Source organism: Shewanella sp. HL-SH2 (assembly GCF_051164935.1).
In the GTDB taxonomy this organism is placed as follows: Bacteria; Pseudomonadota; Gammaproteobacteria; order Enterobacterales; family Shewanellaceae; genus Shewanella; species Shewanella glacialimarina.
The window spans coordinates 1,428,602-1,486,272 of sequence record NZ_CP195035.1; the positions used below are offsets into that span (position 1 = coordinate 1,428,602).

Annotated in this window: 35 protein-coding genes, 2 tRNA genes and 3 rRNA genes (2 of these 40 running past the window's edge); 25 read left to right on the plus strand and 15 right to left on the minus strand. The window is 41.1% G+C overall.

Annotated features, from left to right (window positions below; translation table 11 throughout):
* Together srmB and ACRWP9_RS06235 are read right to left on the minus strand one after the other, a co-directional pair.
* Positions 1-993: the 5' portion of an ATP-dependent RNA helicase SrmB gene (srmB, locus tag ACRWP9_RS06230; protein WP_226410928.1), read on the minus strand. Its footprint begins 231 nt before the window's first position; only the first 993 of its 1,224 coding nucleotides appear in the window; it begins with the start codon at positions 991-993; the stop codon falls past the left edge of the window.
* A gap of 55 nt (positions 994-1,048) precedes the next feature.
* A complete protein-coding gene (locus ACRWP9_RS06235) occupies positions 1,049-1,783 on the minus strand; it encodes a tRNA1(Val) (adenine(37)-N6)-methyltransferase (RefSeq protein WP_434928400.1) in 735 nt (244 codons plus the stop codon).
* Between the two features lie 546 nt (positions 1,784-2,329).
* Here ACRWP9_RS06235 and brnQ point away from each other — a divergent pair.
* The 4 genes from brnQ (at position 2,330) to recJ (ending at position 7,319) form a co-directional block, all read left to right on the plus strand.
* The gene (brnQ, locus tag ACRWP9_RS06240) at positions 2,330-3,661 is read left to right on the plus strand and encodes a branched-chain amino acid transport system II carrier protein (RefSeq protein WP_226410926.1); all 1,332 of its coding nucleotides are present in this window, start codon (positions 2,330-2,332) and stop codon (positions 3,659-3,661) included.
* A 102-nt stretch (positions 3,662-3,763) separates the two neighbouring features.
* Positions 3,764-4,669 (plus strand): site-specific tyrosine recombinase XerD, encoded by a 906-nt coding sequence (xerD, locus tag ACRWP9_RS06245; RefSeq protein ID WP_434928401.1) that lies wholly within the window; start codon positions 3,764-3,766, stop codon positions 4,667-4,669.
* A 126-nt stretch (positions 4,670-4,795) separates the two neighbouring features.
* Complete coding sequence (gene dsbC, locus ACRWP9_RS06250; protein WP_226410924.1) at positions 4,796-5,518, plus strand: bifunctional protein-disulfide isomerase/oxidoreductase DsbC; 723 nt, start codon at positions 4,796-4,798, stop codon at positions 5,516-5,518.
* A gap of 76 nt (positions 5,519-5,594) precedes the next feature.
* Positions 5,595-7,319, plus strand: coding sequence for a single-stranded-DNA-specific exonuclease RecJ (gene recJ / locus ACRWP9_RS06255; protein ID WP_434928402.1), 1,725 nt, complete (start codon positions 5,595-5,597; stop codon positions 7,317-7,319).
* A gap of 147 nt (positions 7,320-7,466) precedes the next feature.
* On the opposite strand, the gene ACRWP9_RS06260 is transcribed toward recJ, so the two are convergent.
* Positions 7,467-7,542: transfer RNA gene (locus ACRWP9_RS06260), tRNA-Phe, on the minus strand.
* A gap of 255 nt (positions 7,543-7,797) precedes the next feature.
* Complete coding sequence (locus ACRWP9_RS06265) at positions 7,798-8,556, minus strand: outer membrane protein assembly factor BamD (protein ID WP_434928403.1); 759 nt, start codon at positions 8,554-8,556, stop codon at positions 7,798-7,800.
* A gap of 124 nt (positions 8,557-8,680) precedes the next feature.
* Here ACRWP9_RS06265 and rluD point away from each other — a divergent pair, with 124 nt between their 5' ends.
* The 3 genes from rluD (at position 8,681) to clpB (ending at position 13,167) form a co-directional block, all read left to right on the plus strand.
* Positions 8,681-9,655, plus strand: coding sequence for a 23S rRNA pseudouridine(1911/1915/1917) synthase RluD (gene rluD, locus ACRWP9_RS06270; RefSeq protein ID WP_226410921.1), 975 nt, complete (start codon positions 8,681-8,683; stop codon positions 9,653-9,655).
* 14 nt (positions 9,656-9,669) lie between these two features.
* The gene (pgeF, locus tag ACRWP9_RS06275) at positions 9,670-10,437 is read left to right on the plus strand and encodes a peptidoglycan editing factor PgeF (RefSeq protein WP_434928404.1); all 768 of its coding nucleotides are present in this window, start codon (positions 9,670-9,672) and stop codon (positions 10,435-10,437) included.
* A gap of 156 nt (positions 10,438-10,593) precedes the next feature.
* Positions 10,594-13,167: an ATP-dependent chaperone ClpB gene (gene clpB / locus ACRWP9_RS06280; protein WP_434928405.1), complete on the plus strand. Its 2,574-nt coding sequence runs from the start codon at positions 10,594-10,596 to the stop codon at positions 13,165-13,167.
* Between the two features lie 84 nt (positions 13,168-13,251).
* On the opposite strand, the gene ACRWP9_RS06285 is transcribed toward clpB, so the two are convergent.
* Complete coding sequence (locus ACRWP9_RS06285) at positions 13,252-13,686, minus strand: DUF4124 domain-containing protein (protein WP_434928406.1); 435 nt, start codon at positions 13,684-13,686, stop codon at positions 13,252-13,254.
* Positions 13,687-14,584: 898 nt separating this feature from the next.
* On the opposite strand from ACRWP9_RS06285, the gene ACRWP9_RS06290 reads away from it, so the two are divergent.
* From ACRWP9_RS06290 to ACRWP9_RS06315, 6 genes are all read left to right on the plus strand, one after another.
* A 16S ribosomal RNA gene (locus ACRWP9_RS06290) occupies positions 14,585-16,129 on the plus strand.
* A 396-nt stretch (positions 16,130-16,525) separates the two neighbouring features.
* Positions 16,526-19,428, plus strand: a 23S ribosomal RNA gene (locus ACRWP9_RS06295).
* Between the two features lie 146 nt (positions 19,429-19,574).
* Positions 19,575-19,690, plus strand: a 5S ribosomal RNA gene (rrf, locus tag ACRWP9_RS06300).
* Together the 16S, 23S and 5S rRNA genes form the textbook arrangement of a ribosomal RNA operon.
* A 159-nt stretch (positions 19,691-19,849) precedes the next feature.
* A protein-coding gene (locus ACRWP9_RS06305) for an IS630 family transposase (RefSeq protein ID WP_434928407.1) occupies positions 19,850-20,876 on the plus strand; the annotation gives its coding sequence in 2 pieces (ribosomal slippage) (positions 19,850-20,305 and positions 20,307-20,876; 1,026 coding nt in all).
* Between the two features lie 302 nt (positions 20,877-21,178).
* On the plus strand, positions 21,179-22,228 hold the full coding sequence (locus ACRWP9_RS06310; protein ID WP_434928408.1) for a cation diffusion facilitator family transporter: 1,050 nt from the start codon (positions 21,179-21,181) through the stop codon (positions 22,226-22,228).
* A 118-nt stretch (positions 22,229-22,346) separates the two neighbouring features.
* A tRNA-Trp gene (locus ACRWP9_RS06315) sits at positions 22,347-22,423 on the plus strand.
* A 704-nt stretch (positions 22,424-23,127) separates the two neighbouring features.
* Here the strand turns inward: ACRWP9_RS06315 and ACRWP9_RS06320 are convergent.
* A complete protein-coding gene (locus tag ACRWP9_RS06320) occupies positions 23,128-23,841 on the minus strand; it encodes a LytR/AlgR family response regulator transcription factor (protein ID WP_434928409.1) in 714 nt (237 codons plus the stop codon).
* A 13-nt stretch (positions 23,842-23,854) separates the two neighbouring features.
* Positions 23,855-25,618: a sensor histidine kinase gene (locus tag ACRWP9_RS06325; RefSeq protein ID WP_434928410.1), complete on the minus strand. Its 1,764-nt coding sequence runs from the start codon at positions 25,616-25,618 to the stop codon at positions 23,855-23,857.
* 193 nt (positions 25,619-25,811) lie between these two features.
* On the opposite strand from ACRWP9_RS06325, the gene ACRWP9_RS06330 reads away from it, so the two are divergent.
* From ACRWP9_RS06330 to ACRWP9_RS06360, 7 genes are all read left to right on the plus strand, one after another.
* The gene (locus ACRWP9_RS06330; protein ID WP_434928411.1) at positions 25,812-27,101 is read left to right on the plus strand and encodes a serine hydrolase domain-containing protein; all 1,290 of its coding nucleotides are present in this window, start codon (positions 25,812-25,814) and stop codon (positions 27,099-27,101) included.
* A gap of 44 nt (positions 27,102-27,145) precedes the next feature.
* A complete protein-coding gene (locus ACRWP9_RS06335; RefSeq protein WP_434928412.1) occupies positions 27,146-27,604 on the plus strand; it encodes an energy transducer TonB in 459 nt (152 codons plus the stop codon).
* Positions 27,605-27,788: 184 nt separating this feature from the next.
* Entirely contained in the window at positions 27,789-28,685 is an 897-nt protein-coding gene (locus ACRWP9_RS06340; RefSeq protein WP_434928413.1) for a CLCA_X family protein, read from the plus strand.
* A 592-nt stretch (positions 28,686-29,277) separates the two neighbouring features.
* Positions 29,278-32,166 carry a TonB-dependent receptor domain-containing protein gene (locus ACRWP9_RS06345; RefSeq protein WP_434928414.1) on the plus strand — a complete coding sequence of 963 codons (2,889 nt, stop codon included), beginning with the start codon at positions 29,278-29,280 and terminating at the stop codon, positions 32,164-32,166.
* Between the two features lie 192 nt (positions 32,167-32,358).
* Positions 32,359-33,573, plus strand: a complete 1,215-nt coding sequence (locus ACRWP9_RS06350; RefSeq protein ID WP_434928415.1) for a Kelch repeat-containing protein — start codon at positions 32,359-32,361, stop codon at positions 33,571-33,573.
* A 482-nt stretch (positions 33,574-34,055) separates the two neighbouring features.
* Positions 34,056-36,893 (plus strand): exo-alpha-sialidase, encoded by a 2,838-nt coding sequence (locus ACRWP9_RS06355; RefSeq protein ID WP_434928416.1) that lies wholly within the window; start codon positions 34,056-34,058, stop codon positions 36,891-36,893.
* A gap of 210 nt (positions 36,894-37,103) precedes the next feature.
* Entirely contained in the window at positions 37,104-39,191 is a 2,088-nt protein-coding gene (locus tag ACRWP9_RS06360; RefSeq protein ID WP_434928417.1) for an EAL domain-containing protein, read from the plus strand.
* Positions 39,192-39,513: 322 nt separating this feature from the next.
* On the opposite strand, the gene ACRWP9_RS06365 is transcribed toward ACRWP9_RS06360, so the two are convergent.
* Positions 39,514-40,476 (minus strand): DUF4862 family protein, encoded by a 963-nt coding sequence (locus tag ACRWP9_RS06365; RefSeq protein WP_434928418.1) that lies wholly within the window; start codon positions 40,474-40,476, stop codon positions 39,514-39,516.
* A 534-nt stretch (positions 40,477-41,010) separates the two neighbouring features.
* On the opposite strand from ACRWP9_RS06365, the gene nagA reads away from it, so the two are divergent.
* The 3 genes from nagA to ACRWP9_RS06380 all read left to right on the plus strand — a co-directional run bounded on the left by nagA (position 41,011) and on the right by ACRWP9_RS06380 (position 44,833).
* Positions 41,011-42,147: an N-acetylglucosamine-6-phosphate deacetylase gene (nagA, locus tag ACRWP9_RS06370; protein ID WP_434928419.1), complete on the plus strand. Its 1,137-nt coding sequence runs from the start codon at positions 41,011-41,013 to the stop codon at positions 42,145-42,147.
* 16 nt (positions 42,148-42,163) lie between these two features.
* Positions 42,164-43,072 (plus strand): dihydrodipicolinate synthase family protein, encoded by a 909-nt coding sequence (locus ACRWP9_RS06375; protein WP_434928420.1) that lies wholly within the window; start codon positions 42,164-42,166, stop codon positions 43,070-43,072.
* A gap of 435 nt (positions 43,073-43,507) precedes the next feature.
* Complete coding sequence (locus ACRWP9_RS06380) at positions 43,508-44,833, plus strand: IS4 family transposase (RefSeq protein ID WP_434928421.1); 1,326 nt, start codon at positions 43,508-43,510, stop codon at positions 44,831-44,833.
* Positions 44,834-44,929: 96 nt separating this feature from the next.
* Here the strand turns inward: ACRWP9_RS06380 and ACRWP9_RS06385 are convergent, their stop codons facing one another.
* The 6 genes from ACRWP9_RS06385 to ACRWP9_RS06410 all read right to left on the minus strand — a co-directional run bounded on the left by ACRWP9_RS06385 (position 44,930) and on the right by ACRWP9_RS06410 (position 54,670).
* Positions 44,930-48,208 carry an ImpA family metalloprotease gene (locus ACRWP9_RS06385; protein ID WP_434928422.1) on the minus strand — a complete coding sequence of 1,093 codons (3,279 nt, stop codon included), beginning with the start codon at positions 48,206-48,208 and terminating at the stop codon, positions 44,930-44,932.
* Positions 48,209-48,415: 207 nt separating this feature from the next.
* Positions 48,416-49,216 (minus strand): glucosamine-6-phosphate deaminase, encoded by an 801-nt coding sequence (gene nagB, locus ACRWP9_RS06390; RefSeq protein ID WP_434928423.1) that lies wholly within the window; start codon positions 49,214-49,216, stop codon positions 48,416-48,418.
* 31 nt (positions 49,217-49,247) lie between these two features.
* The gene (locus ACRWP9_RS06395; RefSeq protein WP_434928424.1) at positions 49,248-50,186 is read right to left on the minus strand and encodes an ROK family protein; all 939 of its coding nucleotides are present in this window, start codon (positions 50,184-50,186) and stop codon (positions 49,248-49,250) included.
* A 53-nt stretch (positions 50,187-50,239) separates the two neighbouring features.
* Complete coding sequence (locus ACRWP9_RS06400) at positions 50,240-50,953, minus strand: N-acetylmannosamine-6-phosphate 2-epimerase (protein WP_226410883.1); 714 nt, start codon at positions 50,951-50,953, stop codon at positions 50,240-50,242.
* 31 nt (positions 50,954-50,984) lie between these two features.
* Positions 50,985-53,702 (minus strand): sodium:solute symporter family transporter, encoded by a 2,718-nt coding sequence (locus tag ACRWP9_RS06405; RefSeq protein WP_434928425.1) that lies wholly within the window; start codon positions 53,700-53,702, stop codon positions 50,985-50,987.
* Positions 53,703-53,962: 260 nt separating this feature from the next.
* The gene (locus ACRWP9_RS06410) at positions 53,963-54,670 is read right to left on the minus strand and encodes a transcriptional regulator NanR (RefSeq protein WP_226410881.1); all 708 of its coding nucleotides are present in this window, start codon (positions 54,668-54,670) and stop codon (positions 53,963-53,965) included.
* A 197-nt stretch (positions 54,671-54,867) separates the two neighbouring features.
* Here ACRWP9_RS06410 and ACRWP9_RS06415 point away from each other — a divergent pair, with 197 nt between their 5' ends.
* On the plus strand, positions 54,868-55,677 hold the full coding sequence (locus tag ACRWP9_RS06415; protein ID WP_434928426.1) for an alpha/beta hydrolase: 810 nt from the start codon (positions 54,868-54,870) through the stop codon (positions 55,675-55,677).
* A 71-nt stretch (positions 55,678-55,748) separates the two neighbouring features.
* Here ACRWP9_RS06415 and ACRWP9_RS06420 read toward each other — a convergent pair whose 3' ends face one another.
* Positions 55,749-56,645 carry a LysR family transcriptional regulator gene (locus ACRWP9_RS06420; protein WP_434928427.1) on the minus strand — a complete coding sequence of 299 codons (897 nt, stop codon included), beginning with the start codon at positions 56,643-56,645 and terminating at the stop codon, positions 55,749-55,751.
* A 98-nt stretch (positions 56,646-56,743) separates the two neighbouring features.
* Here ACRWP9_RS06420 and ACRWP9_RS06425 point away from each other — a divergent pair, with 98 nt between their 5' ends.
* A protein-coding gene (locus ACRWP9_RS06425; protein ID WP_434928428.1) for an NADH-quinone oxidoreductase subunit L crosses the window boundary here: on the plus strand, positions 56,744-57,671 show its 5' portion. Its footprint extends 671 nt past the window's final position; only the first 928 of its 1,599 coding nucleotides appear in the window; the start codon lies at positions 56,744-56,746; its stop codon lies beyond the right edge, outside the window.

Here is a 57,671-nt window from a genome sequence, read left to right on the forward strand (position 1 = left end):
GTGCACATAAGTGTCAGCTGAACGTGGCATGTCAAAGTTAATTACATGAGTAATATCATCAACGTCAATACCACGGGCTGCCACATCGGTAGCCAATAGCACATTGACTTCACCTTTTGTAAAACGTCCTAGGGCTTGAAAACGTTTCTTTTGTTCCATGTCGCCACGCATAAACGCACAAGGTATATTGGCCTTTAATAATAATCCTTCAAGGCTAGCCACCGCTTCACGGGTTTTAACAAATACGATTGTTCGCTTAACTTGCTCTTGTCTTAAGATGTTACACAGTAAGGCAAATTTATGATCTTTATCGTCGGCTAAATGCGCCCACTGATGAATTTTAGCTTTTTCGCTGCGAGGTGCTTCTACATCTATGGTGACAGGATCTTTCAATAGATCACGTGCGAAACGTTCAACCCCGCTGCCTTCTAAAGTGGCAGAGAACAACATGTTTTGTTTACGACCTTGTGCTTCAATCGCAATGGCTTGCACCACTGAAGAGAATCCCATGTCTAACATGCGGTCGGCTTCATCAATCACTAGAATATCGACCTCAGTAGCATCGAATTTTCTTTTGTCTAGGTATTCCATCAATCGGCCTGGTGTGGCGATTAATATATCGATATTACCTGCAAGGGCTTCTTCTTGCGGCCCATAAGGAACGCCACCAGTAATAATGGCAATATCTAAATCTAAGTCAGTTGCGAGATGACATGCATAACGATGAATTTGACTGGCTAGCTCACGGGTAGGTGTTAACACCATGATGCGGGCTTGTCCTTCGAAACGACGAGGGAAATCGATCAGGTGCTGTAAGGCTGGCAATAAGAAACTTGCTGTTTTACCTGTCCCTGTTGGCGCACGCGCAAGAATATCCCGTTGCTCCATCGCCATAGGAATAGCTTGTTGTTGAACTGTCGTGGGGCTTTTGTGGCCCATGGCTTTCAGTGAATCTAATAACCTTGGGTCTAAATCGAAATCTTCAAATAACATGCACGTGGGTCTCGCTTAAAAGTAGCCGTCTATTATAGCTGACGAATCACACAGGCTAAAGTTTTAAGTAAAAATCCTTGCATAAATCTGTCATTGCTACCGAATACTGACCTTGTTTATCACGTATATCGATCGAGCCGGTAACATATTGTTGTTCGGAAGCAGGATGTTTAATCGCCAGCAATAGCCGATTAGGTGGTTTTCCTGTAACGCTGCTGACTTCAATGCGTTGAGTTATTTCTAAGCCAGTGCCAGATAATGCTGGTTTGAACATCGCTTCACTCTGAACCGGAATAATGATACTGGCCACGCCATCTTTGGCTAATAAAGCGTAAATAGATTGTACTAAGTCCGTAAAATCCAGTTGATTAGTGTGCCTTGCCGTTGCGCGGGCACGATCCTGAGTTTGCGGGCCATTGGTAAAGTAGGGAGGGTTGCAAATAATATGATCAAAGTATTGGCGACTGCTTGCGGCTATTTTTTGCTGATGTAAGCAAAAATCTTGAATGCTGGATTGTATCAATTCAATTTTTTTAGCCCATTGGCTTTGGGCGATATTATTGAAGCAATCTTGAGCTGCAGATGTATCTAACTCTATTGCAGTAATGTGAGTTTTTGTCGATGTTCTTTGTGCAGCCATTAAGCTCAATAAGCCACTTCCTGCGCCAATATCAATAATACGTGTTGCGTTAGTTAAGCCCGCCCAAGCACCTAACAGCACCCCGTCAGTGCTTACACTCATGCCGCAATGGCTATCATCGATATGAAATTGTTTAAATGTGAATGGCATTAAGGGCTACAGTGCGAGCGAATTAAAGGTTGATTATAACAAATTACACCAGCGTGTTAATTGATTGATGATGGCTTATTTTAAAACATGCAGTATTACTTCTACTGGTGTTTAACCCTCAGTCAATGTAGTAGCGGCCATAATATAAATATAAGGTCTTAATTATCGGTTTGTTAATTTATGTTATCGCTTATTAAAGGCTGTGCTAGTTATGTTTAGGGCTTTTGGTAATTGTTTCAGGCTTGAAATCTAAATAACTGAATATACTCAGTCTCTATTGCGTATTATTAGCATCTTTGCTATTAGTTCAGGCTGCTCTTTCAAGGTAAAACCGCTTGTAATGGCTTGATTCATTCAAACACTAACTAAGGGTTATATAAACAGATCAACAATGATTATTTTTCGCACTAAATTTAATGTATTTAGATAGCTTAGGGTGTAAATATACTATTACGATCTGTGACGTGTTCATTATTAGCAGTAGCTAAAATGAATTTGATCACTTAAGTTGGTTAAAGAACAAATACAACAAAAAGAGATGTTAACGTGCAAACAACTAAATTATCGATCATCGATACCTTTGGCCTAGGGTTTATGGCTTTCGCATTCTTCTTGGGTGCAGGTAATCTTATATTCCCGCCTTTTGCGGGCTTTTTAGCGGGTGAGAACATGTCACTGGCTATGGTTGGCTTTTTATTAACCGCGGTGGGAATGCCACTGATTGGATTGATTGCTGTAGCTAAATCCAATGGTAAAATTATGGCCTATTTGCCACCATTTGCTGCTACAGCTCTGGCCATTGCTATTTATATTATTATAGGGCCTGCATTTGCGGCGCCTCGAACCAGTTTGGTCGCCTTTGAAATAGGCGCTCGTCCGTTTATAGCAGACCCTGATGCGGTGGTGATGATAGCGGGTCAAGCAATCAATATAGCCCAGCTGATATTTACCTTAGTGTTTTTCACGATTGTGATGTTTATGTCACTTTATCCTGGCAAACTTTTGGATAACGTCGGCAAAGTACTTACGCCTATTTTACTGACCTTGCTGGTTGCTTTAGCAATGAGCGTGATGTTTATCTCAGGCTCAACGGTAGGCTCTCCTTCAGCGGAATATCTGGCAAGTCCGTTATCAAAGGGGATTATTGAAGGTTATAACACTATGGATACCTTGGCATCACTGATGTTTGGTATGCTTATTATCGATTTACTGCGTAAAAAAGGCGTTAATAATGTTGCAGATCAAACCAAGTATCTGATCCGCGCCGCCATTATTGCCGCATCTGGATTGGCATTTGTGTATATATCACTATTCTTTCTAGGTGCTTCAGCAGGTGATTTAGCTAAGGGAGCATCAAACGGTGGTGTCATTTTAACTAACTATGTTGACCATAACTTCGGCATGTTAGGTATTGTTATGCTGTCTACTGTCGTTGGTTTGGCGTGTTTGACTACCGCGATCGGTCTGGTAACTGCGTGTTCTGAGTTTTTCAATGAGCTTCTACCGTCAGTGTCATACCAACGTTTTGTGATTATTTTCAGTGTGGTGTGTGCCACTGTTGCTAACGTGGGTTTATCACAATTAATTATAATTAGTATTCCTGTATTGATGACGATTTATCCAGTGGCCATTGCATTGGTATTAGTGACTTTTATTACGCCACAATTTGCTCGTCCTGAATTGTCACAACGATTAATTCTAAGCGTTGCGCTAGCTTTTGGCGTATTAGATGGATTAAAAACCGGTGGCTTTGATATGTCGATGTTTAATTTCTTACCGTTACATGCAGAAGGCATGGCTTGGGTACTGCCAACCGCCATCGTTTCTGCGGTATGTTTGTTTTTACCTAAAAGTGATCAAACAACCTCTGCGGCATAAATGCTTATTAGCTAATTGCTTATCAGTAAGGATTGCTAATATTTGACCGCTAGATATGCTAACCTATAGCCAGCATATCTAGCGTGTTAAATAGAGTCTTAAGTGAAATCAAATCAATACTCTCCGCACCCCCTAATCGAACAATTCATTGACCATATATGGTCAACAAAAGGCTTAAGCGATAATACGTTAGCATCGTATCGAACTGATGTAGCGCATTTCGAACGTTTTGTATTAAGTCAAAAGTCTTGCCTTGTTGATGCCGATTCATTGCTATTAAAAGCGTATCTCGCATATCGATTTGAGCAACAATATGCTAAAACCAGTACCGCAAGATTGATGAGTAGCTTACGACGCTTTTACGGTTATTTAATTGTGAATAAGTTGATTGATGTCGATCCTACCGCGTTAATTGAGTCACCTAAACTGCCACGCAAATTGCCTGATGCATTATCTGAAGCACAAGTAGATGCTTTACTATCCGAGCCCGATATCGATGATCCAATCGAATGCCGTGACAAAGCGATGCTTGAATTATTATATGCAACAGGGCTGAGGGTGACCGAATTAGTGAGTTTAACCATGGAGCAAATAAGTTTGCGCCAAGGAGTCGTTAGGGTGATGGGTAAGGGCGGTAAAGAACGTTTAGTTCCGCTAGGTGAATTAGCCATTAGTGAAGTCGAATTATATTTAAAAACTGCTAGGCCAACACTTTTACATATGAAGCAATCTGATGTGTTATTTCCGTCGAGGCGTGCGCAGATGATGACTCGACAAACTTTCTGGCATCGCATTAAGTTATACAGTGCACGAGCAGGGATAAGGGTACACTTATCACCACATACTTTACGCCATGCCTTTGCGACTCATTTACTGAATCACGGCGCTGATTTACGAGTTGTACAATTACTCTTAGGCCACAGTGATTTATCCACGACTCAAATTTACACTCATGTTGCTAAAGCCCGTCTGCAGCAGCTTCATCAACAGCATCATCCGCGAGGTTAACCTATTGGGTAGCCTTTCGTTACATTAAAAAGCTTTTAGCATAGTTGCGTTAATCGTACTAAATCTGTAAGTTTTGCAATCAAAGTCGGGTCTAGTCATTTAATCCCGTGTAAATTAGGAATAATTATGAAGTTATCTAAAGCCTTAATTCTTGTCGCCAGTTTAGTTGTTCCTGTAATGAGCTATGCAGCAGCCACAACTGATACTGAAAATAGTGAGTTAAAACAAAAAATATCAGACATGTTAGGTGTTGAGGTGATGAGTCTTCAAGCATCGCCGATAAAGGGTATTGTGCAAGCGTTAACCGATCGTGGTGTGCTCTATATTACTGAAGATGGATCTAAATTGATCCATGGCAATATGTATGACCTAAATAACCGCATGAACAACTTAACTGAGGCTGCTTTAGCCGGGCCTCGCATAGATATGCTTAAACCACTTGAGAAAGACATGTTGGTTTATAAAGCTAAAAATGAAAAGCATGTGGTCACGGTATTTACTGATGTAGACTGCGGCTATTGCCGTAAACTGCACAATCAAATGAGTGAATATAATGACTTAGGCATTACGATCCGTTACTTAGCTTATCCTCGCGCAGGGATCCCTTCAGCTAACGCCGATGAAATGCAAGCTGTATGGTGTGCTAAAGATCCATTGCAAGCAATGACTGATGCTAAAGAAGGTAAGAATATTAAAGCGGCATCGTGTGATATTGATATTAGCAAACAATTTGATCTTGGACGTTCATTTGGCGTTAACGGTACGCCAGCGATGATACTTGCAGACGGTAGCATGGTGCCAGGTTATCAGCCTCCAAATGACTTATTGAAAACCCTCGAATCTCGATAGTCAACTGACTAAGGTGAGCAATAGCTCACCTTTTTATTGGTCACCTTTTTCACATATCACTGCATTAGGGTTTGTTTTGTCTCATAAAATCACTCGTCGTCTTCAAGTTGATGATTCACATCTTCCTATTACTTTACCTCCCTTATTGAGACAGTTATATGCTCGACGTGGTGTGGGGCAAGATGATTGTGAGCTAGTGTTAGCTAAATTACTGCGTCCTAATACCATGAAAGGGTTAGATGTTGCCGCTAAATTAGTAGCCGATGCGATGCATGCTCAGCAGCAAATATTAATAGTGGGTGACTTTGATGCCGATGGCGCCACGTCTACTTGTGTTTGTTTACTCGCTTTGAGAATGATGGGTGCGACTCAAGTGGATTATTTAATCCCTAATCGTTTTGACTACGGTTATGGTTTGAGTCCTGAAATTGTCGCTGTTGCCCACAGTAAAAAGGCGCAACTACTTATCACGGTTGATAATGGTATCTCGTCGATAGACGGCGTAAAAGCTGCCAAAGCTTACGGCATGCAAGTGGTCGTGACGGACCATCATCTTGCTGGCAAAATCTTGCCCGAAGCTGATGCCATTGTTAATCCGAATCAACCTGATTGCCAATTCGCCAGTAAATCAATTGCAGGAGTTGGGGTCGCTTTTTATTTAATGACAGCAATTCGTGCAGAGCTTCGCAGCCGCAACTGGTATGCGGTGCAAGGTATTATAGAACCTAATTTAGCTGAACTACTTGATATAGTCGCACTAGGCACTGTCGCTGACGTGGTGTCGCTAGACCCCAACAATCGTATTTTAGTTCAAGCCGGCTTACAACGTGTACGCGCAGGGCGTTGCCGCCCAGGTATTACCGCATTGCTAGAAGTTGCTAAGCGTGACCCGAGTAAAATTGTTGCTGCCGATTTTGGTTTTGCGGTTGGCCCAAGGCTAAATGCTGCCGGTCGCCTTGATGAAATGGCGTTAGGTGTCGAAACCTTATTGTGTGATGACATCATGCTTGCAAGACGAATGGCGGCTGAGCTAGATGGCTTGAATCAAGATAGGCGTGATATTGAAGCCGGCATGCAGCAAGAAGCCTTGAAAAGCTTACAAGTTATAGCACTGGATGAAGCGACGCTGCCTTGGGGGTTAGCTTTGTTTCAACCAGACTGGCATCAAGGCGTTATCGGCATTTTAGCTTCACGTATAAAAGATAGATACCACAGGCCAGTGATCGCTTTTGCGCAGGCAGGTAACGGTGAAATTAAAGGCTCTGCTCGCTCAATAAAAGGCCTGCACATGCGGGACTTACTAGAGCGGATTAATTCATTACATCCAGGTATTATTATCAAGTTTGGTGGCCATGCAATGGCAGCAGGATTGTCTTTAAGGGCTGATGCGCTAGAGACATTTAAACAAGCTTTTGATGATGTCGTTAGAGATATTTTAGATTATGAGCAGCTAACTGGAGAGTTAATGTCAGATGGCGAATTAGCTGCCGCTAACATGACCTTAGATACTGCATTTATGCTGCGTAATGCTGGCCCTTGGGGGCAATCATTTGAAGAGCCGCTATTTGATGGTTGCTTCAATGTTGTGCAGCAACGTATTGTGGGTGAAAAACATCTTAAGTTATTACTTGAAACAGAGTGCGGTCAATTAATGTTAGATGGCATTGCGTTTAATGTTGATATGCAAACTTGGCCCGACGCGACGATTAAACAGGCTCGAGTGGTTTATAAGTTAGATGTGAATGAGTTTAGAGGTAATCAAACGGTTCAGCTTATGGTTGAGTATATTGAACCTATGTAAGTATTTTAGATCATATGCTTTGCTGGCAATAGCCAATCAAAGCAATTTTATTCAGTAAGTTATAAATTTCACATACAAAAAAGCCTCGCATTGCGAGGCTTTTTTGTTAATCACTTTATTAGTCGCTTGATGCCACCAATTTAAATATGGTGCCCGAACCCGGAATCGAACCAGGGACACGAGGATTTTCAATCCTCTGCTCTACCGACTGAGCTATTCGGGCGACGGGGTGCAATTTAAGGTTTTATAGTGTTTGAGTCAACCGTTTTTTATAAAAAAAGTTATTTTTCAACTCCAATGCTGAATTAAGCAGCGTTTAGACTAATCAATCAGCGGTCAGTGCTGCAAAAATATTCATTAATCATGAGTCATTTTACTGATATCTTTATGGCGTATTTATTTATCAACTTATCAACATGGTTAAAAAACAGCCTCATAAAGAGGCCGTTTTAAATGAGTTAACTTAATTGAGTAATAATTAATTAACTAATTCGTTATTAGGAAAATTGGCTTTCATCACAGTTAACGTGTTTTGTTTTAACTTGTCTTGACCAAGTTCGTCATAGGCGGTAGCCATAATTTCAAGCGCAGACTCAGCCTCTGGTGTACCAGGGAATTTTTCTAAAACGGTTTGAGCGCGAACTGCAGCAGCACTCCAAGCATTCATTTTTATGTAATATCTTGCAACGTTGATAGAATAGCGCGCTAAACGGTTTTTCAAGTATTGCATACGCTTTTGAGCGTCAGCAGCATACTTGCTTTCAGGGTAACTTTTTATCAAGCGATCGAAGTCTTTAAAGGCATCTTGAGCGTTTTGAGGATCACGATCAGTACGGTCAATATTCATCATATCGTGAAATAAATAACTATCTGCCTGCATATTTGTTAAACCACGCATATAATACACGTAATCAATATTAGGATGAGTCGGATTCAGGCGTAAAAAACGGTCGATATTGGCGACACCTGAAGCAACATCATCCATTTTGTAATAAGCAAAGATCAGATCTAATTGAACTTGAGTTTTATGTGGGCCAAAAGGATAACGCGAGTCTAAAGCTTCTAGCGTTCGAACTGCTTTAGAATAGTTTCCTAATTCCATTGAGGTTCTAGCTTGAGAATAAAGTACGTCAGGAGAGGCTTTATTGGCAAACTCGTCATCTTCGGGACTGCTACTACAAGCGGTAATAGCGACTGAAAGTAATACTAGGGCGGCGCCTTTGGCTAATTTATACATACTTTAATTTAATTCTTTTATAAGTTGTGGTTAAGAATTTTTCCATTTCACGGTAAAATAGAAAACATCCGATTGTAACAGATACTACATTCACTTTGGACCCCAGAAAAGGGTTACGGTTCCTATGACACAAGAGATTAATCTAAAAAGCGAGATAACAGCAACACAAACAGGACAAAGAATTGACCAAGCATTGGCGATTATTTTTCCTGATTACTCGCGCACACGCATCAAAGAATGGATTTTATCCGGTGCAGTTACCGTAGACGGTATCATAGTCGACAAGCCGCGGGAAAAGATTTTTGAATCACAACTGATCGAAATCAACGCCAAGCTTGAAGAAGAAGTTCGCGCTCAAGCGCAGAACATCGCTTTAAACATTGTTTATGAAGATGATCACATCATAGTGGTCAATAAACCTGCTGGCCTTGTCGTGCACCCAGGTGCTGGTAATGCCGATGGTACTTTGATGAATGCATTATTGCATCATTGTCCTGATATTGAGCATGTACCACGTGCTGGTATTATTCATCGCCTCGATAAAGATACGACTGGCCTGATGGTGGTTGCTAAAACAGTTGAAGCGCAAACGCATTTAGTTGCCGCGCTTCAAGCCCGTGAAATTGTGCGTGAATACGAAGCCATTGTAATTGGTACTATGACAGCGGGTGGCACTGTAGATGAGCCTATCGATCGTCATCCTACTAAACGCGTACAAATGGCGGTAGTTAATGGTGGTCGTCCTTCAGTAACGCATTATCGTGTTGCGGAAAAATTCCGTGCCCACACTCGGTTACGTTTGCGTCTTGAATCAGGCCGTACTCATCAAATTCGAGTTCACATGGATTATATTGGTCATGTGTTGGTTGGCGATCCTGTTTATGGTGGTCGTCCTCGTCCGCCTAAAGCCGCTAGCCCAGAGTTTTTTGATATATTGAAAAACTTTAAACGCCAAGCATTACATGCAATTCGTTTAGAGCTTGCGCACCCTATCACCTGTGAAATCATGAGTTGGAAAGCACCTATACCTGAAGATATGTTGCTTTTGACTCAAGCAATGCGTATTGATACCGAATTAAATCCGATAGTGTATTTATAATTGTGTATCGATAAATGCTAAGACCTCATTGGCCTTTACCTGAAAATGTAGCTATAGCGTTTACTGACCGTCATGGTGGGAGTAGTTGTGCCCCCTATGACAGTTTAAACTTAGGGTTACATGTAGGAGATAATCCTCAAACGGTATTGGCTAATCGGCGTCTACTTTTATCTTCACTTGCGTTACCTTGCGAACCTTTGTGGTTAGAACAAGTGCATGGTGTTGAAGTGGTGTCTATATCTCAAGTGGCTAATAGCACGAGTGTTCCTTTAGCGGATGGTAGTTATAGTGACCAATATGGTCAAGTTTGTGCGGTAATGACGGCAGATTGTTTACCCGTATTATTGTGTGATAAACAAGGTCGACAGGTTGCAGCTGTGCATGCCGGCTGGCGCGGTTTATGTGCTGGGGTTATTGAACAGGCTGTAAAGCATTTTTCAGTACCTGCATGTGAGTTAATTGCCTGTCTAGGCCCCTGTATTGGACCCAGTCAGTTTGAAGTAGGAGCAGAAGTGCGCAGCGCATTTATGGCTAGCGCAGCTATTGATACTACTGATGTTGAACTTGAAAATGCCATAGCAGACTGTTTCATCCCTAGAGTGAATACAACTGATAAATATTTGGCTGATATGGTTGGTTTAGCAAAAGTGCGTTTACTTCAGCTAGGTATCGAAACCGTCTATAGTGCTGATGAATGTACCGTATTAAACAACGACTACTTTTCTTATCGTCGAGATAAGGACACTGGCCGTATGGCCTCATTGATTTGGCTAAAATCTTAATCTCACCGCTTTTTGTTATTTTGTATAAAAAATAATCCACTTTTTTACACCTCATCATACTTTGTTAGCTTGAAATCTCACTACTATGCCCCCATATTTTAGATAACAGCATATCCCAACGGATATCTACTTTTTGTATTAGATGTAGGAGGTTATATGAGACTCGACCGTATGACGAATAAGTTTCAAATTGCTATTTCTGATGCGCAATCATTAGCATTAGGACGGGATCATCAATTTATTGAACCTATCCATTTAATGATGGCTCTACTTAATCAAGATTCTGGCTCAATTCATCCATTACTGACTCAAGCGGGCATGCGTGTCAGTGCATTACGTTCAACCTTAAGTCAAGAATTAGAGCGCTTACCACAAGTTGATGGAACAGGCGGTGATGTACAGTTGTCGCAAGGCCTTATTCGCCTGCTTAATTTGTGTGATAAGCTGGCTCAGAAACGCAAAGACAAATATATCTCATCTGAATTATTCATTCTTGCAGCACTTGAAGGTAATGACGCGTTAGCTAAAGCGCTTAAAGATGCTGGCGCCACCAAAGAGTTAATGGAAAATACCATCCAGCAAATTCGCGGCGGTCAAAAAGTGGATGATCCTAATGCAGAAGATCAACGCCAAGCGTTGAAAAAGTACACCGTCGACTTAACCGAGCGGGCAGAACAAGGCAAGTTAGACCCTGTTATTGGTCGTGACGATGAAATTCGCCGCACGATTCAGGTATTACAGCGCCGTAGTAAAAACAACCCAGTATTAATTGGTGAGCCTGGTGTCGGTAAAACTGCCATCGTTGAAGGGCTTGCTCAACGAATTGTTAATGGTGAAGTCCCAGAAGGGATTAAAAACAAACGGGTATTGTCTTTAGATATGGGGTCACTGATTGCAGGGGCTAAATATCGAGGCGAATTTGAAGAGCGCTTAAAAGCAGTTCTGAATGAATTATCCCAAGAAGAAGGCCAAGTGATTCTGTTTATAGATGAATTACATACTATGGTCGGCGCGGGTAAAGGTGAAGGCGCAATGGATGCTGGCAACATGTTAAAGCCCGCATTAGCCCGTGGTGATTTACATTGTGTGGGTGCTACAACCTTAGATGAGTATCGTCAATACATAGAGAAAGATGCCGCACTTGAGCGTCGTTTTCAAAAAGTGCTGGTGGACGAGCCTAGCGTAGAAGACACGATTGCCATTTTACGTGGTTTGAAAGAGCGCTATGAACTTCACCACCATGTAGAAATTACCGATCCCGCCATTGTTGCCGCTGCAACTATGTCTCATCGGTATATTTCGGATCGTAAATTACCTGATAAAGCCATCGATTTAATTGATGAAGCTGCTTCAAGTATTCGCATGCAGATTGATTCTAAACCCGAATCTTTAGATAGATTAGAGCGCCGAGCTATTCAGTTAAAGCTAGAAGAGCAAGCGTTAGCCAAAGAAACCGATGATGCAAGTCGAAAACGCTTAGATCATTTGCAGGTCGAACTAAAAGATGTTGAATTGAAAGCATCAGAGCTTAATGAGATTTGGCATACCGAAAAAGCCGCATTGGCCGGTACTCAGCATATCAAAGCCGATTTAGAACAGGCCAGAATGGATATGGATGTTGCTCGACGGGCTGGGGATTTAACCCGTATGTCTGAGCTACAATATGGTCGTATTCCAGAGCTAGAGAAGCAATTAGATTTAGCCTCTCAAGCAGAGATGCAAGACATGACATTGCTTAGGAATAAAGTCACCGATGTTGAAATTGCTGAAGTGTTATCAAAATCAACCGGTATTCCTGTGTCAAAAATGCTTGAAGGGGAGCGCGAGAAGTTATTGCATATGGAAGATGCACTGCATGAGCGAGTGATTGGGCAGAATGAAGCCGTTGATGCGGTGTCCAATGCTATTCGTCGAAGCCGAGCGGGACTTGCCGATCCCCAACGTCCCATAGGCTCATTCTTGTTTCTAGGCCCGACAGGTGTTGGTAAAACAGAGTTGTGTAAATCGTTAGCTAAGTTTTTATTTGATACCGAGTCGGCTTTAGTGCGGATAGATATGTCAGAGTTTATGGAAAAGCACACGGTTTCTCGCTTAGTCGGTGCCCCTCCTGGTTATGTTGGTTATGAAGAAGGAGGCTACTTAACTGAAGCTGTGCGTCGAAAACCTTATTCGGTCATTTTATTAGATGAAGTTGAGAAAGCCCATCCAGACGTATTTAACATTTTACTGCAAGTGTTAGATGACGGCCGCTTAACCGATGGGCAAGGTCGTACAGTTGATTTTAAAAATACTGTTATTATTATGACCTCGAATCTAGGATCCGATCGTATTCAAGAAAGTTTCGGTCGTGTGACTTATGAGGAAATGAAACAAAGCGTTATGGATGTAGTGATACAGAATTTCAGACCTGAGTTTTTAAATCGGGTAGATGAATCGGTAGTGTTTCATCCACTTGATGCTAGCAATATTAAACACATTGCCAGCATTCAGCTTGAACTGCTACGCAAACGTTTAGCTGAAAAAGAGTTTGATCTGCAAGTATCTGATGAAGCGCTATCGTTAATTGCTGAAGTCGGTTTCGATCCAGTTTATGGTGCAAGGCCATTAAAGCGAGCTTTACAGCAAGAAGTGGAAAACCCTTTAGCGCAAAAGCTACTCCGTGGGGATTTAATTCCGGGTAAAGTCATTCAAGCTAATGTTGAGCAGGGGAAATTGGTGTTTGTGCAGTAACTTCATCTTTTACTAGGCACATAAAGAAAGGGAGCATTTAGCTCCCTTTTTTAAATTTAGATTAAATTTCACTGCTGTGAGTCGTTAATTGCAAAAAAGCTTCACTCTTTGTTCATTCTCAGTTCTAGCCGCTTGCTTATCTTCTTCTGTCATAGCAACAACTTCACCGGTTTTAGGATCTTTTTTAGTGAGTCGATTATATGAGCCAAGTAAATCCATGCTGTGTTTAGCACTCTCACAGATTGATTCGGCTTGCTTAGCGTCTTTCTCTTTAATTAATTTTGCAGATTGAGCTAAATCAGACTCAGGCTCTACTTCAACTGCTTTTCGTTTTGGAGTGGCAGTGCCAATTTTCTGAGGTTCAAGTTCATCTGTGGTTATACGTTGGGCATCTACTCCCTTTGGTGGTTGCTGACTGTAATGGACAACACCACTACTATCTGTCCAGGTATAAATACTCGCGGCAATACTTGATGAGAACATAAGCAGGCAGGTAACTAATAAAAGTAATTGTTTCATGTAAGCATCCAAAGGTTAAAGCTGAAATATAAAAGTATCTTTGATAGAACAAAAATATGTTATCTAAAAGTAAAAACCAACTTATATTTACTATTTATGATGAGTGTATAAGAGTGCATTAGATTAAGACGCAAAAGATAAGGGGGTTTACTCACTGCTAATCCTTTTATTCCAGCTGGGTTAATAACCCGTAACTAAAGTATCTACTGCAAATAAACCAACTAATGACAAAATCACTTAGTACAAACTAAAAAATCACATTATTCAGAGTAAACTATACCTTCTTAATCATATATAAGAAGGTATTTTCATTTTTAGAGGCGTATTCGCTTGCCGTTAACATTGCTTTATCGAACTTTATTGATGCAAAATGAGATGTAATAGTCCCTTTTTTGCGCGTTTCGTCCAAAAAATGCCCCATCAATGCTGTTTTAATAAAAAACTTATTAAAAGCCCTTGCACTGCCTCAGAATCTCCCTATAATGCGCATCCACTGACACGGCACAGCGCGAAAGCAAAGTAGCGAGTTAGGTTGATTTGAAAGGATAAAAACTTCGGTTTCATCATCAAATCAACAGCGAAAAGAAAGTTTAAAAAAACACTTGACGCTGACAACAGGGTCTGTAGAATACGCAGCCCAAGCCAACGACCTAGCGTCCAACGGCGATGTTTGAAAAATCAACATCAACGCTCTTTAACAACTTAAACAAGAAATCTGTGTGGACATTCACAGGTATTGAGTTATTCGAAATTGCTTCTTCTTAGGAAGTGCAATCAAAAAATTTAAACTCAATGCAACGATGAGTGTTCATAGCAATATGTACAAAAAGACTTTGTTAACTTAGGTTGATAAAGCAATCAGAATTCATTGAGCCGATTCTTCGGAATCAAAAAACTTTAATTGAAGAGTTTGATCATGGCTCAGATTGAACGCTGGCGGCAGGCCTAACACATGCAAGTCGAGCGGCAGCGGGAAGATAGCTTGCTATCTTTGCCGGCGAGCGGCGGACGGGTGAGTAATGCCTAGGGATCTGCCCAGTCGAGGGGGATAACAGTTGGAAACGACTGCTAATACCGCATACGCCCTACGGGGGAAAGGAGGGGACCTTCGGGCCTTTCGCGATTGGATGAACCTAGGTGGGATTAGCTAGTTGGTGAGGTAATGGCTCACCAAGGCGACGATCCCTAGCTGTTCTGAGAGGATGATCAGCCACACTGGGACTGAGACACGGCCCAGACTCCTACGGGAGGCAGCAGTGGGGAATATTGCACAATGGGCGAAAGCCTGATGCAGCCATGCCGCGTGTGTGAAGAAGGCCTTCGGGTTGTAAAGCACTTTCAGTAGGGAGGAAAGGCAGTAGTTTAATAAACTATTGCTGTGACGTTACCTACAGAAGAAGGACCGGCTAACTCCGTGCCAGCAGCCGCGGTAATACGGAGGGTCCGAGCGTTAATCGGAATTACTGGGCGTAAAGCGTGCGCAGGCGGTTTTTTAAGCCAGATGTGAAAGCCCTGGGCTCAACCTAGGAATTGCATTTGGAACTGGGGAACTAGAGTCTTGTAGAGGGAGGTAGAATTTCAGGTGTAGCGGTGAAATGCGTAGATATCTGAAGGAATACCGGTGGCGAAGGCGGCCTCCTGGACAAAGACTGACGCTCATGCACGAAAGCGTGGGGAGCAAACAGGATTAGATACCCTGGTAGTCCACGCCGTAAACGATGTCTACTCGGAGTTTGGTGACTTAGTCACTGGGCTCCCAAGCTAACGCATTAAGTAGACCGCCTGGGGAGTACGGCCGCAAGGTTAAAACTCAAATGAATTGACGGGGGCCCGCACAAGCGGTGGAGCATGTGGTTTAATTCGATGCAACGCGAAGAACCTTACCTACTCTTGACATCCAGAGAATTCGCTAGAGATAGCTTAGTGCCTTCGGGAACTCTGAGACAGGTGCTGCATGGCTGTCGTCAGCTCGTGTTGTGAAATGTTGGGTTAAGTCCCGCAACGAGCGCAACCCCTATCCTTATTTGCCAGCGAGTTATGTCGGGAACTTTAGGGAGACTGCCGGTGATAAACCGGAGGAAGGTGGGGACGACGTCAAGTCATCATGGCCCTTACGAGTAGGGCTACACACGTGCTACAATGGCGTATACAGAGGGTTGCAAAGCCGCGAGGTGGAGCTAATCTCACAAAGTACGTCGTAGTCCGGATTGGAGTCTGCAACTCGACTCCATGAAGTCGGAATCGCTAGTAATCGTGAATCAGAATGTCACGGTGAATACGTTCCCGGGCCTTGTACACACCGCCCGTCACACCATGGGAGTGGGCTGCAAAAGAAGTGGGTAGTTTAACCTTCGGGAGAACGCTCACCACTTTGTGGTTCATGACTGGGGTGAAGTCGTAACAAGGTAGCCCTAGGGGAACCTGGGGCTGGATCACCTCCTTACCTATACGACTAACTCAATACCTAAAGTGCAGAGATGCATGTGAGTGTTCACACAGATTACTTGTTAACTTCTTCGGAAGTAGAGTGAAACACACCGCTTGCCGGTTAAGTGTTGTTCTTTAACAATTTGGAAAGCTGATAGTACTAACTAAAGGCGCATGGATGATGATTCGTTGTCGTTTGTGTGATTACGTTAGTGCGAAAATAATATTGATGCGAAAGCATCAGTATCTTGAGTTCTCAAAACACTGTTTAAGTGTCTTGAATATTCTAAAAACTAAGGCGAGTCACACTTCCTGGTCGGGAGTGAGACAAGTAAAAACCAGCTAGTTGCGATACAGTCTGATTAGTTCATTCTCTTGTTTACAAGGGTTGTGAAACTCATTTGGGTTGTATGGTTAAGTGACTAAGCGTATACGGTGGATGCCTTGGCAGTCAGAGGCGATGAAGGACGTAATAACTTGCGAAAAGCGTTGGCGAGCTAGTAATAAGCATTTGAGCTAACGATATCCGAATGGGGAAACCCGGCCACATAAGTGGTCATCATACAGTGAATACATAGCTGTATGAGGCGAACCTGGGGAACTGAAACATCTAAGTACCCAGAGGAAAAGAAATCAACCGAGATTCCCCTAGTAGCGGCGAGCGAACGGGGATTAGCCCTTAAGTCTATGGGGTGTTAGTGGAATGAGTTGGAAAGCTCAGCGGCACAGGGTGATAGCCCCGTACATGAAAACTAACCATAGATGAAAACGAGTAAGGCGGGACACGTGACATCCTGTTTGAATATGGGGGGACCATCCTCCAAGGCTAAATACTCCTGACTGACCGATAGTGAACCAGTACCGTGAGGGAAAGGCGAAAAGAACCCCTGTGAGGGGAGTGAAATAGAACCTGAAACCGTATACGTACAAGCAGTGGGAGCGGTTCTTGAGACCGTGACTGCGTACCTTTTGTATAATGGGTCAGCGACTTACGTTTTGTAGCGAGGTTAAGCGAATAGCGGAGCCGTAGGGAAACCGAGTGTTAACTGCGCGTTTAGTTGCAAGGCGTAGACCCGAAACCGAGTGATCTAGCCATGGGCAGGTTGAAGGTTGAGTAACATCAACTGGAGGACCGAACCGACTTATGTTGAAAAATGAGCGGATGACTTGTGGCTGGGGGTGAAAGGCCAATCAAACTCGGAGATATCTGGTTCTCCTCGAAAGCTATTTAGGTAGCGCCTCGAGCGAATACCATTGGGGGTAGAGCACTGTTAAGGCTAGGGGGTCATCCCGACTTACCAACCCTTTGCAAACTCCGAATACCAATGAGTACTACTCGGGAGACAGACAGCGGGTGCTAACGTCCGTTGTCAAAAGGGAAACAACCCAGACCGTCAGCTAAGGTCCCAAAGTGTATGTTAAGTGGGAAACGATGTGGGAAGGCTTAGACAGCTAGGATGTTGGCTTAGAAGCAGCCATCATTTAAAGAAAGCGTAATAGCTCACTAGTCGAGTCGGCCTGCGCGGAAGATTTAACGGGGCTAAACATACCACCGAAGCTACGGGTTTGCAGTTTACTGCAAGCGGTAGAGGAGCGTTCTGTAAGCGGTTGAAGGTGAAGGGGTAACCCACACTGGACGTATCAGAAGTGCGAATGCTGACATGAGTAACGATAAAGGGAGTGAAAAACTCCCTCGCCGAAAGACCAAGGGTTCCTGTCCAACGTTAATCGGGGCAGGGTGAGTCGACCCCTAAGGTGAGGCCGAAAGGCGTAATCGATGGAAAACAGATTAATATTTCTGTACCTCTGCTAACTGCGATGGAGAGACGGAGAAGGCTAGGCTAGCGCGGCGTTGGTAGTCCGCGTTTAAGGTAGTAGGCGGTGTTCTTAGGCAAATCCGGGAACACGTACTTAAATGTACACGTTGAGAGCTGATGACGAGTCACTAAGGTGATGAAGTAGTTGATGCCATGCTTCCAGGAAAATCTTCTAAGCTTCAGGTTAGTAGGGATCGTACCCCAAACCGACACAGGTGGTCGGGTAGAGAATACCAAGGCGCTTGAGAGAACTCGGCTGAAGGAACTAGGCAAAATGGTACCGTAACTTCGGGAGAAGGTACGCTGCTGTTGGTGATGGGACTTGCTCCCTAAGCTGACGGCAGTCGCAGATACCAGGTGGCTGCAACTGTTTATCAAAAACACAGCACTGTGCAAAATCGCAAGATGACGTATACGGTGTGACGCCTGCCCGGTGCCGGAAGGTTAATTGATTGGGTTATCGCAAGAGAAGCTCATGATCGAAGCCCCGGTAAACGGCGGCCGTAACTATAACGGTCCTAAGGTAGCGAAATTCCTTGTCGGGTAAGTTCCGACCTGCACGAATGGCGTAATGATGGCCACGCTGTCTCCAGCCGAGACTCAGTGAAGTTGAAATTGCGGTGAAGATGCCGTATACCCGCGGCTAGACGGAAAGACCCCGTGAACCTTTACTATAGCTTGGCACTGAACATTGAACCTACATGTGTAGGATAGGTGGGAGACTTTGAAGCTTCGTCGCTAGATGGAGTGGAGTCAATCTTGAAATACCACCCTTGTAGTTTTGATGTTCTAACTCTGGCCCCTTATCGGGGTTGAGGACAGTGCCTGGTGGGTAGTTTGACTGGGGCGGTCTCCTCCCAAAGAGTAACGGAGGAGCACGAAGGTTGGCTAAGTACGGTCGGACATCGTACGGTTAGTGCAATGGCATAAGCCAGCTTAACTGCGAGACATACACGTCGAGCAGGTACGAAAGTAGGTCATAGTGATCCGGTGGTTCTGAATGGAAGGGCCATCGCTCAACGGATAAAAGGTACTCCGGGGATAACAGGCTGATACCGCCCAAGAGTTCATATCGACGGCGGTGTTTGGCACCTCGATGTCGGCTCATCACATCCTGGGGCTGAAGTCGGTCCCAAGGGTATGGCTGTTCGCCATTTAAAGTGGTACGCGAGCTGGGTTCAGAACGTCGTGAGACAGTTCGGTCCCTATCTGCCGTGGGCGTTGGATGATTGAGGGGAGCTGCTCCTAGTACGAGAGGACCGGAGTGGACGAACCGCTGGTGTTCGGGTTGTCATGCCAATGGCATTGCCCGGTAGCTACGTTCGGAATCGATAACCGCTGAAAGCATCTAAGCGGGAAGCGAGCCCCAAGATGAGTCATCCCTAGAGCTTTAAGCTCTCTAAAGGGCCGTAGGAGACTACTACGTTGATAGGCAAGGTGTGTAAGCGTTGTGAGGCGTTGAGCTAACTTGTACTAATGACCCGTGAGGCTTAACCATACAACCCAGATGGGTTTTACTGATACGACTTAGTATTAGAATGGGACGCTTAAATAGTGTGACGAGACTCAAACTCAGATAAAGCAATCAGCTTTCCGAATTATTATTTAATGCATCAAGAATAGTGCGTTAGATAACCAAATTTGTCTGGAAACCATAGAGCTGTGGCACCACCTGATCCCATTCCGAACTCAGAAGTGAAACACAGTATCGCCGATGGTAGTGTGGGGTCTCCCCATGTGAGAGTAGGTCATTTCCAGGCGCCAAATAAAACAGCAAGGCCACTCTAATTGAGTGGCCTTTTTGTTTTGTGTCGAAAAATTATTCTTGAGCATAAGTCATACCATTTACATTAAATATGTGATACCATTTACATTAAATATGTGATCTAATTAGTTGTCATTTCCTTATTTCAGTATCGATGAATAATCTCAATCTTGCAGCATTAGTTAAATCTGAGAAAAGCGCACGTAAACGTATGCGTTATCTCGCCTTACTTCATTTTACCGAAGGTCATTCTCGTACTGCTATAGCCAACATGTTGAAGGTCAGTAGAACCAGTGTAAATGCATGGGTTACTCATTATTTAACTCATGGCATTAGCGGCCTAGATGATAAACATAATCCAGGTCGACCCGCTCAATTATCGGCGAAACAACTGGTAAATCTGAAAGAATTTGTACAACGTCAAAGCTTGTCTGAGAGTGGCGGAAGATTGATGGCAAGAGATGTCAGTCTTTTTATTCAGTCTGAATTTGGCGTGACCTTTAAACAGGCAAATATCTACAGATTACTGCATCAATTAGGATTGTCATGGATAACGACCCGCTCTCGTCACCCAAAACAATCTCAAGATATTCAGGACGCTTTTAAAAAACTTCCAGCTGTCAACGATCCTTAACACCCCTGGTCATGTGGCGTTAGATCGCATTGATGTTTGGTTTCAAGATGAAGCCAGATTTGGTCAGCAAAATACAACAACCCGCATTTGGGCAACGAAAGGAACCCGACCACGAGCGGTAAGGCAACAACAGTTTGAATCAGCGTATTTATATGGCGCGGTGTGTCCGGCAACGGGTGCGACAGAGGCTATTATTGCCCCGCATGCCAATAGTGAATATATGTGGGAGCATTTAAAATTAATTTCAGAGGCTACCGAATCGAGTCGCCATGCTTTGGTCATCATGGATGGCGCAGGTTGGCATCAACAGGAGCTGACAGAGGACTTTGATAACCTTAGTATCCTTAAGCTTCCGCCCTATTCGCCAGAACTCAACCCTATAGAACAAGTGTGGCAATGGCTTCGTCAGAATGAACTCGCCAATCGTTGCTTTAGTGGATATGACGATATTGTTGAGCAGTGTTCCATTGCATGGAATCGATTTATTGCAGAGCCGGAAAGGGTGATTCTACTATGTTCTAGACGGTGGACAAAACTGACCAATTAATTAATGTAAATGGTATTACTTACGTAACGGGCTCATTTATGTCTGTAATTAGCTAAGTTAAATAATACTGGTAAGGATTGAATAGTAATCTTGTGTCAGGCCAACCATAAATTAATATCTTCACATATCTACCTACAAATTTTAATTTTTGGCTTATGAGATTATCAATACTGTATCTTTTAATAGATCTGCTGAGATTATTTATAGTAAAACTCATATATTTGAAGCTTACTACTTGTTGAATAAGGGAAAGCTGGTTATAACAGAGTTACATTCCAATTATCGTTATAGCATTTTATTTTATGTCATCACATTCAACTACCAAATGGTCTCAAGCCAATAACTTTCATCAACATAATTTCGATGGCGAGAAAAACACTCGCTATGTGTTGTATTTAACTCTCGTCACAATGCTTGTGGAGATTGTTGCTGGTACCGTATACGGTTCAATGGCCTTACTTGCTGACGGCTGGCACATGGGAACTCATGCCGCGGCTTTTATGATTACATTGTTTGCTTATCGTTATGCTCGAAAGCACGCTAATTCACCACAGTTCACCTTTGGTACTGGCAAAGTTGGAGTGTTAGGAGGATTTACCAGTGCAATAGCGTTAGGTCTTGTAGCAATTGTGATGTTAATCGAGTCAGTCTCGAGACTATTTAATCCCCATGCTATTCAGTTTGAACAAGCTATTCTTGTGGCTATTATTGGATTAACAGTCAATGTTATTAGTGTTTTCTTATTAAAAGATCATCATACTCAAGACCATCAAGACCATCAAGACCATCAAGACCATCAAGACCATCAAGACCATCAAGACCATCAAGACCATCAAGACCATCAAGACCATCAAGACCATCACGACCATCACGACCATCATGACCATCATGACCATCATGACCATCATGAACACAAAGATCACAATCTGACTGCAGCGTACATGCATGTGCTTGCCGATGCGCTGACCTCCGTATTGGCTATCGTAGCATTGCTATTTGGTAAATATATGGGCTGGAGTTGGTTAGACCCTATTATGGGAATAGTAGGTGCTCTGATTATTTCTAAGTGGGCGTGGGGATTGATAAAGCATACCAGTCCATTGCTGTTAGATGATAATCAAGCAAACCCTTTACAAGCGGATATAAAGGCTTTTCTACAACAAGATAACAAACATATTATAGATTTACGTTTAATGCGTATTAACTCTGCTGACTTTGCGCTAATTGCATCAATTGTTGTTCACGAGGATATTGAAAGCTTAAGCTTAAAGTCACAGCTAAGTGAGCGTTTTAGCCAATTAAAACATATCACCCTTGAAGTACATCGCTGTGATTTAACCGAGTGTGGATAAATTTTCAAATAATTTAGCTAATACAAGCTAACTTGTCTGAAAATGCTCCAGTTAGGCGTTTTTGTTGAAAAAGTGCTTTACCTTTCACAGTGGTTTTTGCATAATGCCACTCGTCAACAGGGGTGTAGTTCCAATTGGTAGAACAGCGGTCTCCAAAACCGATGGTTGCGAGTTCGAGTCTTGCCACCCCTGCCAAATTTAGAAGGCCTAGCATTTATGCTAGGCCTTTGTCTTTTCAAGCTTCTCTAGCTTTTCTAGCTTTTATTTCTCTCTATTATCATTTAAATAGATAAATCCAAACTTCGCATATTTGTGCTCGGTGACCAAACGTTGACCCAATGGTGCCCATAATACAAAATTGAACCTTATCTAGATTTAGAGTCTCATCATAATTACTGTCATTTCTGCTTAATTTAGGTTTTGAAATTAGACTAAGTTAATGATCTGAATTGATGAATAGTACCGCTTTATTGTATTTCAGTAATGAAGAGAAGTTGGCTAGCAACTTGCTAAAAAGCCTCAAAGCCTCAAAGCCTCGCAAATATTAGCTGAATACTCCATGACGAGTTAGTTCTATCAATTGCATCACCTCTAGAGCCCTTTTTTCAGTACATATTAAGCTAGCTGGGACTTATCATTCAGATAATGCGTTTGTTCAATATATCCGGCCTCAGAGCAATTAACTGTCAGTCCCGATTTGTACCGATTTGTAATTTAGAAAGTGATTAATGATGCGGTAGCGCCCCTTTTACGGCTTTATCTTAAAAGTCAGGGGGCGAGGTTATAAATTTTATAGTTATGCGGATGCTATATTATACTGCTGAATAGTCCCACATGCTTTGATCGGGAGCAAAAGATTTATCGCGTACTGCATAGTTAGGATAACTAGTGAATATGAGCTATGTAGCGATAAGTTTCTTTACTTGCTCATACTTAGTTCTACCTACGGGGACTTCATCTCCGCAATTTAATAGTAATGTGTATTTACTCCCCTCTTGTAATTTAAGACTCTTTACCTTTCGCATATTTACGAGGTATGAGCGGTGAACTCGAATGAAGCTTTCGGGAAGTAGCTGATTAATTTTCTCAATATTTTTGCTATGGAGAATTTTTTTCGAGCCATCAATTGGTGAGTTGAGGTTAAGCCATGTGTAGTGACCATCAGCTTGGATATAATCTATGTTTTTCAATGATATTAGCTGTATCTCTCCGGCTTTTTTGACACTTAAATATTTACAACTTTGGTATTCGCTTCTTCGGTTTTGTAATAACCGTTCAAAGGCTTGAATAAGTCGCTCCTTGGAGAAGGGTTTGGCGATAAAATCCAATACGCCATACTCAAAAGCTTCAATAGCTTTATCAGCATAAGCCGAAATAATAATGGTATGAAATGCCGCTGCAAGTTTGTTCTTTAATAGAGCAAAGCCATCACGGCCCATCAAGTTCAAATCAAGCAGCAATACATCAATTGAATTTTCACTAAGAAACGACTCTGCATCGTCAATATCATCAAAGCAAATAATCTTAGGGTTTTGTTCCACTAAAATCTCAGATGTTAGACGCAGAATCCGTTGCTGTATCAATGGTTCATCTTCAACAATGACAATTACCATACGTTTCCCGTTATCAATTTTCTATTGGGTTACAATTTAAGTAGCTGATTTGTGATATCCAATTACTGTCCAATTCAAAGCTAACAAACTCTGCATCCATTTGGTTCAGCTCAGCTAATTTAGCGTGAATGAAATCTCTTCCATTGCCGGTTCCTTGATGGTGAGTTTTGTTTTCAATTGGTGTTGTTAAGGTCAAATCGACTCGTTTACCCACTTGAGATACCTTAAGTTCAAAGGTTCTATCGCTGGATATTTTATTGTGAGTAAAACAATTTTCTACCAAGCTATGCAATATAGCCGATGGTACCCAGATCCCATCTATATCGCCAACCACAGCTAATTGGTAATTTTTCTGATAGCGGAGCGACATTATCTGAATATGATTTTTACACAAAGCTATCTCTTCAGATAGTGACACATAATCTTGTTTACTATGCTGAGTAAGCTGGCGAAACTCCTGACTTAAAGCGGAGATCAAAATAAGAGCTTCTTGAGGTTTAGTTTCGATGAGCTCCATTAATTGTGTTAAACAATTCATCAAGAAATGTGGCTGCATATTACGCCTAAGCAGCTCAATTTTGATGCGCTCTGCTTTTAGTGAGTGTTCTTTATGCTTTCTCATCTCTTTGATTAGTGCCACCAACATTGTGAGTACAATAGCGATAAAAAACACGGCAAAACCAAACTCTACAAAATATTCGGGGTAAAAAATAATGAAGCCGATACCAACCAGAATAAGTAATGATACAACGTTACCTTGTCCACTCTTTCGTATTTGCAAGATGTTTACGATAAGAGACCAACATAAAGCGACAAAAAAAAGAGAAACACTGGTGAAATCATAACTAAGATCTAATAAAGAAATCATGATTAAGCTGGTTAAAATGCCAAGTACCCATATTTTAATATGTTCAAGTCGAAAGTAGGTCACATAAAATAGAGGGAGCAGCAAGCTTGTTATAAATGTAAGTATTAGGATTGCGGATAATCTCAAGGTGTGCCAATCGTAGGAATAGTCTAACCAGAACTTTGCTTGTTCTATGCTTAACAGGAGCGCTGCTGATAAACATAGAATACTGAACATTTGATAGGACTTGTCTGCTTGATACAACCAATTTACTAGTTGAAAGATGATAAATAAAATGACTAAGCTACCAATGAAAAAGGCACTTAACATGCTCACAAACAACACAGTAGCATGTAACTTTTGTTCATTCACTATGGCCAGTACATAGCCGATAGAATCGAGCTGCTTACCGACATTAAAAGTCGATATGGTTGCACTTAACAAATGTTGACCATCGGTTAACAACGCATCGGGCAATCGAACTAACGTTTTAACGGTTCCTGGCACTTCATCTTTAAATGCTCTGGCAACAGAACCGTTTTCGTACAGTGATTGCCCATCCCAATGAAACCTTGCCGACCCCAACATGCCTACTAAAAGCGAGGGTGAGCTTGTTAGTGTTTCCCGATGAATACTGATTTTAGCTCGAAGACAAAAAAACTGATTTTGAGGCAATTCATTGAATGTAATATCTTGCCAGTCGCGATTATCTACTTCAGTAGCGTGGCATTGAATACTTGTAGCAGACTCATTATTTTTAATAGATCTTATTTGAATTTTAGTAAATACATTATTAGGTTCCGCAAGAGTCTGTTCAGAATCTTCGGGATTTAATAAAACCGACTTATCGTCTTTTGACCAGACAGAAGATGCTAAACAAAAAAATAGCCCTGCATATAAAAAATAAATTAATAGCTTATATTGCCTCATGCCTCGACCTTGTTTTTATCTTTATTACTTCATTCTATTCTACGTTAATAAACCAAAAGTAACATGTCGTTCACGATGCTTACGAGCAGTTGATGAACTTTCTCCACTAAAGTATCCAGTTGAAGTTTATTGTTATTCCCAGGTAAAAATGATTATCGGTGTTTTTAACCGAATAATAGAGAAAGGAAAGCTAATGATGAGTTTTATTAAATGGGTATTGTTAGTCCTAGGCGCAATGTGCATTTGGGTTTTACTTAATGTGCTATCAACCAAACAAGGTTGGTTTAAAGACCCAATTGCGCCTGCCAATGATAATGCGTCTTTTATGGCTGAGGCGGTTAAGTCAATAAAAAAAGAGGGTAAAGGAAATGGTATTTTTGTGTTGATCAATCAGGGAAAAGTGTTCGATGATTTTACCTACTCTAAAGGTGAAAAAGTAACTAGAGACACAGTTTTTGGTGTTGCATCGTTGGGTAAATGGATCGCCGCGTTTGGCGTTATGAAACTTGTCGAGCAAGGCAAGCTAGAGTTAGATGCGCCAGTAGCGAGTTACCTTACTCGTTGGCAATTACCGCCTAGTCAGTTTGACAATAAACAAGTCACAATACGACGTTTGTTAAGCCATACCGCAGGTATTACCGATGGCTTAGGACACAATGGTTTCTTAACAGCAGAGCAGGTGCAGCCTCTTGAACAGCATCTAACTAAAGCCTTGGACGCAGATGACGGGGTTAATGGTCAAGTTTTGGTGGGAATTGAGCCCGGCACCCAGTTCAAGTATTCAGGAGGGAGTTATAACTTACTGCAACTCATTGTCGAGGAGGTCAGCGGTATGTCCTTTAGCACCTATATGAATAATGAAGTATTTGCGCCTCTGAACATGACCAATACCGGTTACGACAAAGACCTGTTCGGCTCAAATCTAGCGCAATACTTCAACGCTAATGGTGATGTTAGAGATTATCCATATTACACTTCATTAGCTGCAACAGGTCTCTATACTAGTGCTAATGATCTTGCCAAATTTTTGAATCAAAATATTACTGTTCCTGTTGCTCAAAATACTCCTCACAATTTACTTGTAGTATCGACGCTTAAAGACATGCGAAGCCCTAATGCGACTGCCATGGGGCTCGATATTTGGGGCTTGGGAGTGATGCTATTTGCCAGTAACAATGCTGATGATTTTATTATCGGGCATGGCGGGCAATCTCCCTCTTTGAATGCAACTTTGCGAGTAAACCCTAGTTCGGGTAATGGCATCATTATGCTGACCACTGGAAATCGTTCATTAGCTGCTGATACAGCAACAAAATGGACCCTGTGGGAAACAGGTAACCCAGATATTTACATGCTTAAGAACATGATCCCTAAGATGCTAAAAACAACTGCTATAGGATGCTTGGTGATTTTATTGATGAGCATATTTTACATCCTTATGGCCCGACGCAATGCAAGAAAGCTGGCTACTCAACAGCAATAATCACTGCAAATCAACATAACGCAATTTGATAAGGAAAAGTTAAAATGAATAAAATCTCAAAATGTGCAGCTGTAGTACTGGTGATTTTTTTAGCCGGATGCGCCGCTCCAGCAATTGTCTATGAAATTACATCTGAAATTTTGGATGAAAAGCGAATCGATAGGGAAACTAGACGGGCCATTTCCGAAACCCAAAATGACATTGCGCAACTGAATGATAAAACCTCAGGTACAGTTAAGGTATTGGCCAAGCACACCGAAGCTGTTTATCCAGAGCTGTTGTTAGAACAAAATCTCAGCGGTTATGTAACCCTTCGCTACAGCGTAAGCAGGGAAGGTAAAGTTGAGAATATCGAGATAGTCGAACGAAAAGGAGATGTTGCTTTTGAAACCGCAGCGATAAGTGCTGTAAAAACGTGGGAGTATGCACCAATGAAAATACCATATCATGTTGTGTTTGCTAAGCTAGACTTTGTCCCCCAAAGATCAAAATTTAGCATTTGAATAACGCTTCTTTAATCGGACTATTGTTTATTGGCATCATTAAAATGTCGGTTTAGCAACGAAAGAATCTGAAGTTTGATATGAAAATTATAGTACTGCGGCCAAGATTAGTTTGCCACTGCTAGGCTTGAGCGGTAATCTTTCTTGGCTTACAAGCTTGGTTAAATTTCCTAAGAGGGCTCATTTGGCTTCACATCATTCATTATTAAACCACCACCGACATTTTGAACGAGTTGGTCCTGACTACCGTAATGGTGATTCGGTGAGCTTTTTAGACATTAAACACACCTTTGGTTTAAACCATATTAGAGTAGGTAAATGGGTCAACCGTACAGAGTCTGCATTAGCGGCTAACTTGATATTTGATTCTTTAGCCGATTTGGCCAATATATTACGGGTTCCACCAGAACTTATTGGTTTACGCGGGAGTTTACGTTTCGCTTTTGGCCATGGCGGTCAAAAAGGTGTTCAGGCACATTATTCGCCCGCCTATCGTGAACTGGCTTTAGCTAAAAATGCAGGCGCTGGTGCGCTTGCTCATGAGTTTTGGCATGCGTTTGATCACTACATAGCAGACAAAATGTTTACGGATGAGCAGCTATTAAACCCTTACTCTTCAAATGTATCTTTAGCTAGCACACGCATTAATAATAGCAGCATAAACCCTTTCTCTTGTGCCAGTGACCTTTGGTTAGCCGATAAACCTTTAGTCGTGCATCCGCTTAATCAGCAACTTTCTAAGTTATTTGAAGTCACTTTCTTAACCAATACCAGTTCAGATCCCCAAACCGCTTTACCCCATGACTATGTTCGACGCTCAATTGCATTAGACAAACTGCAAAATAGCCAATATTTTTCTAAGCCAACCGAAATGATGGCCCGTGCATTTGAAGCAAGTATCGAAATGTATTCCCAAACCCATGCTGAAATTTCCAATCCATACTTGGTGAATAGCACGATTAACTCACCATTAGCTAAGCATGGTGCTTATCCGGATTCGCAGCATTGTGCTGATATTTATCAAGCATTAATGACATATTTTGAACCACTTGGAATCGCGTTTGATAAACAGAGTGGTTAATCAATAAGGATTGCTTACAGACACTTGGGGTGAATCTAAGACTTTGATATGGAGCTAATAACACTGTGCTTAGGTAACAAGAATAATATTAGGTTAATCATCGTATGACGGCATCATTGTTTTGTAGGTTTACTTGCTTAATTTCCCTCCCAAAATTGATTTAATTACCCATAAATGACTAACGGCGGCTTATCTGTGTGTATGAACGTCAAGTCATGACATGCTAATTTTTAGCGGTTTAAGCTGATGACTAACTCTAAGAGACACGACTATTGTGTGGCACATTGAAGATGTATATTAATCAACAGATATGACTAGGCCTATATGTAATATATTGTATTAATGTATTTATTCCTGTTCATCCTATTCGTAATCGATTGTTTGTCTAGTGGGGTAAACATACTTAACCATGACTTCTATGTAAATATTGTGTTGTCTTTGTTTGTTTTATGTTGATAGATGTATACTGGTATGATAGGTTGACTGTATAATGTTTGGTGCACGGATATTATACATTTAATCATTAGTGGTAGTTAAGACAGAAAATATGAACTCAGTTATATATTAAAATTAAAACTCAAAGAGGGAAGTCATGGATATCAATCAAAGAAGATTTTGTCGCACAGCATTATCAATATGCATTGCTGCTTTACTTAGTCCAGCTGTCATGGCTGCTGAAGAAGTTAAAGAAAACGTCGAACGCATAGCGGTAACGGGTTCTAACATATTTAAAGGCAGTGCTAACGTTTCATCATCTGCGCCGATTACTGAAATTAGTAAAGAGAGTATTGAAGGTGTTGCGTCAATTTCAATTGGTGATGTATTAAGCAGAATTCCATCGGTAACTGCGGCGATTAATGGCTCAAGCGATAACGTCTCTCTGGGTGGTGCAGGCAGTAACGTAGGTGTCTCTACCACATCATTGCGTAATTTAGGTTCTGCACGTACTTTAGTTTTAGTTAATGGGCGTCGCTATGTATCGGGTGTGTCTGCCAATACAGGCTATGGTGTTGATTTAAATTCTATTCCAACTGCTATTATTGAGCGTGTTGATGTATTAACCGGTGGTCAATCAGCTATTTATGGTTCTGATGCGATTGCTGGTGTGATTAATATTATCACTAAAAAGAATTTTGAAGGTGCAGAGTTTAATGCCTTTGCAGCAGATTCTTCTGAAGGTGGAGCTGAAAGACAAAATATCGATTTCACCTATGGAAAAAACTTTGATACCGGCAATGCATGGGTCTCTGCGGGCTACGCTAACCAAGATGTTTTAAATTCATCTGATAGAGATTTTTCAAAATATGAAATGAGATTCGTTGATACCAATGGTGATGGTATAAGAGATTCAATCGCTAGGCGTGATGGTCCTGGCCATGTTGATGGTGGCTCTTTAGGTTATGGCGATTTAAAGATCTTTGGAAATGGTGATCCATTTAATACCAATCAACCTTTACTTGACGCTAACTATCAGCCTATCGGAGAGTCAGATTGGGATAATCAACATGCTAATCGTACCTTAGTTACCCCGTACCAGCGTTTCAATATTGCCTCGGGTGTGACTTTCGATATTTCTGAAAAATCCACTTTCGAGCTAGAGTTAAACTATGCACAAACTCAAGCTAGAGTTGATTTAGAAGAGGCTCCAATTGATGTTGTGAACAATATTTTTCGAAGAGGTGACGGTGGTACTACAGGTATTGATGTAGCCACAAGCCCATATTTTGTCGGTAGTAGTGCAGGGCAACAACTGCTAGCCGTTATGGGGGGCAATACTTCTCTTGATGGCGTATCGACAAATAGACGTACCTTTGAATTTGGTAATCGCTTAACTGAGAATCAACGTGACACGTTTCGAGTAGCAGGTAGCTATACCTATTATTTAGATAATGGCATGGATTGGCAAACTGGTGCGACTTACGGCATAACCTCACAGCAGCAACAAAATAGCGGTGACTTTAGTATTCCTCATATGCAACAAGCAGTAACTATTGAAGAAGATGGTAATGGTGGCTATCAATGTGCTGATGCCATTGCAAGAATTTATGGCTGTTTACCGGTTAACCCATTTGGTACCACAGACAGCTTAGCGGGCCAAGCGGGTATTGTAGGGTTTTCTGAAGAGGCGATGAAATATCTTGCCGTTAGTACGGGGCAAACCGCTAAAGTTGAACAGTTTGTCGCTAACAGTGTCGTTTCAGGTGAATTAGATTTTGCGGTTGGTGAAGATAATGTTGGCTTTGCTGCGGGTGTTGAATATCGAAAAGAATCAGCCGTTGAAAATCCTGATAGTTTCCGTCAGTTAGGTATTACTCGCGAAGGTCCAGTTCAGCCTATCGATGGCAGCTTTGATGTTGCTGAAGTCTTTGGTGAGCTTTACGTTCCTGTAGTTGATTGGCTTAATGTTAGCCTTGCTGCAAGAATCGGAAATTATTCTACTATTGGTACCACATCCACTTACCGTTTAGGTATCGATGCACCTATTCACGATATGTTCCGTGTCCGTGCTAGCCAATCAAGTTCAGTTCGTGCTCCTAATATTAACGATATTTTCTCTACCGGAACGACCAGTGTTGCTAACCCAACTATAGATGTCTGTAATGGTGCTAGCAATACTGGTACTTCTAATACTGATGTGAACTGTTCCTCTATTGCAGCTATTTCAGATCGCATGGATACAGATGCTAACGGCCAGTATATCTTAGTGGGTTCAGAGACGAATAATACCCTAGTATCACAAAGTGGTTCACCGGATTTAAAAGCAGAAACCGCGGACTCATTAACCTTAGGTTTTGTGGTGACACCGTTAGATAATTTATCTGTTTCATTAGATTATTACGCTATCGAAATTGAAGACGGTATTACAACCATTACTCCCGATATTATGGTTAAACGTTGTTATGATGCTGATCCATCAACATTTGACGCAACCTGTGGTGGCAAAGTGTCTCGTGATGTTAATGACGGTCCAATATTGAATATTTATTCGACGTCAATAAATGCTGATACTATTTCAACCAGTGGCGTTGATCTGGAAGTAGCTTATTTCCTCGATAACTTCAATTTGAACTTTATTGCTAACTATCTAGGAGAATATGAAATTGATACTCCTACAGGTAAAATCGATAATTTAGGTAGAACATTATTCCCAGAGTTTCGTTATACAGTGAATGCTTCATATGACATTACAGAAGATTTTAATCTTTTTGCCCAGATGACATATCGCGCTGAAACTCAAGGTGTTCTTGGAGAAACGACTTTGTCTGACGACCTCAACACAATGGATGCTGTTTATTATGTTGATGTAAGAGCAAGCTACCAAGTTAACGATGCGGTAAATGTATATATTGGTTCAAATAACTTGCTTGACCAGCAACCTGATATTCAAGCGACCAGTGCGGCAGTTGGCACTAATACATCACCTCAAGCTTATGATGTTATTGGGCGCCAATTATTTGCTGGTGTTAAAGTTAAATTCTAAACAAATAGGTGGGCGCACTATAAAGAGTACGTAGTGGCCTAAAGGCCATCGAGGATTATGGCTCATCATCCTCGATGGCTGCTCATTCAGGCAGTTAAGCTTTGTTAAAACCTAATCATTACAGATTAGGTTTTAATTTTTACTGTTATAGCCATTATAATTTTTGATTTTATGATAACTAAGGAGCGGGCATTGAAGCTTGTTGATCATATTTTATTATTACCGCTAATAATAAGCTTATTTGCTAACGCTAACGCTAACGCGCTACAAGCTGTCGGAGACCTATCTGAACAAGATTATCTTTCGTTAACCAAAAAACCACAAATTTCATGGCAACAAATCGGCCAGTTACCTGCGCCGCAAGGGTATACAGAGTCTATCGGGATTTCAGGGGCTTATAGTGCTTTTATAGGTGACTATCTTATTGTGGCTGGGGGAGCGAACTTCCCCAATGGTCATCCATTTTTTGATCAAGGAGCAAAGGTTTTTTACTCAGATATTTTCGTTTTTGATGTCAATGATGGGAAACTTAATAAGATCGCCCATGGTCACTTACCCATGAAATCCGGTCATGGTGCCACTGTGGTGGTGGGTAATAGCCTTTATTTAATCGGCGGTAAAAATAATCAACAAGCGTTTGATTCAATCATTAAACTGACGTTAGATAAGACTCAGAAACCTATTGTTGAAGTTATAGGCCGCTTACCTTTCACTTGGTCATCAGGTGGTGCAGCATGGCAAAGTGATGCCTTATATCTCTTCGCGGGTAAGCAAAATGACCAAGTGAGTAATCAAGTCTGTAAGTATTCTTTTATCACTGCAAAGTGCATTGATGCTAGCACTACGCCGCCTGTTCCTGGGTTAATGCGATCTGACTTTCCCGCGATACACCATCATAATCATTTTTATGTTTTTGGCGGTTTGAATTTATCGGCAGGAAAAGATCATTATGTATTAACCGATGCTTATGTTTTTGATTTTAAAAAATTGAGATGGAAAATATTAGCCCCCATCACCCTTGATAAAAAACCATTTTCTGTCGTTGGTGGTGGTGTTGCATCGCTTGAAAATGGTCAGTTAGTATTACTTGGTGGTGTTAATCGAGAGATTTTTAATAATGCGATTTTGCAATTAACCACACTTAAAGGGAATGATTTAAGGGCGTTTAACCAAGACTATTTTAGCTTAAGTGAAGCTGATATTAACTTTAGTCGCCACCAAGTAACCTATAATATTGCTAATGACTCATGGGATGTATTATCTGATGATGTGCCATTTTGGGGCGGGGCAGGGCCGTTAACCATTAGCCAAAATGGTCATCGTCTATATTGGATTTCAGGAGAAATAAAACCAGTTATTCGCAGTCCTAATGTTTATTTAGGCCTGTTGAGTCAAACTACTCAATAGTTTAAGTAAACTTTTTTAGCAGGACTTTGGGTATAAAGTACCAGGGACTCTTTTCATTAAGTGTCTATATTGTAGAGCGACTCGCCCCTGGTGCATATTATCGCCTTTTTTAAGTTATTCATTATAAAATAGAGTGAGTTAATCTGCCGTGCACTCTTTTCCTACCTTGTAATACATTACCTTCCTACTATCTGATTTTATTTTTTAGTCTCTCATTCAATTTTTAAATTGAATGCCTCCTCAATTTATTCTCCTTCTGAAAATATGAATAGCAAATTATATGTGTTGTACCGTTGTGCTGTTATACCAAAAAATGCTTGTGTGTTTTTTGTTCTCATGCTTTTATAGGGTAATGGTATGACAGGTTGGTGTGTAATAAGTTGTGATGTGATGTGCCCACTATTTATACAGAAAACGCGGCTGGCAGAAGTATGTAGATTCAGCATTAGTAAAATAACTCTTATAAAAAGGTTACATTAATTATGATAAAAATAATTAAACTATTTTTGGTATTTATCAGTGTATATAGTTTTATATGCACTGATGTTTATGCAGACAATATTGTCGCAAAATTCGATGCGAGTAACTCAGTAAGTCCAATATCTCAAGGGTGGAGTGATTTTACTAATGCTCAGGCAGTTGGCTCAACAGAGCAAGACTTAGGCGCAACAGTTTGGAAGGCCGATGGTACGTCAGGAAGATCACAGTGGAACATAGTCCCAAATACACAACAAAACGCAGATGCGAACGCCAAAGGTTGGAAAATGACATGGACGAGTCGGCTTGATTCGGGCGGTTATATTACTGATTATTACTCAAATGGTGCATTACGGTTTTTACCTATTCTAAGTATTAATGCAAGTGGTGATTTAATAGTATCACTTGTGGGCGGCGGCACTCATATCTTAGTCAGCAATTCAGGTTCAGCTGCTTATCATGACTATGCTGTTGAATACGATGCGACTAAACAATTAGCCACCTTTAGTTTTGATGGTGTTGTCATTGAATCAGCTTGGGCTGGTGAGAGCAGCAGTCAGAATATGATTGCCTGGGGTAATGGGTCTTCAAATATTAATGGTATTGCTTATTACAAAAGTGTTGCCTTTACTATTAAGGCTAGTGCTTTACCCCGCAAAGCTAACATTGTTGCCCAATGGGACACCTCAGAGTTAATTTTCGATGGTGCAACTCAGTTTTTAGCTATTGAGGCCGACTTACCCTCGGTGAAAATGTTAACTCAAGGAAGTATCTATACCCAATTTAAAGCAACAGGGACTACAGCGACTATCTTCAGTGCTTCAAATACCGCAGAGGGTTCTAGTGAGTTTGCACTTTTAATCAATAGTGATGGTACTTTACGTATCCATGCTCGTGAGAATGGTGTGTTCGTTAATGATGCAAAAACCACCACCACCTACAATAATAATCAAGACCATAAAGCCTTGATTATGGTTAATGCAAATGGCACAAAAATATATGTTGATGGGGTCCTTCAATTTTCAGACAGTACGAGTCATTTTATAAGCTCAGTAACCGAGTTAGATACGATGAGTATTGGGCGTAACTTCGATAATACAGGTGGTCAGTGGTATTTTAGTGGTTCTGTATTCGAGACTCGTATTTACGATGACGTATTTACTGCGAAACAAGCTGAAACTTTAACCAGTTTATCCAATGTTGTAGCAGTGTTTGATGCGAGTATTGACACTAATCCAACCGCTGTGGGTTGGACAAATGACTCTGCTGGATCAGGTACTGGTTCGTTAGTTACCGACCAAAACCAAACCGCCTGGAAGGCTAATGGTACTAATGGGCGTGCTGAATGGGAGATTTTGCCAAGCTTACAAGTTAATAATGATGCGAGCACCCTAGGCTGGAAAATGACTACAACAAGCCGCATAGTGTCAGGTAGTGCTATATCTGACTATTATGCCAATGGTTCACAACGTTTTTTAGCTTTATTAAGCATTAATGCTAATGGTGATTTAATTGCAAATCTTGAAGGTGGTGGCAACCATACTTTGGTCCCCGCAACCGGTGCTCAGCAATATCATACTTATGAAATTGCCTATGATGTAGCCACTGCATTAGCGAGTTTTAGTTTTGATGGCACTCTGATTGAGGAGTGGGCAGGTTCAGCCAGTAATCAAAATGTCATTGTTTGGGGGAATGGTTCTTCTGGTACTAATGGTATTGCTAATTACCGATATGTCAGTTTCGAAACGTTTGGTCGTGGTCCCGAAATATTTGAAAGTGTTGTTTTTCAAGGAGGCCAAGAAGGGAATGATGGGATGAGTCATTACCGTATACCTTCGATGGTGCAATCTGGTGATGGTTCATTACTTGCTTTTATTGAAGGTCGCCCTAGTGGCGGTGACCCAGGACAAACTGGTCAAATTAATATCTCGATGAAACGCTCAATAGACAAAGGCCGTACTTGGTTACCGGTACAAATTATTGATCAAAACCCCTCTTATGACTATTCAGACCCTAGGCCTTTTATTGATAAAGCGACTAATACGGTTTATGTATTTTATGTTCAGTGGCCAGATCTATGCGCTCAAAATGGTAATTGTGTTGGACCCAACGATGCTAATTATATCTTCTATCGCACAAGTCGCGATAACGGTGTGACTTGGGGTGAACCTATTGATGTTACTGCGCAAATTAAAGATCCTACTTGGCGCTCAATTAATCCAGGTCCAGGTCAAGGCATTCAATTACAGTGGCAAACCGTTGCTCAAGGAAACCATAATAGTCGATTAATTTTTCCTGCAATTGTGCGTGCAGGAAACAGTAATTTTTATGTGGCGACTGTATTTAGCGACGATAGCGGTGCAACTTGGCAAAAAGGCAGTTTCACGCCAGTTTCTGGACCTACCGAAGCTGATATGGTTGAGCTAAGCGATGGTACTTTATTGTTGAGTGCCCGAAATGATGGCGGCGCAGCAGGTACGCGTTATCACTTTTTAAGTCATGATGCTGGAGTCACTTGGGTGCAAACATCTCACGATCTTGTTGTATCTAAAGTTGATATTGGTCTCACTCGATATTCAGCGGTGCGTTCAGGTGATATTGAAGATCGTATTCTTGTCTCTGCACCTATGGGGACCTCTTCAGGTCCGAATCGCAATAATCTGGCTATATGGTCAAGCTTGGATGAAGGTGTAACTTTTGGTACGCCGCACCAATTGGTCTATGGCGTGAGTGCATATTCCGATATTGTTAGTTTACATGATGGATCAATAGGTATTATTTATGAGGCTACAGGCAGTACCTTATTGAAGTTTATTAATGTTGAACTTGAACAAATTAAATAAATTTTATCGATAACGCATGAGAGATGAAGAAGGTGTTTAGTAATCCAATTACTGAACACCTTTTTTATATTTTGATCTGACAATGAAGCAAAGTGATCATGGCAGCGCAGTGATCAAAAGTGATACGGTAAACTTTATTAGGTGTTATAGATGTTAAAATGATGATTGGGGTCTATTATAAAACAAAGGACTTCTCGGGTTTATCTTAGTATGAAATCAATCAAGCTAGGCATTGTGCCTCCTCAGCAATATGTTCTCAATGATTCGCTTCACCAATTGTTTGACGCTGTAAACATTGTTTCGGTGCAAGGATACGATGAAGAACGGCGGGTGATCTATTGGAATGTGGGCAGTGAGTTACTTTATGGTTACAGTAAAGAAGAAGCATTAGGACAAAAGCTAGAAGATCTCATTATTCCTCCCTCTATGCGTGAGTTAGTGATTACTGCGCATCATAATTGGATAACACAAGGAACAAAAATTCCTGCATCAGAAATTACCCTATGCCATAAAAATGGCAGTGATGTCAGTGTGTTTTCAAGCCATGTACTGTTTATTAACCAATATAATAAAAAACAAATGTACTGTCTTGATGTTAATTTAGCCGATGTTAAGCATGCTCAATCCCAGGCTGAATTTAAAGATCATATGCTGAAGACGATCATTGAGGCCTTACCTGATTTATTTTTCTTGATGGAAATGGACGGGACTATCATTGATTACCATGGGGCAGATCAAAAAAATCTCTTCGTTGCACCCAGTCAGTTTATCGGCAAACGCATGACTGACCTTTTACCTGATGAGGCTGTGAGTAAGTTTCAAGCTCATATAGATAAAGTATTACATCAACACGGAATGACTACCTTTGAATATGAGTTAAATATGCCCCAAGGATTAGTTTATTTCGAGGCAAGGTTGAGCTATCTAGCTTCATATAATCAAATTGTGGCAATTATTCGTGATATTAGTGAACAATATAAATCAGCCGAAATCATCCGTAAACAGGCATATTTTGATGCCTTAACCTCATTACCCAATCGTTTCTTAGCACTGGACCGTTTATCACAAATGCTGCTTGAGTCTGAGAGAAATGATGAGCAAACAGCGGTACTTTTTCTTGATTTAGATGATTTCAAAAAAGTGAATGACTCATTAGGACATGAAGTCGGTGATAAAGTGTTAATCGAGTCAGCCAATAGATTAAAGCAAACTCTGCGAGAAGCCGATATTGTCGGTCGTTTAGGCGGTGATGAGTTTATCGTGTTATTGCGTGGTATCAAAGAGCAGCATGATGCGTTAGTTATTACTGACAATTTGCTCAAAGCCTTTAGAGCACCCTTTATCATAGATGGTAGGGAGTTAATGCTGACGGTCAGTATTGGCGTTGCCATTTACCCTGAAAATGGCCTCTGTGCCTCTGATTTGCTGCGTAATGCCGATACAGCCATGTATCGAGCCAAAGATTTAGGACGTAATACTAGTTCGTTTTTCTCTAAAGAAATGAATGCCATGATGATCCGCCGCTTTAAAATTGAAGAACAAATGCATGGCGCATTGGAGCGTAATGAATTTGAATTATATTACCAACCCCAATTTGATGTTAAAAAAAGACAGATTACCGGTGCAGAAGCACTGTTGCGTTGGCACAATTCAACACTGGGTAATGTTACTCCTGATGAATTTATCCCTATTGCTGAACATACCGGCTTGATTGTACCAATTGGGCGATTTGTACTGAAACAAGCGTTGCACTTTTTACATCAATGGCAAAATATTTATCAACAAAAATATACTATGGCAGTTAATTTGTCTCCGCGTCAATTTAGGGATGCAGAGCTGCTGAGTGTAATCACAAATGCGATTATTGATGCTAATGTAAGTGCCGAAGATTTGGAACTTGAAATTACTGAAGGCGTGTTAATGATTGGCCAATCACAAATTCATGATGCTTTGGTTAAAATTAATGCGTTGGGCATAAAATTATCAATGGATGATTTTGGTACAGGTTATTCATCTTTAAGTTATTTAAGGCAATATGACTTTGATGTATTAAAAATTGACCGTAGCTTTATTAATGGCATACCGTTAAATAAAGCCGATTGTGAATTAGTCAATGCCATTATTTCCATGGCGCATAGTTTAGGGCTGACAGTGGTTGCCGAAGGTGTTGAAACACTCGAACAACTAACATTGTTAGATAAATTGGGCTGTGATTTAGTACAGGGCTATTATTTTAGTAAACCTATACCAGCAAAGCTATTCCTCGATTTTGCTGCCAATTATAATCTAAAAAAATAGCGATAAGCACTAAGTCGTATGTTGATATAACGCCGTCATATTTACGTCAAGATGTAAAAGTTCATCTACTTCCCAAAGCTATTTTTGAGGCTTAAAATATCAAATCTTTTGAAAAAAAGATAATAACAATTGTTGTAAATAAGCCATTTAAATACATCGCTAAGACTGAAATTTCAGCACCTTGCTCACTAATTGCTAATAAGTAAATACGATGAATTTACCAAAAACCTAATACGATTCAATGAAGCTGCTGTATATTGCCCAAGTTTTAAGCCACTCTTGATAGCGTTAGACGCTCAGGTAATAATGACAATCACTAAAGTTAGATTACCACTTTATCTAGCAAAGTGATTAAGCTTTTAATGTAGGAAACACGTTCGGTAACGCTAGCTTTATTAGGGCTTATTGATATTTTTCCGCCGATAAAATCAAGCTGATTATAATGACATTGCTGTAACGATAGTTCGATTTGTTCTAAGGTTAAACAAGATCCTTGGGCAAAACTTGGAATATTAAACGCTTGTGCTGGTGGCATATGGGTATCTTTCCATTGGCCATATGGCCCCTCAAGCCCTGAGGCACCAGAAAATATAATTCCTTTTAATAAACCGCTATTATAGGCCTGCTTAATATGCTGTAATGGCCCAGCAGAGCTGCGGGTTTCTATCGCTGAACGTCCCCAATTTATACTAATACCAATGTCACTGTTGAGCTTGCTATTAACATGCTTAATAGCGGTAATTTCATCTTCTAGTAACATAAAGCCTTTTTCGGCTTCTTGTCCGGCAATGTGCGCATCACAATGTTCAATCACTAATTTTGCCCCATCCCAATCCCAAGACTGCATGGTTTCAAGAGATGCTTGCAATGCTTCAATAGATGAGTGCGTGGCAGGGCTAATTTTCGGCGAGGTGTGTATTTTTATAAAGCTGACAGCCTGTCTATCTAAGTAGTTATTTAGTTCTAATATGGCTTGTTGTGCTAGTTGATAAAAAGACAGTGCCGACAGTCTGCCTTCTTCTTTTGTTGAGGCGATACCAAAGTGAGGATTTTTAGCGAGACTGCTCATTACCCCAGGGATAGAAGTGAAGATAAACTGCCAGTTTTTATCGATGCTTTTGAGAAACCACTCATCGTCATATGGATGGAGTCGCCCAACAAAGGGATGCTCAATACCACTAATCTTATTCAGTGACTTGAGCTGTTGGTAATACTGAGTTTCTAATTCTTGCTGCCATTGCTCGGTAGAGGGAGCGGTGGCGTATGCGCCAATAATATATTTCATTTAATCTCCGCCAGATATTAGGACACCAATAAAAGTAAGTATGCTGTTATACCATTACACCTTTGTAGTTGCAATCTAACTTGACTGATTTTTATTAGGATAGATTTAGCCTTTAGGTTATAGGTGTTAAAACTCAGTTTTTTCAATACACCTCATTTTGAATCGTTTACCAAGTAGGTATTAATTAAATAATAAAAAGACATTAACTATTTATAATCAATTTGTTAGCTAATTTTTTTACCTTGGGCCTATCTAATTATATATTTTCACTTTGACAATAATATCTCATCAGGTATATTGGTATAACAGGTTGATAGTATACCTGTTGTGATTGTTAATTTAATTATATAAGCCTTGGTTGCTGTCTGCCAATGAGTTATTTCACAATTACGTCAGTTTGAGCAGTTGTTTACTTTTTTCGATGCTGTTTATTTGTCCAGCGGAGAATAAGATTATTCAGGTTAATGCTATTTTTATAATTGATTTTAATAAGTATTTTCTTTTTAATTTTAAAGGAACCCCAACAGAGACATTATGATCACCACCATAATTGCACAACAAATGTTTGATGGTAAAAACATCATAAACAACCAAGCGATAAGCTTTGATGAACAAAAGGTGCTTGCTTTTGATTCGGTAAAAGGGGCTAAGGAAATTAAAGTACCAGGCTTGCTGACTGCTGGTTTTATTGATGTTCAAGTAAATGGTGGCGGGGGATATTTATTTAACCATGAACCAAATTTAATGGCTCTTAACGCTATGGTGTTAGCGCATAGCCGCTTTGGTTCTACGGGATTGCTACCGACATTAATCACCAGTGGCATTGAAACAATCACAAGTGCAGCGAACGTTATAGCTTCTGCAATGAAGCAGCAGGTAGCTGGCATTGTCGGAGTCCATTTTGAGGGGCCACATATTAGTGTACCCAACAAAGGTATACATAGTACTGAGCATATTAGGCCACTAACCGAGTCGGAAATGGACATATATTGTCGAGATGATCTTGGTGTGAAAATTGTCACTCTTGCACCCGAGAATGTCACTGCCGCGCAAATAAAACGATTAACTGAACACAAGGTAAAAGTGTGTTTAGGTCACTCGAATGCAAGCTTTGCCGTGACGCAAGCAGCATTGGCTGCTGGTGCAGTGGGCTTTACTCATTTATTCAATGCGATGTCTGCGCTGACCTCCCGAGAACCTAATATGGTAGGGGCTGCATTGCTTGATGAACACAGTTGGTGCGGCTTGATTCTTGACGGTCATCATGTTCACCCTGCTACGGCTAAGTTGGCCACTCGCGCCAAAAAAATTGGCAAAATGATGCTGGTGACAGACTCAATGTCAACGATAGGTAGTAGCCAAGAAACATTAGAATTTGATGGTCATAAAATACAGTTAGCAAACGGTAAGCTCACCAGTCAAACAGGCCAATTAGCCGGTTCTGCTTTAGATATGATCACTGCGGTAAACAATGCACGGCGAATGCTTGATGTCTCATTAGAAGAGGCGCTGAGAATGGCAAGTCAATATCCCGCAGATTTCCTTGGTCTTAATACATCAACACCTCAGCTAGCGATCAATGCTAATGCTGATTTTACATTGCTTAACACAACTAATAACTCTGATCTACATGTTAGCCAGACATGGATTGGCGGCAAACAAATATATTAATTTACAGAGGTTTACAATGCAAAAACTTACCGGATTAATTTCCGCCCCCCATACACCTTTCGATCAACATGGTCAGGTAAATCTTGCGGTTATTGATCAAATAGCCGCTTTGCTTATCAAACAAGGAGTCGAAGGCGTTTATATCTGTGGCACAACTGGTGAAGGGCTCAATTGTTCTGTGGCTGAACGTAAAGCTGTGGCTGAACGCTGGGTTACAGCGGCCAAGGGTAAACTCAGTATTACGGTGCACACTGGTGCGCTGTCTATTGTTGATACGCTTGAATTAACTAAGCATGCTAATTCTTTAGATGTCTTTGCAACCTCTGTAATAGCCCCTTGTTTCTTTAAACCGGGTTCTGTAGATGATCTAGTGACTTACTGTGCAACCGTGGCCGCAGCAGCGCCAAACAAAGGGTTTTACTATTATCACTCTGGTATGTCAGGGGTGATGTTTGATATGGAACAATTTCTTATTAAAGCGGATGACGTCATCCCAAATCTAGCCGGTATTAAATTCAATCATGGCGATTTGTATGAGTTCCAACGTTGTACTCGAGTTTGTGGTGGAAAATTTGATATTCCATTTGGTGTAGATGAATTTCTTCCTGGGGGATTGGCTGTTGGTGCGATTGGCGCTGTGGGAAGTACTTATAACTATGCTGCACCGCTTTATTTAGACATCATAGCGGCATTTAACAAAGGCGATCAAGTAACAGTCGCCGCACTGATGGATAAGGTTATCGGCATTATCCGTCCGCTTGTAGAATACGGCGGGGTTGCAGCTGGTAAAGCCGCTATGTTGCTTCATGGCATTGACGTTGGGGACCCTCGTCTGCCTATTCGCTCATTGTCAGTAAAAGAAAAAGCCGATGTGGTCGCTAAAATGAAAAGTGCTGGCTTTATGAGTCATATAAAAAATGATTAGTTATAGTGGCTTAGCTGCGTAAATTAATGGCTTGTCAGCTGGCACATTCAGTATGTGATCAAGTACCAGAAAGCTGTTAAGTATTTTATCATTCATATCAGTCCTTACGTCGAAGGTTAAATTAACCGATAATATAGACAACCATCACTAAATTGGTGATGGTTTTTTTTGCTTAAAAATTAACGATACTTCCTTGTGAGGTAAGTTTTGTTATGAACATTTTAGAGGGTGGGTCATGAACATAAGGGTGAAATATCACCTAGTGAGTTGCATTAATTCATTTAGCTGGGCATTTATTTACTATTGCCGATAATGATAAACACTAAAAAGCAAAACTCAGCATATGCTTAACACCGATCAGTTAAGAAACTGATCGGTTGACAGCAAAAATGATCCTACGAAAATGGCTCCTTCTTTTGAACGGAGTCATTTTTTATGTTGTCTAACTGGCTTATTGATACTGAATTACTTGTCGCCCCCGAAGAACTATCTATCTTTCAAAAAGAATTGCCGTTGGAATGGATTGAACAAGCTTTGGAGCTAACCAACAAAGCAAGTATTAGGCGCAGAAAACTTCCAGCAGAATTAGTCGTTTGGCTCATCGTTGGAATTGGCCTCTACCGAAATCGTTCCATCGCTGAAGTCGTCTCCAAGCTCGACTTAACGTTAGTTGATAAGTTGGGAGAAACCGTTGCACCAAGTGCTATCCCGCAAGCCAGACAGCGACTGACAGCCGCTCCCCTTAAAGCCCTTTTTGATATCACTTCTAAACACTGGTGTCATAGGGAAGACAGCCAAGATACATGGCATGGTCTTCAGTTATTTTCTGTTGATGGTACGACATTTCGATGTGCAGAAAATACCGAGAATTCAGAGCATTTTGGCTATATCAGTAATCAGCATAGGAAGCAGTCCGTATACCCAGTAGCCCGCTTATGCGCACTCATGTCATTACGAAGTCGTATGATAAGAAATGTAAAATTTGGTCCGTGTAGTAAAGGGGAAATTAGTTATGCTCGAGAGCTAATTGAATCAGTTCCAGCTAATTCTCTCACTATTTTTGATAGTTGTTACTTTAGTGCAGATCTTATGACAAGTTGGTGGGGAGCCAACCAGAATAGTCATTGGCTTACACCACTCAAAAGTAATACACGCTTTGAAGTCATCGAGCAATACGCTGACAACGATTATCTAGTTGAGATGCCTGTATCACCACAAGCGAGAAAAAAGAACCCAGAGCTACCTGAAAAGTGGCATGCGAGACTAGTGACCTATCAAGAAAAATCCCAGGGCAATCATATTACAGGTGTGCTGAGTTCATTAACCAATAGAAGCAAATACTCCTCTCAAGATATATTAGATGTCTATTTCGAACGCTGGGAGATAGAAAATGGCTATGGAGAAATCAAGCAATATCAACTTGATGAGAGTATTTTATTAAGAAGTCAGACAGTTGAAGGAATTTATCAGGAGATTTGGGGATTACTGATAGCGTACAACTTGATCCGAGTTGAAATAAGCCAAATCGCTAAAGAGGCAGAAGTGTCACCATTACGGATTAGCTTTGTAATGGCGATGCGCTATATACAGGATGAGTTGATGTGGTGCGCAATTGCATCGCCAGGAACAATCCCTAAAAAGCTCAAAGCAATGAGGGAAAACGTTAAGCAATTTATCTTGCCCAAAAAACGAAAACGGCCCAAAAGTAGGACCGTTCGAATTAACAAAACCCGCTATCCAGTTAAGAGAAGAAACTCTTAACTGAATGGTGTTAAGCATATGCTGAGCTTTGCCTTAGTTAATATTTAGCGTCCTTGCTCGGTGACCATAACCGTGAAATTGAGGTCAAATAACCTGTTAAAGTGTTGGCCAGACTTGATTACCATCAACTGGTAATGCACTTTGAACTAAGGTTGAACAGTAACCTGTGCCGCTAGAGGTATAGAATACTTGCGGTAGCATTTTATAACCTTTAGCAGCTACTTGTGCCTGTGCTTTAGCACTTAATGCAAAGCCGTACATAGCAAACCAATCAGTTAGATTTAGCTGAGTTATTTCAGATAAAGAGATAAACAAGCGTTCATTTTGGCTCATTGCCGAAAATTCAGTTCGACTGTAATCATCAAATCCCAACGCTATTTTTCCGCTAGCCCAGCTTGCCTCTGTGTCATCTAAACGCCACATTTCTCTGTCCCAAATATGCATTCTGGGATACAAGTTCCAACCGTTTATCAGCGTGCCTTCGGCTTGTGCCGCCATCATTAATTGGATATACAGCACATGATGTGCAGACCACCCCTTATCAAGATTAGCTTGCATATAAGCCTTCGCATCTGTGGCACGCTTACTTTCCTGTAAGGTTGTAAACATCGCTTCAAAAGGTAGTCCCTGACAACTAGCAGGCTCGCCGGTTTCATTTTCATAAACAGATTTAGAAAAGTAGGAGTAGAAGTTAGTGTTTGAATGACCGCCATATCCTTCAAAGCGCATGCTACCTCGTTCAATGCCATGGCCTAATTCGTGTAAATCACCATGTCCGGTGGGGCTAAATGCCCATCCTGCGTCATATGGGTTACCACTACAGCCCCAACCACAGGTTGGTTGGTCTGCATTCATGTGCTTAACTATGTCGATAGTGTCGACCGAAAGACCACGATCGTTTACAAAATCATGAATTTCAGCAACTACATCTATGCCCGGACCTTGAAAGCCCGCCAATATATTCACCATATTATGGGTGTAGCGATAAGTGGCATGAGCAAAATCAGAGGCAAGTGGCCAAATACTGCCTGATAATGACGAACGTAATCGGGTCAGTTTAGAGTGTACTTCAAAGCCTTCAGTGGCAATTTCAGCCCAATCGTAATCACCTTGCTCCATTTTCTCGGCAAAAATAATGTCATCTGCAGGTGTTCGCCAATGTGGATGGCGACCAATATTGTTAAAGCTAAAATTAACTTCAATATCTTTTTGAGAAAAACCGATTTGAATTGGACCACCGTAACTAGAGGTAAAACGAATGGTTTCTCCTGGGGTAATATCAATCCAATTAGATTGTAAAAAATAAGGACGATTATAACTATTTTCATTGAATATATGCGTAGCACTGCTTCGCAGGCTATTGATGAAAATTTGGGTGTTCACGCTATTACTATCGTTGCGAGTGACGGTAAATGTTTGCCCTGGTAGAGCATAGACACCGGCTGAGCGAAATGCAGGCTTAGACATTAATACTACTTGAGCACTTTCTGGGGTGATATGAGTGAAATTAGAGCGACTAAAGTTCCCCATGTCTGGCTGAACAGGATTGATATCACGGGTATTATAAATAGCGTAATCAGCATATAAAGATTTAAAAAAATCTACTTTATCAGTGGTTAACTTATCCATCGGATAGCTCACCGTTTGACGATAGTGGTCTGCAAGTAAAATAAACAGTTTGTTTAAGCGGTAATCTGTACTGTTAAAAATATTGATTTTTTGACTATTAAGATTGTTAAATAGGGCGCTAATTGCATTCGCACCATCAAAAAATTCGCTCTGAGCATTAGACTCAGCAGGACAACTTCGAGTGCTGCAGCCAGTTAAATCAACATTAAATGACTTATTTTTAAAATTGCTCAGCAGTGCTTTTATACTTGCAATATCACTTGGCAGACTACCCCATAAAGTAGATGGGTCAAATGCAGACAAATGCAGTTTCCACCAATAGTTATCATGGCCGTGGGTAATATTTAATACCTTTAGTAGCGCTTTGCCGTGATCATTAATCCCACCATCGTGCTGAATATAGATCACCGGTATGTTTTGTGCCAACGCACTTTCAACACTCTGAATTATTGATGCTTTATCATCACCATCACGTGTTATAAGTGAAATAATAATGACATCTGGCTTGTTAGCAATACAGGTAGCAAGGTTAATACCGTCACAGGTGCCCTCAAGGTTATAGCTAACATTGTTGACGTTATTATCCAACCAAGCGCGGGTTTGACTGCGATCTTTAAACCAATAACTTTCATCAAGTTGTGCTAAAACAACATTAAATTGACTGAGTGAAGCGGTATCTTTTTGGGTTAACCAATTAAAACTATTATGTAAAAACTGCTCCATCTGAGCATTTTTATTGTTTCTAAATGGGTTGCCCCCAAAGGCGAGATAGCGCCCTGAATCCAAAGTTTTACTACCAGCAATGGCAATAGGAAGTACTCGGTCTTGTCCATCGACTTGATGTGAACTTGTGGTATTAAGGACGGTATCATTAAAAGGATATTGACCATACAAAATAGCCGCGTCATGGCTTGGGTCCCAGTCAATGGCGGTCAGTTTGTTATCAATAGAATCAAGGTTGAAAAGTTGCCGCTTTATGTCATTAAAACGGTTTGTATGGGAATCAATTTCTGCCAAGGCTGCGGCTAATATGACATCGCTGTCTTTTACCAGCAAAGCATTACCGCTTGCGATTGCAAGGGCTAACCAACTTTCTTCTACTTGCAGGGTAAAAACCGACGTGCTTTGGGCAATGCCATCATCTAAGGTAATTGAGATAGGGGTTATACCTAGATTATCTATGGTCGGTATGCCAGATAACTGTCCAGTGGTTTTATCAAGTGTTAACCAGTCGGGTAAGCTTGGTGCACTATATCTTACGATGCTATTTTCTTCACCTTGATAGGCTAAGGTAAACTCGAATAATTCATCAGCTCGTGCTTGAGCTGAAAGGGTCGTTAATGTAGGCGTTATGGGGGCATTAACCACAGTGATGGCGAAACTCAGTGATGCAGTAAGTTTACCGTCTGAAACAATTAACTGAATATTATTGTGTATGCCAACATCGGTCAGTTGTGGTGTACCTGTCAATTGCCCTGTTGTGTTATTGAGCGTTAACCAATTAGGCAGATTAGTGGTGCTAAAGGTTAATGTGTCATCCTGATTTTCATCTGATGCGACAGGTGTAAAACTATAGAATTGCGCCACAGTCGCTTCCCCCGGAGCACCTGAAATAACAGGCGCGCTGTTTTGAACTATGGGGATTTCGCTAGTACTTGTGTCGCCACCCGCACCACCACAACCGGTAATGCTTAGTAAAAAAATAAGCCAAAGATAATGTCTTGCAGGATAGTTAAAAGTAAACATGTAGTAATCCATCTAATTGTTTTTATATATTATTTTAGTGCGAAGTATATCATTACAGTACGCACGACTGAATATTTCGTTGTATCCCAAATAGACTAAATGTGAATAATTTTTTAAGTTTTATTAAAAATTCTATTTAAAACAGAATATTAAACTGATCTTGGTTTGGGTATTAGTCTTGACTCGATGCTTGTCTATTTAGAATGGCTATAGAAAGAAGCCGTAATCTTGATTGATTTTTTGATGTTCCCGGTTGGCCCAAATATAATATTCTTGGTTAGAAAGCTCACTTGCGGCGTCTTTATCTAACACTATGACGGCATGTTGGTGGAGTTGCAGTGCTGATGCGGGACATCTTGCTGACAGTGGGCCATTGATCATCTCGTTAACTGCTTTGGCTTTGTTTTTACCTGTTGCCATAAGCAATACATATTTGGCATCTAATATGGTTGCAATTCCCATGGTCATTGCCATCGAGGGTTGATATTCTGCTGAGTCAAATAATCGACTGTTATCTTGCAGGGTTTGCTTGGTTAATGTTTTTAACCTTGTTCGAGACGATAAACTGGACGATGGCTCATTAAAACCAATATGGCCATTCCCCCCAATCCCGAGGATTTGTAAATCAATTCCACCCGCATTGCGAATTTTATCTTCATAGGCCATACCTTGTACTCGAGGGTCTTGAATTAAGTTACAGGTGGGTAAATGGGTGTTTGTTTGATCAATATTTATTTTATCAAACAGATTTTGCTTCATAAACATACGATAACTTTGCTTGTTGTCTGCCTCGATATTGTGGTATTCGTCAAGATTAAAGCTGGTGACATGGCTGAAATCTGTTTGATCTTGTTGATGACGTTGTACTAATTTCTGATAAAGGCTAATAGGGGTGCTGCCAGTGGCTAATCCTAATACGGGATGCGCTTTTTTACTCAACAGCTCAACAATCCATTCACTGGCGTGTTGTGCTACCTGCTGTGGATTTTCTAAAATAATAACCTGCATATTTTATCCTGCTTTAAGTCAATGCGTTAAATTAGATATTGATTTTTCGAACGTAAAAAGCCGCACCCATTAAGTCTGCATTAGCGCCCATTTGAGGGGGCTTAATACTGACTTGATAAATGGAAGGTAAATTGGCCGTTTTTGCTACCACTTGCTGGTGAAATAGTGTCACTGAACCAACACTACCGCCTAAAATAATAATGTTGGTTCCCGTCATAGCTTTAACATTGGCAATTAAATCACATACAGCGCTTGTGGCATTATTGATGAGTAGCGCGATTTCAGGCACTGCGAAGTACTGTTCAAACACAGCTTTGCAGCTTACTTCTTGGTTCAAAATTATTGAGGCTTGTTTAGCAATGGCGGTGCCGGATGCTATGGATTCAGCACAATTGACTCGACCACAATGGCATTGAATGGTTTTTTGGCTGCCATGTAGCACAGAAACATGACCTAAATGGGCACAGAATCCATCGACACAGGTCAGTAATTTTCCATTTTGAATGATGCCACCACCAATCCCTGTCGATACCGTTATGTACACTAGGGTATTGTCACCGCCGCTAATCACTTCACTACCAATAACGTTATTGTCTTTAAGCGAGCTGTCTATGGCGATTGTTTTCATGACGCAGTATTCAGCCCATGCGGCTGCGGCAGCATCATTGATAATTGTCACTGGTAGTTCAAAAGCCGATTCAAGTTGTGCTTTCAGGGGAAGCTTTTGTTTTGCCGAAAGAAAGTTAACAAACTCATCGCCAACTTGACCCGTGCAGGCTATGGCTACTTGGGTTGCACGCTCAATCCAGCCTTGGCAAAGTTCGACTAAATGTTGACTTAAATGGGTTAAGTCAGTGTGTATCACCGAAGCGATTGTGCGTTGTTCAACAATGTGAGTCTCGGTTACTTTATCGCTGAAAATAAGCGCAGCTGATATTTTGGTGCCTCCGACATCGATGGCTATGATCATCTATCTTGGTCCTTATTGCCTAATGGGCTTTATCACTATTGAGATAAAAGTAACTAAGCTTTGGTACTGTTAATGGCACTTTCAATGTCACCAACAAACCATTGGGTTATATGCTCAACACGAGTAATAGCTGAGCCAACGGTCACCGAAAATGCTCCAAGTTCAATGGCTCTAGCAGCTCGTTTGGGGGAATTGTATCGACCTTCAGCAATGACATTTAACCCTTGTTCAACCCATAGGGTAACTAAGTCATAGTCCGGCTCTGTCGGGATATTATTTAGGTCAAGGTAACCTGACATAGTACTACCAATAAAGGTGCACCCCTGCTGTGCTAGCATCAAGCCGGTTTCAAAGTCGGCACAATCTGCCATGGCGACACAACCAGCTTCATGAATCGCGCTCAGTAAATCTAACACTGCCGTTGGGCGCGGACGATCTGTGCCATCAAAGGCGATTATGCTGGCTCCTGCTTGCGCAAGTGCACTAACATCTTCTATAAACGGGGTAATCCGTACCGGACTATCAGTTAAGTCTCGTTTAACAATCCCAACAATGGGAATAGAGGTGACTTTGGCAATTGCCCGCACATTTTCAATACCTTCTATTCTTAAGCCTTTCGCGCCACCATTAACCGCGGCTAATGCCATAGCAACAATATGTTCGACTTTGTCCATAGGACCATTATCAACGGGCTGGCAGGATGCAATTAAAGATTGCTTCAATGACGATAACAGTTGTTTTTCCAGTGATTTATTTACAACAGACATTTAAGTTTCCTAAAAGCTAAATGAAGCATTATCACGATTTAGTCACGTGAGTTTGCATGGTGTATAAAGTCAGTCCGGTTAAATCTCTGTGTCTGTCTTTTGTTGTTTGGGTGAGTAAACTGGTAAGGTAGCCAAACACTAAACAAGACACTATGCCGAGGGTGGCGTATAAGTAACCGTTAGCCCAGCCCAGTTGCCAAGCCGATATCATGGTCGTCACACCTGCTAAAATGCCAATAATGGCGCCAAAAGAGTTAGCTTTTTTTGTTAACGCACCAAGCACAAATAGTCCCCCCAGGGCCCCCATAAACATTCCTATTACTTTAAAGTAGGCTTCCATTAGTGAGCGAATTTCAGGGTTTATAAAAATAAGCCCAGCTAATGTACCCAACGCGCCCATGATGAACGTTAACCAGCGAGCCGCGTTCATATAACCTTGTTCAGTTTTCACCAAATTAAATGGGCGAATAAAATCGGTTACTAAAGTGGTTGCAATAGAGTTCATACTGGTGGATACGGTTGATTGTGCGGCGGCAAAAATACCCGCGACAATCAAACCTGCAACTCCAATCGGCAGCTCAGTGGCGATAAAAGTTGGGAATATTTGATCAATTTGGATCGTTGGGTCTAATTTTTCCGGATGTAATTGATAAAAGGCATATAAACCAGTACCAATACAGAAAAACAATAATGCCCCAGGAGCGGCTATTACGGCATTTGCCCAAATCGATTTGCTGGCTTCTCGTGGGTCTTTTGTTACCATATAGCGTTGTACTACGGCTTGATCAGCTGTATAGCTAGACAAGTTTTGTCCAATACCACCAATAACGATGACCCAAATAGAGAGTGAGGTAATACTGTCTAAACTAAAGTCGGCGTTTACCATAGTGAACTTATTGTCATTTAAACCAATGCTGACAAAGTCACTAAGGCCTCCTTCTAAACCCATAATTATGATAATAAAACAGGTAATAGCACCAATAATTAAGACAATGGTTTGCAAGGTATCAGTCCAAATGACTGCTTCAATACCACCCATGGTGCAATAAATTAAACATAAAACGCCCATGATTAATACACTGTCGCTAGCTGACAAAGGCGTTACTGCAGACAGTGCTAAGGCCGTTAAAGCCATTACTATACCCATTCGACCAATATGGAACAGGGTAAAAAGGCCGCTGGCAAATAACCTTACGCCCATATTGAAACGTTTTGACAGATACTCATAAGCACTGGTCGCATCAATTTGACGGAAAAAAGGCATAGCAACATAAATAGCAAGCGGCGCCACGGCGATAATCATCCATATTCCTATGAGTAACAACCAGTTGCTTTGGTAAACTACGGCAGGCAAGGCGACATAAGTTAATGAACTTAACATGGTGGCATAAATAGAGCAGGCGGCAGCCCACCAGGGAACAGACTGCCCACCTCGAAAGTAGTCATCGGTGTTATTATTTTTAAAAACAAAAAATAAACCGAGTAAAACAACACAGACAAGGTAGACCACTAACACTGTCATATTAACCCAGCCAAAATTCTTTGCCGGTTGCTTAAGCGATGCCTGCCACAATATTAATGAACTTTGATTATCTTTATTGCGGTTTAATGAAAAAATTTCGCCGCGATACGAGGTCACACTTTCGCTTATAAAAGTAGCCGATTGATTGAGGTGATGATTAAGATCAGTTTGATCGTCTGCAAGTGTATTTGTTGCATCAATGTTCTCAGTTAAATATTGTGTCCAACTATTTGTAATAGCATTAAATGATAAGGTCCTGCCTTGGTTGGTAAAGGCTAATATATGTGATTGTCCCAAGGTACTTAAGGCGTTAATTCTGTCATTGAGCAGGCTTTTATCAATTGTGATATCACCCAGGTCTTGCCATGTTTGATCCGCAACCTTAGCCAAAGGGTCATATTTCCAATGGTGAGTAAGAGCTGAAATATCTGCTTTAAAATTAAGGCTTTGTAATGGAAGTTGATAACCGCCCATAGCAAAGATTTTCGGTCCACTGCCGTCATCTTGTACTGCTAACTGTACGCCATTTTGATATTGCTTATGTCCGCTTGCGAAGGGTAAAGCGGGCAGGGTTTGCCATAACGTGTTCTGGGTGAAACGTTCAATATCAGTTTGATTTAAAGATAGCAGCCCATCAGCGTTCAATAAGGCACTTAAATCCAATGCAAAAAATTGATTACTCTCATCTGAGCCCGTTAACACATAAAGGGTATTGTTAAAAATGACTGCAGAGGGGGACTTTGTTGCTTGAGGTAAGGGGGGCAGCGAGTAACTGTGTAATATTTTTGATGAGGCTTGCCAGCTTAATAAATTAACCGAAGCAGAGGCATTTTGTTGGCTAATGCCTCCGACAACCAGAGTAGTGCCATTAAAGTTGACTGCAGAGGCGTATGCTCTATTACCTAATTCGGCGGATAAACTGCTTGAAAATATATTGTCGCCGCTGACCACAAACATGGTGTTGAATTGATTATGATTGGCAAGGCTTTGGGCAATAACAGCAGCAGTGCTTGTTAGGTTGGCAGAATTGATCTCTGATGACATTAGCTCTGAGCGCATTAGACCTGAAGAAATTAGTAGGCCGTCATTATTACTGCTAATAAAAGCCCCATTGCCTATTTGTAATTGTTCAACTGACGTAGCGCTCACTTCCTGCCAATGGATAAGTGTTTGAGCAGTCGTTAATAATGGCATCATCAAAAATGAAATGATTGCAAATTTAAACATCTTAGTAATCATAGGGACTCAAGTGGTATTGTTTTGTGCTGTATACCTGTTATACCACTTGAGTTGGCTTAATGCTACACAAACATCCAAATTTATTTAACATATTGTAAATATATTGTTTGCAGATAATTCATTAATACTGTTTTATCACACATGAAAAAAGCTACCTGAAGGTAGCTTTGAAATGGAGTTATTTATTTAACTAAGATGTTGATTTATATTTATTTATTTATCTTTGCCTGTTAACTTGTGTAGATTAACTACTCGACATAATAATTTTCAAATACGTATTCTAAATGTTGGGTAAGCTTTTTGTCAGCCCCTTCCACATCTCTATTTTTAATGCACTCCAAAATCTCAACATGATCTTGATGGCTTTTTGCATTAAGAACATTGGCATTTACTTTAGCGGGTCTGGCGTCGATAACCCAATCAACCAGTGCTTGATGAATCGCTAAAAATATCGGATTACCAGGTATTGAGGCAATGACACGATGGAAGTAAATATCTGTTTTTTTAAATTGGTTATCACTGTTAATTGCTTTGCCGTTTAGCTCAAGTGCTTTTTCTAACTCTGCAATTTGCTCTTTAGTCGCAAACTCAGCCGCATGGCGTACTAGGCTTGATTCAAAAAAGTTTCTGAGTTGGTCAAAGTACTGTAAGCCATTGGGTTGAGACAAAAAATCCTTAGACATACCTGATAGTTCAGAGATAATAGTATCCGGTGAGGGCCTGGTGACTCGGGTTCTTTCACCACTGCTGATTTTAACTAAGCCTTTACGTGCAAGTGCCGACAAAGCATCACGTATAGAAGGTCTACCAACACCAAATGCAGCCATTAACTCCCGTTCAGAAGGAAGTGCATCACCTTCAGCGATTTCGCCTTGGCGGATCATCAACTCCAACTCTTCTTCAACAGTTTCTGATAGTTTTTTTCTTTCAACGGGACGCTTAATCGTAATTGGCATGTGTAGCTCCTTGACACTTTTTCAATTATATATCACCTATTTTGCTATCATACCAGTGACGCGGTAAATGTATATAAATCATTTGAATTGGTTGGATTTTAGTCAAAAATTCAGATTACTCAAGCTAATAATAATCATTGAAATGATGGTGTACCTGTTATACCGTTGTGGTGTTAATTATCTAGCTTGGGATATTGATGTCAAAACATCTAAAAAAGATTATTTACTATGGCAATAACAGCCAACAGTTTGCACACCTGTATTTACCAAAAGGTACAACAAACATTGCTGTGGTGATTGTTATTCATGGCGGCTACTGGAAAGATAACCACAGTCTAGAAACTTATGCGACGTCAGCCATCGTTGAGTATTTGCAAGATTTTGACGTTGCAATATTGAACCTAGAATATCGACGCATGAATGCGATAGGTGCAAACATTAACGCCCCTTGGCCAGCCACTTTTAAAGATGTTGCCGATGGATTGGATCACCTAAAAGTGATTGGTGCGCAACACAGTTTAGATCTGGAACGGGTGCTATTGATTGGTCACTCAGCGGGCGGACATTTAGCTACTTGGGCAGCGTCAAGAGGAAATATAGCGCGAGATAGCGAGCTTTATTGTGCAAGCCCTCTAGCCATAAAAAGGGTGATAGCTATCTCGGCAATTTTAAATCTTTTTGCTGCCAATGAGGTTGACCAACCTGAGCAAATTAATCGGTTAATGGGAGGCGAAGCAAGTACTATGCATCAAAGGTATTTGTCATGCGATCCTCTAAGTCTGAACAGTAAAAGCATTAATTTAACTCTGGTTCACGGTGCACAAGATACCTGCGTTAGTATTAACCAAACCCAGCAGTATTGTCTCTATGCCAAGGGCAAAGTTAACCAAGTGATTATGGCTGAAGCTGATCATTTTTCTATGCTGCCCCATGAGGGCCAATGGCAGGTTGAACAATGGTTGCAAATACAAGCCTTGATAGCTGAAAACATCAAGGCATTAGTATAAAGGCTTAAGCCAGTTAATTGACTTGCTGTAAGGTTAAGTTGTTCTAAAACAGATTTTAAAATAGTGATAAATCAGTTCATCAACTCAGGGTAAATTTGTTGTTTTAACAGGGCTAATAATACCTCAGGCACAAATTTTCGCTGCGCGGTAATGGCATAAAAATTTTCATAAACATTAGGTAAACGCTGGTAAACCTCTAATATACCCTGCTCAATTTCGTCTTTAACTACTACGGGAGGCAGTACAACTAATGCGCCACTGTCTCGGGCTAAAAGCCGCAACATTGCCATATCGTCCGCTTCAGCTTGCACATCGGGTTGATATTGCCAGGTTGCACAGAAGGAATTAAATGCCGCGCGAATTTCAGTGTACTGCCCCGGTAATACCCAACGCATATTTTGATAACCATTAGGGAAACTATCATGTATTCGGTTAACTTTTGGGCCAACAATCGCTAAAGGCTGACGCGATACCAGCTGGGCTTGCCATAATGGATCTTTTTTATCGACACCAATAGGCAGATTAGTCAGTACCAAATCAAGTTCATGGTTAGCAAGATCATTAAGCAGGTTGGTCATTCCTTTGGCCGTTAAAGAAAAGCTCACATCAGGATTTGCCAATAACGGACTAATAAAACTCTCGACAAAGTTACGCGATAGTGTGGTTAATACTCCGATAGATAAATGCTGTTTTTCACTGATACTGCCTTTGCGTAAAAAGGACTCCAGCTCTTCACCTTTACTGAATATATCGTGAGCATAAGCCAGCACGCGATGACCGTGAACGGTTAGATTCAGGCGTCTACCTCTTAGCTCAAACAATTTCACATCCATATTGTGCTCAAACTGTTTAATTTGAGCTGACAGTGCAGATTGTGAAATATGCAGTTCTTTGGCTACGTTGGTCAGATTACCCGCAACCGCCACACGCCAAAAATAGTAAAGATGATGATAATTAAGTCGGCTCATTTATAGTTAACCAAAACAGAACGATTAGTTAGTTTATATATATTTTTATTAAATATATAGCTCTGACATACTCATGCCACTAAAAGAAGAGGCTGATTATGAATATCGCAATACCATCGATTTTTTTGTTATGTATTCCCATTACGTTAATTTTGGCTAGCATCTGGCGGGGGCGTTATGGATTAAAAAATAACATTTGTAAAAATAATACTCACTTGGGCGCTATGCTCAGTGGCGTTATTGTGGCGCTTTATATTGCAGCTTTAGTTACACATTTTGCATTACCTCAACTAGAGGCTGATACGCAATATATTAGTCAATCAACACTCAGCCTTGTGATGATGGGGTTGGTAGTATTTATGAGTACCATTTTAATTGCCTTTTCACGCAATTATATGGCGGGTGAACCCCGTAGTGATACTTACTGGCGTTGGCTGCTCAATGTTCTTGCGGCAGTTTCAGTGGTGTTAATCAGTAACCACTTACTGCTGTTATGGCTAGGTTGGGTCTCGATTAGCCTAGCTTTGCATAAGCTTTTAACCTTCTACCCAGAACGCCCTCGTGCTGCGCTGGCAGCACATAAAAAATTCCTCTTAGCTCGAACCGCAGAAACCTTGTTATTCATTGCAATTATATTGTTGTATCAGCAGCACGGCACTTTATTCATCAGTGAGCTAATTAGCCACTTTAATGCCGTCGCGACCAACGACAGCCTGCAACTGACCACCGCCGATCACATAGCAGCTGTACTAATCGCACTAACTGCGTTGATAAAGTGTGCTCAATTGCCGGTTCATGGCTGGCTAATACAGGTTGTGGAAGCGCCGACACCGGTAAGCGCCTTACTGCATGCTGGGGTGATTAATCTCGGGGGATTTTTATTGATTTTATTTGCCCCCTTGTTTATCCAATCAACTGTAGCGCAGTGGCTGGTGTTAATTGTTGCTGGCTTAACCACAGTCATAGCCGCATTGATTATGGCTACTCGAATTAGTATGAAGGTGCGTTTAGCCTGGTCAACTAGTG

Coding starts and splice junctions, on each gene's coding strand:
- ACRWP9_RS06410 (WP_226410881.1), bottom strand. CDS start 54,670: ATGCCAATTACGATTAAGCGTCCCGTTGAAAGAAAAAAACTATCAGAA.
- ACRWP9_RS06355 (WP_434928416.1), top strand. CDS start 34,056: ATGATAAAAATAATTAAACTATTTTTGGTATTTATCAGTGTATATAGT.
- dsbC (WP_226410924.1), top strand. CDS start 4,796: ATGAAGTTATCTAAAGCCTTAATTCTTGTCGCCAGTTTAGTTGTTCCT.
- ACRWP9_RS06335 (WP_434928412.1), top strand. CDS start 27,146: ATGAATAAAATCTCAAAATGTGCAGCTGTAGTACTGGTGATTTTTTTA.
- ACRWP9_RS06345 (WP_434928414.1), top strand. CDS start 29,278: ATGGATATCAATCAAAGAAGATTTTGTCGCACAGCATTATCAATATGC.
- nagB (WP_434928423.1), bottom strand. CDS start 49,216: ATGCAGGTTATTATTTTAGAAAATCCACAGCAGGTAGCACAACACGCC.
- pgeF (WP_434928404.1), top strand. CDS start 9,670: ATGCTAAGACCTCATTGGCCTTTACCTGAAAATGTAGCTATAGCGTTT.
- ACRWP9_RS06405 (WP_434928425.1), bottom strand. CDS start 53,702: ATGTTTAAATTTGCAATCATTTCATTTTTGATGATGCCATTATTAACG.
- ACRWP9_RS06320 (WP_434928409.1), bottom strand. CDS start 23,841: ATGGTAATTGTCATTGTTGAAGATGAACCATTGATACAGCAACGGATT.
- ACRWP9_RS06310 (WP_434928408.1), top strand. CDS start 21,179: ATGTCATCACATTCAACTACCAAATGGTCTCAAGCCAATAACTTTCAT.
- ACRWP9_RS06285 (WP_434928406.1), bottom strand. CDS start 13,686: ATGAAACAATTACTTTTATTAGTTACCTGCCTGCTTATGTTCTCATCA.
- ACRWP9_RS06325 (WP_434928410.1), bottom strand. CDS start 25,618: ATGAGGCAATATAAGCTATTAATTTATTTTTTATATGCAGGGCTATTT.
- ACRWP9_RS06380 (WP_434928421.1), top strand. CDS start 43,508: ATGTTGTCTAACTGGCTTATTGATACTGAATTACTTGTCGCCCCCGAA.
- ACRWP9_RS06395 (WP_434928424.1), bottom strand. CDS start 50,186: ATGATCATAGCCATCGATGTCGGAGGCACCAAAATATCAGCTGCGCTT.
- ACRWP9_RS06265 (WP_434928403.1), bottom strand. CDS start 8,556: ATGTATAAATTAGCCAAAGGCGCCGCCCTAGTATTACTTTCAGTCGCT.
- ACRWP9_RS06360 (WP_434928417.1), top strand. CDS start 37,104: ATGAAATCAATCAAGCTAGGCATTGTGCCTCCTCAGCAATATGTTCTC.
- ACRWP9_RS06375 (WP_434928420.1), top strand. CDS start 42,164: ATGCAAAAACTTACCGGATTAATTTCCGCCCCCCATACACCTTTCGAT.
- ACRWP9_RS06365 (WP_434928418.1), bottom strand. CDS start 40,476: ATGAAATATATTATTGGCGCATACGCCACCGCTCCCTCTACCGAGCAA.
- ACRWP9_RS06415 (WP_434928426.1), top strand. CDS start 54,868: ATGTCAAAACATCTAAAAAAGATTATTTACTATGGCAATAACAGCCAA.
- rluD (WP_226410921.1), top strand. CDS start 8,681: ATGACACAAGAGATTAATCTAAAAAGCGAGATAACAGCAACACAAACA.
- ACRWP9_RS06330 (WP_434928411.1), top strand. CDS start 25,812: ATGATGAGTTTTATTAAATGGGTATTGTTAGTCCTAGGCGCAATGTGC.
- ACRWP9_RS06235 (WP_434928400.1), bottom strand. CDS start 1,783: ATGCCATTCACATTTAAACAATTTCATATCGATGATAGCCATTGCGGC.
- clpB (WP_434928405.1), top strand. CDS start 10,594: ATGAGACTCGACCGTATGACGAATAAGTTTCAAATTGCTATTTCTGAT.
- ACRWP9_RS06385 (WP_434928422.1), bottom strand. CDS start 48,208: ATGTTTACTTTTAACTATCCTGCAAGACATTATCTTTGGCTTATTTTT.
- nagA (WP_434928419.1), top strand. CDS start 41,011: ATGATCACCACCATAATTGCACAACAAATGTTTGATGGTAAAAACATC.
- ACRWP9_RS06400 (WP_226410883.1), bottom strand. CDS start 50,953: ATGTCTGTTGTAAATAAATCACTGGAAAAACAACTGTTATCGTCATTG.
- ACRWP9_RS06420 (WP_434928427.1), bottom strand. CDS start 56,645: ATGAGCCGACTTAATTATCATCATCTTTACTATTTTTGGCGTGTGGCG.